Genomic DNA, 57,459 nt, shown 5'->3' with positions numbered 1-57,459 from the left:
GACAACGGCGTGCGCTCACATCAACACCAAAACCACCCACGGTAAGAGCACAAGAGCCTCCTTTCGGAGGGCCCACCCTCCGAAAGGACTCACGAGCGGCGTAGCCGCCTATGCGCCGAATCGGCGATGCCGGGCCGCGTAGTCACGAAGGGCGCGAAGGAAATCCACGCGCCGAAACTCCGGCCAGTAGGCCTCCGTGAACCAGATCTCGGAGTATGCGCTCTGCCACAACAGAAAGCCGGAGAGCCGCTGCTCACCCGAGGTGCGGATGACGAGGTCGGGGTCGGGTTGGCCCGAGGTGTAGAGATGCTCGCCGATGCCGTCGACGGTGATCGACTCGATCAACTCGTCGCCTTCACGGCCTTCGCCTTGCTTCTGCTTCACGAGCGCGCGCACGGCGTCGGCTATTTCCTGCCGTCCGCCGTACCCGATCGCGACGTTGACGTGGGTCCCCGTTCGACCCTTCGTCCGCAGGGCGGCTTCGCGTAGCCGGCGCGCGGAGTCCTCGGGCAGCAGATCGAGTGTGCCGACGATTCGTACGCTGGAGTTGTTGCCCGACCCGGAAATCTCCTCGACGACGTCAGTGATGATTTCGATCAGCGATTCGAGTTCGTCCTGGTCGCGACGCAGATTTTCGGTCGAGAGCAGATAGATCGTCGCCATTTCGATGCCTGCGGCATCACACCAGCTGATCAACTCCGCGATCTTGAGCGCACCCATGCGATACCCGTGGCTGACGTCGGTGAACCCGTTCGCACGGGCCCAGCGCCGATTGCCGTCGCACAGCACAGCGACATGCCTCGGGTGTTGTTTGTCGGCGAGCTGCCGCAGCAGTCGGTTTTCGTAGACGCGATAGACCAGCCCACGAGCCCTCACTGCGGCATCACGCTCAGCTGCGGCGCGAGGCCAGTGGAGATGCACACGGGAGTAAAGCGTACGCCCGGCGAGTCGGGCGGCGACGGCACCCGCGTCGGGAGTTGGAGAGTTGAGATACGGTTCGGATACGGCTATGTGGTTGATCACCGACCGGCTTGCGATGCTGTCGGAGGACGTACAGTCGGTTGTAACTTACGACACCGTAGGTTACCGACCAGTAAAGGGATTCATGACCGCCTTCGGCCTCGACGAACTACCCGTCAAGCCCCGCATGCGTGGCTGGATTCACCTGTGGGCATTCGGCGTTTCCGTGTTCACGGGCATCGTCCTCGTCGCTCTGTCAGCATCGCTGGTTTCCAGCAAGGCCGCATGGGCAACCGCGATCTACAGCATCACCGTCTGCGGGATTTTCGGCGTCAGTGCGACCTACCACCGCATTCACTGGGACACCATCGCCGGACGCATGTGGATGAAGCGTGCCGACCACTCGATGATCTTCATCTTCATCGCGGGCAGTTACACCCCCTTCGCACTACTCGGTCTACCGACCTCGACCGGTCGCGTCGTGCTCATCGTCGTTTGGGCTGGAGCGCTTGCCGGCGTCGCATTGAAGATGCTGTGGCCGACTGCCCCGAAATGGGTTGGCGTACCGCTGTATCTGCTGCTCGGCTGGGCGATCGTCCCGGTCGTCGGCGAATTGACGCGCCACGTCGGCGTCGCTGCGATGGTGCTGCTGCTCATCGGCGGCCTCTTCTACAGTGCGGGCGCAATTCTCTACGCGACCAAGTGGCCCAACCCGTGGCCGACGACGTTCGGCCATCACGAGTTCTTTCACGCAGCCACGGTCATCGCAGCGCTGTGCCACTACATCGCTGTCTGGCTCGTCGTATTCAACTGACCTTCGGTCGACCGACCCCAACCGATAGTTCCGCCTGATCCTGGCTCCGTTTCGCGGTATCGTCGCATCTTCGACCGACTACGACGTGAGATGAGCGCCGCGCGATGACGGCAACCAAGATACAATCGTGGGCATTGCGCTCACGGACCGGTTTCGCCGTCGTTGCGACGTTGAGTGGCGTTGCCGGTTTGATCGTCGTCCTCGTCCAACTGTGGATCACGGGCGTCTTCACCCGCCTCGGCGATGCCGCGACCACCATCGTCGTCGTCACCACCGCGTACGCCCTCTTCGCGTCGGTCGTCGGTGGCTACGTGTCGATGATCGCGCAGCGCAACACCCTCGACTGGATACCCGAAGACCGGGCGCCGACCGACGCCGAGGCGAAGCGTGTACTTCGGATGCCGCTCGACATGGCGCTGCTCGCCGGCTCGCTTTGGCTGCCAGGCATCGTGCTCGAAGCCGGCATGTTCGGCATGGTCGCGCCCGCGCGCGATCTCGTCATCGCCGTCGCACTCGTGACCATGGGTGGACTGACGTCGGCAGGCTTCACCTATCTGCTGACCGATCGCCTGCTGCGGCCTGCGATCCCGCGCGTCGCACAGGTCCGTTCGGTCGGGCATCCGAGTTCGACGGCCCTCGTACGGGTCCTGATCACGTGGGCTCTTGCGAGCGGGCTCCCACTCGCCAACGTGATCCTGGTCCTCGCCGACACCGGCTCACCCCAGCACGACCGCATCCGCGGCTCGCTGTACATCGCGATCGTCGGACTACTGACCGGCTACGCGGCCACCGCGTTTCTCGCCCGCAGTATTGCGCTTCCGCTCTACGACCTACGCCGCGCGCTCGGTCGAATCGAGCAGGGGGACCTCGATGTCGAAGTGCCCGTTCAGGCAACGAGCGAGATCGGTCTGCTGGAAACCTCCGTCAACGACATGACGCACAGCCTTCGCGAACGTGAGCGCCTGCGCGACCTGTTCGGTCGCCACGTCGGCACCAACGTCGCCCAGCGCGCGCTCGAGCGCGGCATGGACCTCACCGGCGATATGCGCGAGGTGTCGGCGTTGTTCGTCGACGTGGTCGGATCGACGCGCCTCGCCCACGTGCTGGAGCCGAGAGAGTTCGTCGACAAATTGAATCGGCTCCTCAGCACGGTCGTGGACGCGACCACGATGTACGGCGGTCTGGTCAACAAGTTCGAAGGTGATGCGGCACTGTGTATCTTCGGTGCGCCGATCGAATTGGACGACGACGCGACAGCCGCCCTGCGCGCCGCTCGCCGGATCCGCGACGAAGTCCTCGCGGCAGGCGAATTCGACATCGGTGTCGGTGTCGCGCGTGGCCTCGTTTTCGCCGGTGACGTCGGTTCGGCAACGCGTCTCGAGTACACCGTGATCGGCGACGCGGTGAACGAGGCAGCACGGCTCACAGAGGCGGCAAAGAATGTGCCCCAACGGATTCTGGTGAGTCAGCCGGTTGTGGAAGCGTGCTCGTCACACGAACGCGAGCTGTGGACCTCGCACGGCGTTCTGAAACTGCGTGGCCGCGAGGACGAGACGAAGAGCTGGACCGACAATCGCGGTGGCGGCGCAAGTCAGCGCATCAACAAATCGCGGAGTTCGGTGACCGTCGACACCGGCCTGTCGCATACGAACCCGCGGCAGACATAGGCTGCGGGCTGCCCGTCGACGAGCGGTCGGTCGGCCAGCAGCGGTAGCGAATCCTGTTGTCCGACAACGATTACTGCGCCACCGGGTGCGAGCGTGCGGGTAACGCCGACAAGGTCGCTGGTGCCGGTGGGGTCGACTATCGCAATCTGCATCGGCCCTCGCAATGACGCCTCCGCGACCGTCAGCCAGTGGCCTGCCGACCGAGGAGCACGAGCGAGCACAACCGTTGCCGCGCGCAAGGTTTCGGCAGCCAGCTCGCCGTAGCGCACCGACCGCTCCGGATCCGACAGCGCCGCAGCGGTCAGCAGTGCCTCGGCCGTACTCGAAGCGCCGGACGGAGTTGCACCGTCGATCGGGTCACGCGGTCGGGTGACGAGGACCTCGGCATCGTCGGCGGTGTCGAACCAACCGCCCGCCGAGTCGGACACAGCGAAATGTGCGATGGCGACGTCGAGGAGCTGTTGTGCGTGCTCGAGCCATTCGAGTTCGCCCGTCGCCTGATGCAACGCGAGCAGACCGGTGACCAACCATGCGTGATCCTCTAGCACGCCTGCCGCTTCGCCGACTGCCCCGCCGAGCGACGCCCTCCTGAGCCTGCCGTCGACAACGTGACGATCGAGAAGGTTACGCGCACAGCGCGCGGCGGCGTCGACCCAATCCGGGCGCTCGAGCCAAGCGCCGACCTCGGCAAGCGCGACGATCGCCATTCCGTTCCACGCGGTGACGACCTTGTCGTCGCGACCGGGTTGGGGACGCTCGGCGCGCACCGACCGCAGCAGACCGCGGACCCGCTCGAAACGAGCGTCGTCGTCCGGATCGTCGTGCAGTTGCAGAACCGAGGCACCCTCCTCGAAGGTGCCTGCGGGCGTGACGCCGAACAGGGCGGTCGCCCACGGACCGTCGTCGGGACCGAGCACGTCGACGAGTTGTTCGGGGGTCCACACGTAGGTCGATCCCTCGACGCCCTCGGTGTCCGCGTCCAGCGCGGAGGCGAAACACCCTTCGGCAGTAAGCAGGTCGGTCAACAGGAACTGTGCCGTCTCGTGCGCGACCTTCGAGGCCAGTGCCGAGCCTGAACGCCTGGCGAGGTGGCCGTAGGCGCGCAGCAGCATGGCGTTGTCGTACAGCATCTTCTCGAAGTGCGGAATCACCCACTGCGGATCCACCGAGTACCGGGCGAAACCGCCGTTCAACTGGTCGTAGATCCCGCCGCGAGCCATTGCCTGAGCGGTTCGGTCGACGGCGTCGAGTATGTCGGTGTCGCCGGTGCGCTCGTAGGCGCGTAGCAGTCCCTCGAGCAATGCGGACGGCGGAAACTTGGGAGCACCGCCGAACCCGCCGTACGTCCGGTCTTCCTCACGCAACACTGCGGAGACCGCATGATCGAGCAAAGGTATGTCGATGTCGATGTCGACGGACGGCAGGCCCGAGCTGCCGCCTCGCAATTCGGCGACGACGGCGGCAGAGGCTTCCATGACTTCGTCACGCCGGTTCTTCCACGTGTCGGAGATCGCCTCGAGGACCTGACCGAACGAGGGCATTCCACCCCGCGCAACTTTGGGGTAGTACGTGCCGCAGTAGAACGGTTCGGCGTCCGGTGTCAGGAAGCAGGTCATGGGCCAGCCACCCTGTCCGGTCATGGCAACCGTTGCGTTCATGTAGACCGCATCGAGGTCGGGGCGCTCTTCGCGATCGACCTTGATGCAGACGAACTTCTCGTTCATCGAAGCAGCGGTCGCGTCGTCCTCGAACGACTCGTGCGCCATGACGTGACACCAGTGGCATGCCGAATATCCGATCGACAGCAGTATCGGCACGTCCCGCTCACGGGCCGCGGCCAACGCCTCCGCATCCCACTGGTGCCAGTGCACAGGGTTGTCCGCATGCTGGCGGAGGTACGGCGACGTCGCGGAACCGAGGCGATTCATCAGGTGCTGGTCATTCGGATCTGGACGCGGTCGCGCCGGGATCCGTTCCGTCGTCGGCAGCTTGATCGGGCTCGGGGTGGGCGGGCTCGAACGTTGCGGGCAGTCGCTTGATCTTGCGGTTCATCGAACGAATCAGCAGCACCGTACCGATCAGCAGCAGGATGAGGATGACAAGCCCGACCGGTGATGCCTTGCCGAACTCGGGTCCGGTCGGAGTGTTCGGCTCTGCCAGTAACAGGTCGTACGCGATCAAATTCACTTCGTCGTTTCCCTCGCGTCGCGAACACCGGCCATGGCGTCGTCGGTGATACCCGCGAACAGGTCTGTCTCCGGGATCGACGTCTTGACCCGCGTCTTTGCGAGTTCGTACTCCTCGGTCGGCCAAATTCGCCGCTGCAGTTCCAGCGGAATCGCGAAGAAGACGCCGTTCGGATCGATCTGCGTCGCGTGCGCCCGAAGCGCCTCGTCTCGGTTCGCGAAGTACTTTCCGCACTGGATCTGTGTGGTCACGCGAGCCATGATGTCGCCGTGCTCGGGCCGCCAGCGATCGATCCAATCCTGCAGCGGGAACGCCTCGCCACGCTGGTCGTATTCCTCCTTGAACAGTTCGAGCCGGCGCCGAATGAAACCGTGGGTGTAGTAGAGCTTCGACACCGTCCACGGCTCGCCTGCGTCGGGGAACCGATCGGCTTTGCCTGCGGCCTCGTATGCCGCCATCGACACCTGGTGGCAGCGAATGTGGTCGGGATGCGGGTAGCCGCCGTTTTCGTCGTAGGTGATCATCACGTGCGGGCGGAACTCGCGAACGACCTTCACCAGGGCTTCGGTCGACTCCTCCAGCGGTACGAGCGCGAAGGACCCTTCCGGCAGCGGTGGCAACGGATCGCCCTCGGGAAGGCCGGAGTCGATGAAGCCGAGCCAGGTCTGTTGTACGCCGAGCGCGCGAGCGGCCTGGGCCATCTCTTCGCGGCGGATCTCGTTCATCCGCTCCACGACGCCGGGAATGTCCATCGCCGGGTTGAGCACGTCGCCGCGCTCGCCGCCGGTCAGTGTCACGACAAGCACCTCGTGACCCTCGTCGGCATAGCGGGCCATCGTCGCGGCACCCTTGCTCGACTCGTCGTCCGGGTGGGCGTGCACTGCCATGAGCCGAAGTCCGCTCACTCCTCGATTCACCTCTCGCCTGATAGCTCGCTCGCGCCGGGCCGTCGCACGCTTGTGCATGCGTCGGGGACCGTCTCGAGCACGGCCGCGACCGCGGCACGCCTGATCTCTAACCTATAGTTCCACCCGATGGTCAAGTCTTCAGCCATACCCCCTCGCCCAGCCGACCGCTACGGCTCGTCTCGTCGTAGTCCGCGGTGGATCGCGCTTGCGCTCGGTGCCCTCGTCGTCCTGCTCGGCATCGGTGTGGCCTACCTCGGATACGAGCGTTTCGGACCGAAAGAGCTGGAGAGCGAGCAGGTTTCCTACAGCACCGTCGACGACCGATCGATGACGATCCGTTTCACCGTGACACGTCAGGACCCATCACGACCGGCGGTGTGCATCATCCGCGCTCGCTCGAAGGACGGCACGGAGACGGGTCGGCGCGAAGTGTTCGTCGGGCCGTCCGCCAGCGGAACCGTCGAGGTCAACTCCACGGTCGAGACGTCCCAGCGACCCGCGGTCGGCGACATCTACGGCTGCAGCTTCGACGTGCCGAGCTATCTGAAAGCAGACTGACCGAGAACGGATAGTGACCAGTCCGCGACCTCGGCTTTAACGGCGCTATCTGTGTCCGTGGTAACATTGGCCGATACACGGTTCCGGGGTTCGGAGCCGTGTTTGCTGCATTGACGGCACGGCGCATTGGTGGCACTGCGAATCGCCCCGGTTCCCGGGACAGGGCCTGTCGGGGGTTGACGAGGATTCCTAGAGTCACCTTCCGTTGTGGGTAAACGACGAACAGCTGCACCGAACACACCGGATCCCGAACGTGGGGACCACCAGAAGAGGAGTAATCGAGATGACCGAGACCCAGGTGACCTGGCTGACCCAGGAATCTCACGACCGGCTCAAGACCGAACTCGATCAGCTCATTGCGAATCGTCCGATCATTGCTGCCGAGATCAACGAGCGGCGCGAAGAGGGCGACCTCAAGGAGAACGGCGGCTACCACGCTGCACGCGAGGAGCAGGGTCAGCAGGAAGCGCGCATCCGTCAGCTGCAGGAGCTGCTCAACAACGCCAAGGTCGGCGAAGCACCCACGCAGTCCGGCGTCGCGTTGCCGGGTTCGGTCGTCAAGGTGTACTACGACGGTGACGAGTCCGACACCGAGACCTTCCTGATCGCGACGCGCGAAGAAGGCGTCCGCGAATCGAAGCTCGAGGTTTACTCCCCCAACTCACCGCTTGGCGGTGCGTTGATCGACGCCAAGGTCGGCGACACCCGGCAGTACAACCTGCCGAACGGTGGCTCGATGAAGGTCACCCTCGTCAGCGCGGAGCCGTACCACAGCTGATTTATCGAGTGCGGATGCGCGGCCAAGTCTTCGTGACTCGGCCGCGTTTTTCGTCACTGCCCGTCGAGGGGCAGACCTGGGGCAAAGGTCGCTTCGATGCCGTCCGTACTTGCCGTCATAGCCAACTCGGCAAGGCACGCACCGAGCCACCGATAGGTCCATTCCTGCGCGAGGGCTCGCGATTCACAGAACACGATCGGCACAGACGGAAAACGGGCTTGCGCTTCAGCCAGCGATTCCGGTGCCTGCGCGCCATTCGCGAACGGTAGCTTGAAAAGATCGCTGTACTTGTTTTCCACGACCACCGCCGCCCGCGGCAGCGCTGCAAGTTCCGCAAGCGCGTAGGTCATTTTGCCTTTGATCAGGCTGGACGCAAGATCATCGACACTCTTTCGTTCGACAGCAGCGACAACGGCGCCGTCAAGTTCGACAGCGTAATCACCTGCTGGCAGCGCCATTTTGACCGTCGTCGCCTGCTGGTGCGTGAATTTGTATGCATACTTCTCGCGGGTGTCGACGAGAATCTCGAGCACCTGCCCGTGCGCGCGGGCGGTCGGTATCGACACGGCAGGTCTGGATTGTTTGGCAGTCCGAGGCGATTGCCAAAAGATCATTTCTCGGCCGCGCGCCTGCGTGATGACGATTTGCGACCGGTTTTCCCTCGCTCGCGTCAACACAAGATCGATGGCAGGCCCACGTCGTGTGCAGGTCCGGACTTCCAGCCTCTCGACGATCTCGGCGTCTGCTGGCCATTCTGCTGCGCGGTGGCAGTAGATCTTCGTGGCGCGTGGCCATGGTTCGCGAGCTTTGAGCACGATTCCCCGTGGCCCGAGCGGCACTCGCACCAAGTACGGCAGTGACGAATCCGGATCGGGATTTCGCGCAATCAGCAGATCGTCAGGCACTTCCGTAGCTTACGAGCCGATTTCGCGCTCGGTCGATTGCAACCGCCGAGAATCGACCTGACGAAGGGCGGATGTAAGGTCGACTTCAATCATCGCGAACGCGGTATTTCCTCTGTGCTCCGCAGATCGCGCAGACGGCACTCGGCCCGTGTCGGGCAACAAAAGCTCAGGTGCAACATTGAGTGCGCGAGCCAGTTCGTAAACGGTGGACAGGTGCGGGTCCGCAGAAGAATCTCGCTCCCGGCTCGTATTGCGTTCCAGATTGGAAATCTGGTTGCGATGCATGCCACTCAACTCGGCCAGCTTCTCCTGAGAAATCTTGCGATGCGCCCGAATCCATTTGAGTCTCTCGGCGAAGGAGTAGCCGTAGGTCGCCCATTCGAGCGAACCTTCCTCCTTTCGCGGCATTGCTCAAACGTGTCCGATGCACAACGTATTGTCTGCCCAACATGTTGTGAGACGGGAGAAATGGCGTGTCACCTGATCGAGAATCATCCAGCGCAGTTCGAATCGCTGACCTGACCGACGGGGTTGTACTGCTTGGTGTACGCCCCGGCCCCGTCACCGTTCTCACCACAATCCCGCACGGTCCGGAGGCAGTGACGCTCGTCTTCCGGGATGCTGCTGGCACAACGGGTGACCAACTGCTCTACGCGACCGACTTGGCGCAGTTGACGATCGAGCCGCTCGGTAGCCGATGGCTTTTCGACGCCGACGGCGACGAGTTTCGTCTCGCCGCGGAGGCTCTGCGGATTCGAATGGCAGGCCTCCACGATCCCATGCTCGCGGTATCTTCCAGCGACGTCGAACCTCTTCCCCACCAGATCCGGGCGGTTTACGCAGAACTGTTGCCGCGCACGCCTTTACGATTCTTGTTGGCTGACGATCCCGGCGCGGGCAAAACGATCATGGCTGGGCTCTATGCAAAGGAGCTGATTCTGCGGGGCGACCTCACGCGGATGCTCATCATCGCGCCCGGTGGTTTGGTCGACCAGTGGCAAGAGGAACTCAGCGCAAAATTCGGAATCACAACGCAACTTCTGTCACGCGAGATGGCGGCATCGAACCGCGATGGCAATCCCTTCTCCGATCATCCGATGCTTGTGGCAAGGATGGATCAGCTCGCTCGCGACGACGAACTCCGTATGCATCTCTCGCACAGCGAGTGGGATTTGATCGTTGTGGACGAAGCACACCGCATGTCGGCGAGTTGGTGGGGCGGAGAGCTTCGAACGACCAAGCGTTACGAGCTCGGCAAGGAACTCGGCGACATCACTCGCCACCTGTTGCTGATGACGGCCACGCCTCATGCCGGTAGCGAGGAAAACTACCAAGCCTTTCTGGCCCTGCTAGATCCGGATCGATTCGAGGGCCGGTTCCGGGAAGGCGCACACACGACTGATACGACCGGCCTCATGCGACGAATGATCAAGGAGGAACTGCTGACTTTCGAGGGAAAACCGCTGTTTCCCGAACGTATCGCGGAGACCGTTCCTTACGAACTCTCAGGTGCCGAACGGGACCTTTATGAGTCGGTCACGCAGTACGTCCGTGTGGAAATGAACCGCGCGGACTCGTTGCCCGACAGTCCACGGACTCGCACGGTCGGGTTCGCGTTGACAGTTCTGCAGCGGCGACTCGCATCGAGCACCCACGCGATCCTTCGCTCGCTCGAACGCAGACGAGCAAGACTCGAATCGAAACGCCTCGAAATGCTGCATCCCGCAACAGCTTTGCAAGTTGCAGATGTGCCTTCGGAGCGGCAGTGGGCCAGACTCGACGATCCGGACGAGATCGACGCCGAAGAGGTGGAACAACTCGAGGAAGACGTTGTCGACGCCGCGACTGCAGCTAGGACCGCGGCCGAACTCGAAGTGGAAATCCGAATACTCTCGGACCTGGTGACGCTCGCCACTCGAGTCCGCGACGCCGGCGAAGATCGTAAATGGGCAGAATTGCGGTCGCTCCTTCTCGACAAACGACTCTTGGTCGACGACAACGGCGATCCACGCAAACTGATCGTGTTCACGGAGCATCGAGACACGCTCAACTACTTACATGAGCAAATCTGTAATGTGCTGGGACGCAACGATGCAGTGCTCACGATCCACGGCGGCACGCGCCGAGAAGACCGACGTAGGGCTCGCGAAGAGTTCACCCATAATCCTGATCGACGCGTCTTGCTCGCAACCGACGCGGCGGGCGAGGGACTGAACCTTCAAGCCGCGCATTTGATGATCAACTACGACTTGCCCTGGAATCCCAACCGACTCGAACAACGCTTCGGCCGAATTCATCGCATCGGCCAGCAGAAAACGTGTCGGCTGTGGAATCTCGTGGCGAACAACACTCGCGAGGGGCAGGTCTTCACACGACTTCTCGAGAAAATGGAGCAGCAGCGCCGCGCCTACGGCGGGCGATTGTTCGATGTACTCGGTGATGCTTTCGGCGACAGACCGCTCCGCGACCTGCTGATCGAGGCGATCCGATACGGCGACGATCCTGCCAAGCGGGCAGAACTGGATCGAGTCGTCGACGCTGAGGTTGCAGCCGGTTTGACGGAACTTCTTGCTGAGCGTGCGCTTTCGCAGGAGGCGCTGTCTCCGCACGAGCTCGAACGATTGCGGAAGCAGATGGACGAGGCGAGAGCAAGGCGCCTGCAACCGCACTACGTCGAGTTGTTCTTCAAGGAGGCATTTTCTCGATTGGGCGGCCGCATGTCGGCTCGCGAACAGGACCGATTTGAGATCAACAACGTCCCAGCGGCTTTACGTACAAGGCAAACTCTCGGCGCTTGGCGACCGCTGGCAACGCGATACGACCGAGTCACGTTCGAACCAACTCGAATCGAAGGTCGACAACGCGCGGATTTGCTGGCACCCGGCCACCCGCTGATGGATGTGGTCCTCGACCTCACTATCGAGCAGCATCGCTCCGCGCTGGAGCGCGGGTCGGTTCTGGTGGACCGCTCTGATTCGAGCGGCGAGCCGAGGCTTGTGGTCGCGCTGGTTACAGAGATCATCGATGGCACCGGCAACGTCGTCAGCAAACGCTTCTCGTTTGTGACTCTGACCCCGGATGGCAAGGCTGCGGCGTCGGGACCCGCGCCGTACCTCGACGCCGAACCGTTGGTCGGCCACACCGCGATTGTCGAGACTGCGCTTGCTGCTCCGTGGCTCGCCGCAGGGGTCGAACAATTGGCCACATCGTGGGCCATCACGCAGGATCAGCCGCAGCACCTGAGCGAGGTCCGGGATCGGATACTCCCCTTGATCGACAAAACACGATCGGCGGTTCGAAGTCGGCTTACCCAGCAGGCGAACTACCTGGAAAGCGAAGCCGCGCGGCTCCGCGACGAGCAAGGTACCGGTCGACGTGGCCGCCCGGCGAGAGCTCGCGTCTCTCCCGAACGCCTAATCGCCCGTGCAGGGAACTCGAAGCGCGACTCGAGATTCGGCTACCTCGCCTCGACGCGGAGGCTCAACTGGCTGCGCGTCCCCCGCGCGTAATAGGGGCGGCGTTGATTCTCCCGGCTGGCCTATTCGAGCCGTCGGTCGGTGTGCCGACGCACGCGAAGGAGACCGAGGTCGTCGAAAGGCGAGCTGTCGACGCGATCCTTGCCGCCGAACGCACACTTGGCCGCGCGCCCGAGGAAATGCCGCACAACAACAAGGGATTCGATATTCGGTCGTCGGATGCCGAGGGCCGAACAATTTTCATCGAGGTCAAGGGACGCATCGCGGGCGCCGATGACTTCTTCGTCACCTACAACGAGGTGCTGTTCGGCAAGAACGCCGCCGGTAACCATCGGCTTGCCCTCGTCTCGGTGCATCCGGACGGTGCCGAATATGACACTTTCCGCTACGTATTGAATGCCTTCCGTGACATCGAACTCGGCAGCTTCGCGGCAACTGGAGTTCGTGCGGACTGGCACAAAACCTGGTCGACCGGCGCGGGGGCGGTATAAGCCCGAACCTTCGACGCTGCGGATCCGTTTGTGGCGCGTGCCGTGGCAAATCCGGACTACCACTCCCCATAGACCGAATTGTGCACTTAACTCGGAATAACGATAGAGTTATTCCGAGTTGGGAGGTACCGATGACAGAAGAAGCCGCACTCGGGGACAACGCCGACTGGCCCGCCCACACCCGAGAGCTGCGGCCATGGCGCTCGCGGGGCGGCGGAGCGCGCGAGGATCGCACTCTTGCACAGGTTGAAGTCTCGATGCCGCCGAAGATCGCCACACTGACTGCGAGACTGTCCGGCCCACTTGCGGCGCGAATGGAAGACGCGCTGCGTGAGGTTGCCATGCTCGACGCCGAGCACGGAACGCAACTCGATGCTCTCGGTGCGCTTTTGATCCGGACAGAGTCGGTGGCGTCCTCGAAGATCGAGCAAATCGATGCGTCGATTGACGATTACGCACGTGCAATGCACGGCGTGAAGGCGAACCCCGCGGCCATCTCGATGGTCGCGGCAACCGAGGCGTTGCGAACCATCGTGACGTCGGTCCAACCCGGCGACACGATCCGCCTGTCGTCGATTATGGACGCGCACGAACGTCTTATGGCGAACGACGACGCGCTCGCTGATCGGCAATACGCCGGCCGCATCCGCGATATGCAGAACTGGATCGGCGGCAGCGACCACTCCCCACGAAACGCGATGTATGTGCCGCCGCCACCAGACACGGTCGACGAATACCTCTCCGACCTCCTCTCGTATATGAACCGCGACGACGTCCCCGTCCTCACTCAGTCCGCAATTGCGCACGCGCAGTTCGAATCCATCCACCCGTTCACCGACGGCAACGGCCGTATCGGACGCGTTCTCATCAACACGATTCTCCGCAGACGAGGTGCCACGACACGCGTCGTCGTGCCGTTGGCGTCAGCCCTCGTCGCCCACCGGGACCGCTACTTCGATCTGCTCGACGACTATCGGGACGGATCGGTGACACCACTACAGGAATCATTCGTCGCCGCGACCCGAATCGCGGCAATGGAATCACGAACGACTGCCCGCAGACTCGTCGAAATACCCAGCGAATGGCGGCGGCAAGTAGGCAAAATTCGATCCGGGAGCGCGACAGCGATGCTGCTCGATATCTTGCCTACCCGTCCAGTGCTGTCCGGAGAGGAGGCTTGCGACGCCGTTTCCGCGTCGGAAAGCAGCGTCTACAGTGCGATCGAACGCCTGCACGTTGCGGGCGTCCTCAAACCGCTGACGGCCCGCAAACGCAACCAAGTGTGGAGCGCTGCTGCGATTCTCGACGAACTCGACGACTTAGGTAAACGCATCGCTGCTGCGGCGCGTTGACGTCACACCACCTGCTCCGGATCGGCGGGCGATAGCCGCTCAAAATCGTCAGCCGTGCCGATCCTGGCGTAATCACTGACGTAGTGTGCACAACACGTTGTGAAATTCAGCACGCGCCTGTCGAACACCGAGAACGGATTTTCAACTCCATGCCAACTCCTGCACAACATGTTGTACCTCGCCGGAAGTTGATCGAGGTCGCACTGCCGCTGGAGAAGATCAACGCGGAGTCCGCCCGGGAGAAGTCCATTCGGCACGGACACCCATCAACGCTGCATCTGTGGTGGGCCCGACGACCCCTTGCCGCCGCTCGCGCGGTGTTGTTCTCACAACTAGTTGACGACCCATCTTCGTTTCCCGACAGGTTTCCGACAGACGAGGCAGTGGTCGCAGAACGAAAGAGGCTGCACAATCTCATCGAACGGCTCGTAGTCTGGGAAAACTCGAACGACCACCAGTTGCTCCGCGAAGCGCACGACGAGATTTTGAAGTCCACAGACGGCAATCCGCCGCCGATCCTCGATCCATTTGCGGGCGGCGGATCGATTCCGCTCGAAGCGCAGCGGCTGGGGCTGGAAGCACACGCATCAGATCTGAATCCTGTTGCGGTACTCATCAATAAGGCACTGATCGAGATCCCGCCGAAGTTCGCGGGTCGTCCACCAGTCTTCCCGGGGGCCGCAGAGTCGCAGATCAACAGTTGGCCACGCGCAACCGGCCTCGCGGAGGATGTGCGCCGTTACGGACAGTGGATGCGTGACGAAGCCGAGAAGCGCATCGGGCATCTGTATCCAAAAGCGAAGCTGCCGGACGGATCCGAAGCGACCGTCATTGCGTGGATATGGGCACGAACCGTGACGTGTCCAAACCCTGCCTGTGGGATCGCGATGCCGCTTGTGCGGTCGTGGTGGCTCGGGAAGAAGCCGGGCAAAGAGGCGTACGTGATTCCAAAGGTCGTTGACGGACGGGTCGAGTTCACGATCGGACATGGGCTGGCGGGAGCGCCAGCAGTGGAGAACGACGGAACGGTCGGACGAAACGGGGCGGTCTGCATCGGCTGCGGGTCGGCGGTGGAGTTGAAGTACATCCGTCTGGAAGGTCAAGCGGGTCGTATCGGCGCACGGTTGATGGCGATCGTGGCGGAAGGCAAACGAGGTCGCCACTATCTAGATCCGGACGCCGCACATGAGCACGCGGCCAAAATCGGGCGACCACACAATGCGCCGGACGGTGAGATCCCGCCGCAGGCACCGAGTTTCCGAGTCCAAGCGTACGGGTTTCAACGTTATACAGACCTCTTCACCCCGCGCCAGCTCACCGCACTCACGACCTTCAGCGATCTCGTGGCCGAGGCCCGGAAGAAGGCGCTGGCGGACGCCCGTGAAGCAGGATTGCCGGAAGGCGAGCGCCTCGAAGCGTGCGGTAACGGCGCCGCGGCCTACGCGGATGCGGTAGCGACATACCTTGGTTTTGCCATCAGCCGAATGACAAACAAAGCATCAACAGTTTGCTCTTGGGATTCCAGCCCGAAGATGGAGGCAGTTCGAAGCGTCTTTGCCCGACAAGCGCTTCCCATGAGCTGGGATTTCGCAGAATCAAGCCCGTGGGGCGGATCTGGCGGGGACTATGTCGAGGACCTCTTGTGGGTTGGCCGGGTTCTTGATCGCACCATAGCCATCGGGGCTGCGAAAAGTGAGCAGCGCGATGCCGTGGCCGCAGTCGGCGTCGGCTACCTCATTTCCACCGACCCTCCGTACTACGACAACATCGGCTACTCGGACCTTTCCGATTTTTTCTACGTCTGGCTGCGGCGCTCACTACAACCGATTCACCCCGATCTGCTGAGCACAATGCTTGTTCCGAAGTCCGAAGAGCTCGTCGCAAACCCCTATCGGCACGGCGGCAAGGACGGCGCCCACAAGTTCTTCGAGGATGGGTTCCGGGAAGTCTTTCGCCGCGCGAGGGAATCAGCTATCCCCGACTCCCCGATCACGGTCTACTACGCGTTCAAACAGCAAGACAGCAGCGCGGATGGTGCCGCCTCGACTGGATGGGAAACGCTGTTAGAAGGCATGATCCGATCTGGCTGGGCAATCACCGCAACCTGGCCGATGCGTAGTGAGCTCAGTAATCGCATGCTTTCGCAGGGCACCAACGCGCTCGCGTCGTCGATCGTCCTTGCCCTCCGTCCCCGGCCTGACGACGCCGCTACGACCGACCGCCGTGGGTTTATCAACGCCTTGAAAGATGAACTCCCCCAAGCACTCCGAGAGCTGCAGCAAGGCGCTATCGCACCTGTCGACCTGCCGCAAGCGGCAATCGGCCCCGGCATGGCTGTGTTCTCCCGCTATTCGGGCGTCCTCGCTGACGACGGAACCAAAATGACCGTGCGTGCCGCTCTAGCACGGATCAACGAGATTCTCGACGAAGTCCTGTCCGAACAAGAAGGCGACTTCGACGTCGACACACGCTTCGCGATCGCGTGGTTCCGCCAGCACGGCTTCGATTCCGGAAAGTTTGGCGACGCAGACAACCTGGCGCGCGCTCGCAATGCTTCGCTCGACCACCTAGAACGATCCGGCATCCTTACCAAACCTGCAGGCAATGTGACGTTGCTGTCACCCGAAGCAATCGGCGCGAAGTACGCCGACAACGACTACGACCCAGCAACCGACAATCTGATCAGCACATGGGAAGTCGTTATACACCTCACCCGGGTACTCACATCTAAAGGCGTTCCTGCTGCAGCACAGCTGCTTTCACGTGTTCCAGCGTCGATCGACCGCGACCTTTGTAAGGAACTCGCGTTCCTGATGTTCGCCATCGCAGAAGACACCAAACGCACCAAAATCGCCGTCGATTTCAACGCTCTGGGAACTGCTTGGAACGACATAGTCGCAGAATCACGCACCGCAACAACGCAACTCACGCTCGATACGTAGGGGGAATCGACATGGCTGTGAGCAACCGCGACCGCATCGGCAAGGCAGTCGAGATGATGGGGCCAGCGCTCGACCAATTCTTGACCCGTGTGTTCGCGAAAGACATTCCAGCAGGCAAGGACTGGACCCTGTTTCTCGCGGCCAAAGACTCCGGTCGGGGGGCGAGCGGCAGGACCTTCAGCCGAACGGACCCGCAGAACGGTCTGAGGATGCTCACCGAGAACATCCCGAACTCGGTCCGCAAGGGCTGGTTCCCCTTCAACGACCACTTGTCGCGCACAGAGCAAAGCTGGGCCACCGAGGTGCGCGACGATCGAAACAAGTGGGCGCACAACGGTTCGTTCAACGCTGATGATGCGTACCGATCACTCGACACCATCGAACGCCTATTGCGCGCGATAGGTGCACCCGCGCAGGCCGACGAAGTGAAACGGTCACGCGTCGACCTGATGCGGTTGAGCTCGGACAAGGAAGATCGGAAAGTTACCCAGGCCTCCGGGACTGCAGAGGTCGGTTCCGCCGGGCTCAAGCCCTGGCGCGAAGTACTGCGTCCGCACGACGATGTAGCCAGTGGCAATTTCCACGCTGCGGAGTTCGCCGCCGATCTGTCGATGGTTGCCCGCGGCGAAGGCGACAGCGAATACACAGATCCTGTCGAATTCTTTCAGCGGACCTTCCTCACCGCCGGACTGAGGGACCTCATCGTCCGCGCGGTCCGTCGACTGTCCGGCGACACCAATGCCGCGCCCGTCATCAACTTGCAGACCAACTTCGGTGGCGGCAAGACGCACTCGATGCTCGCCCTGTGGCATCTGGCCTCCGGACGCCCGCTAGCCGACTACCCCCAAGATGTGCAAGATCTGCTTGTCGAGCATGTCTTGAATTCGAACGCGAAACGTGTTGCGCTGGTTGGCAATCAACTCCAGGCCGGACAGCCGAACGTCATGCCGGACGGCACCGTCATCAACACCATCTGGGGCGTTCTCGCATGGCAGTTGGGCGGCAAAGCCGGGTTCGAACTGATCGCTGAATCCGACCACAATCGGACGAATCCGGGCGACGGACTGCGCAGGCTCTTCGAAAAGTTCGGCCCAGCAGTGATTCTTATCGACGAGTGGGTGGCGTACGCGAGGCAGCTCGTCGGTCGCGATGATCTGCCCGGAGGAACATTCGATACACAGTTCAGCTTCGCTCAGGCACTCACCGAGTGCGCAAAAGCGGTTCCGGGGATGCTGGTCGTGATCTCGATCCCGGCGTCACAGGAATTGAAGGACGGCGAGTACGTCAGCAGCGAAGAAGAAGTTGGCGGCGAGAATGGACGCGAGGCCTTGCGTCAGCTTCAGAAGTATGTCGGTCGCGTAGCCGACCAATGGCGCGCAGCGAACGCCGAAGAGAGCTTCGAAATTGTTCGGCGCCGATTGTTTGCGACACCTGACGGCCAAGCCATCGCCCAGATCAACGCCACCACAAAGGCTCTCATCAAGTTCTACAGCGACCACAGCTCTGAGTTCCCTCGCGAAGTAACCCATCCTGACTACGCGAAACGCTTGCAACGGTCCTACCCGGTGCATCCCGAACTCTTCGATCGGCTCTACCAGGACTGGTCGACGCTGGACAAATTCCAACGAACCCGCGGCGTGCTGCGACTCATGAATACCATTGTCGGGCAACTGTGGCGCGACAGCGATACTGCGCCGCTCATCATGCCCGGGTCAGTGCCCCTACGCGCCGACAGCGTTGTCACCGAGCTCACCCAGTACCTCGGCGACGAATGGAAGGCGCTCATCGACACCGACGTCGATGGACCGAATTCCGCGCCAGCTCAGGTCGATCATGCAAACACGGCGATCTTGGGAAGTCGGTTCGTCACGCAGCGCCTAGCTAGAACAGTGTTCATCGGCGCCACACCAACTTTGAAGTCAGCCCACAAGGGCATCGACAAGCAGCGAATCTTTCTCGGCACCGCGCTTCCCGGTGATATTCCCGGTAACTTCCACTCGGCGCTCAATCACCTGAGCAATACGGCGACCTACTTCTACAATTCGGATTCTCAATACTGGTACGACACTCAGGCGAACACAACCCGCACTGCCAAAGATTTTGCCGAGCAGTTACACCAAGAGAAGGTGTACGCCGAAGTCGCGCAACGCCTAGAGGCGCACCGCCGACCGTCGCAACAGGGCTTCGCGGGTGTGCATGTGGCTCCTGGCAGTTCGGCCGATGTTCCGGACACCCAAGACGTACGCCTCGTCGTAGTGCCGCCCTCACACGTGTACGACCGAAAGGCGAAGTCCGACTCATCGGCCGTCAAATGGGCCCGCGACATGACTGAGCACCGCAGCAATTCGGCCCGTACCCATCGAAATATGATCGCCTTTCTCGCCGCTGACAGCACACGATGGGCGGAGCTGAACGCGGCAGTCCGGGACTTTCTGGCATGGTCGCATGTTCGCGACAACGCGGTGAATCTCGGACTGACCCTCCAGCAACAGCAGCAAGCCACCGACCGGGTAAAGGTCCACGACCGGACCGTTCGTGACCGCTTGTTCGACACATATCAGTGGGTGTTGGCTCCGACTCAGCGGGATGCAACGAAGCCACTCGAGATCGAGGCGTTCAAGTCGGACGGGGCGACCGAACATCTCGAAGACCGTGCCGCCACGAAGTTGCGCAACGAAAGCCTGCTCGTCCTGCAACGTACCGCGGCACTCATCCGCCACGACCTGGATGGCCCGCTGCGCAACGCCTGGGACCGTGACGGACACATCAGCTTTGGGCAGTTGTTGGCTTATTACACGACGTATCCCTTCCTGGCGCGGCTGCGTGACCGCTCCGTACTCGAGGATGGCGTGCTGTCGGTGTACGACGAATTGATTTGGCAACAAACCGGATTCGCGTTCGCCGACAGCTGGGACGGCGAACAGTACATCGGCCTCGTCTTGCCGACGGACACTGTCACGCCGCCGGCCGCCACAGACTCGCTACTCCTCGTCCAGCCGACCCTCGCGGAGGTCCAGCGCGAAGCGGAGATCGCAGAGTTCACCCAGCACACAACGTCGGTAGGCGGTCCCGAAAACGATGGATCGACTACGGACGTTGGTGCAGAGTCAACTCCCGAGCAAGGTCGCGCCCGTGGCACCAGCCAAGAACCTCCCGCTCGTCCTGCCCCCGCTGCCAAAACCAGATTCTTTGGATCCGCGGTATTAAATCCTGACTTCTATGCGCGGGACTTCAGTCGGCTCACCAACGAGGTGATTCAACATCTCGCAGCGGCTGAAGGAGTCGAGTTGGAGGTGCGGGTGGAGATCACCGCGACGACGCCGAAAGGCTTCGATGACGCCAAGGTTCGCACTGTGAGCGAGAACGCGACCGTACTGAAGTTCGAGCAATCAGGCTTCGAGGCCGGCTGACCCCCGTGTGTCACTCCTGCTTCACCACCGCGTAGCCGGCATCACCGAGTGCGGTCAGCACACTCGCCCGATGCTCAGGACCACGCGTTTCCATCGTGAGTGCGACCTCGACCTCGTCGAGTGCCAACTTGCCTGCGGTCCGGGAATGTACGACGTCCAAAACGCTTGCGCCACTTGCACTGACGACGTTGAGCAACGTACTGAGTCCGCCGGGGCGGTCGGCGATGGTGACTCGAACGGCAAGGAAACGTCCTGCCGCGCGCAGACCGTGTGCGACGACGTGGGTGAGCATCAGCGGATCGACGTTGCCGCCGGACAGGACGACGCAGACGCGACCCTCCAACTGCAGTTCTTCGGCCGGGTAGGTCATGAGCGCCGCGACACCTGCTGCTCCGGCGGGTTCGACGATCAGCTTGGCCCGTTCCATACACAGCAGCAGAGCCCGCGAGAGGGCGTCCTCGGACACCGTCAGCATCGACCCGACCAGCTTGGACACGTGTGCGAACGGCACCTCGCCCGGCAGACCGACGGCAATACCGTCGGCCATCGTGGACATCGATTCGGCACGGATCGGTTTACCCGCCGCCAGTGAGGCGGGCCACGCCGCGGCATCGGCAGCTTGAACGCCGATGATCCGGATTTTCTTACCGAGCAGGTCCATCGCCGCCGCGATCCCAGCGACGAGACCGCCACCGCCGGTCGGTACCACGATCGTCCCGACATCGGGCATCTGCTCGAGGATCTCCAATGCCACGGTCGCTTGACCGGCCACGATGTCGATGTGGTCGAACGGGTGGATCAGGATCGCGCCGGTCTGCTCGGCGAATTCCCGCGCACCGACGAGTGCGTCGTCGATGGTCGCACCGCGCTGCAGGACCTCGGCTCCGTAGGCGCGAGTCGCGACCAGTTTCGGCAGCGGCGCGTTGGTCGGCATAAAGACGGTCGACGTGATGCCGAGTTCGGTCGCCGACCACGCGACGCCTTGCGCGTGGTTACCGGCGCTTGCGGCAACGATGCCCCTCGCCCGCTCCTCCGCTGTCAGGTTCGCGATCCGATAGTAGGCACCGCGCGGCTTGAAAGATCCTGTGCGCTGCAGGTTCTCGCACTTGAGCCACACGTCGTGACCCGTCGTTTCGGACAGCACACGTGATGCGACGATCGGCGTTCGGCGGATGACGGGTGCGAGAACGCTTGCGGCGGCGTTGATCTGGTCCAGGGTCAACATTGCATCAGCCGAGTGCTTGCTCGATGTCGCCGAGCAGGTCCGCGGAATCCTCGATGCCGACCGATAGCCGAACGAGGTTCACCGGCACTTCCAAGGCGGAGCCTTCGGTCGATGCGTGCGTCATTGCCGCGGGATGCTCGATCAGGGATTCGACGCCACCGAGCGACTCGGCGAGGATGAACACCTCTGTCTTGGAGCACAATTCGTGTGCTCCCTCCTTACCGCCCTTGACCAGCACCGAGATCATGCCGCCGAATCTCTTCATCTGCTCGGCGGCAACAGCGTGACTCGGGTGGTCCGCAAGACCCGGATAGATCACCTTCTCGATCTTCGGATGCGCGACGAGCAGTTCGACGAGTTTCTCGGCATTGTCGCTGTGGCGATCCATCCGCAGTGCGAGTGTCTTGATGCCGCGCAGCGTGAGGTAGCTGTCGAACGGCCCTGGCACCGCGCCCGCCCCGTTCTGCAGGAAGGCGAATGCGGTGTCGAGTTCTTCGTCGTCGGTGATCAAGGCACCGCCGACGACGTCGGAATGTCCGCCGATGTACTTGGTCGTCGAATGCAGGACGACGTCGGCGCCGAGCAACAGCGGCTGCTGCAGGTACGGCGAGGCAAACGTATTGTCCACCACCAACTTTGCACCACCGGCGTGGGTGACCTCGGCGAGGGCCTCGATATCGCCGATGTTGAGCAGCGGATTGGTCGGCGTCTCGATCCAGACCAGCTTGGTGTTCGGCTGAATGGCGGCGCGCACCGCGTCGACGTCGGACACGGGAGCAACCGTGTACTCGATCCCCCACTGGCTGAAGACCTTGTCGATCAGCCGGAACGTGCCGCCGTACGCGTCGTTCGGAATGACGAGGTGATCACCTGGCCGCAGTGCCGCGCGAAGCAGGCAGTCGGTCGCAGCCATACCCGACGCGAACGCCCGGCCGAACGTTCCCGATTCGATGGCTGCAAGATTCGCCTCGAGCGCAGTTCGGGTCGGGTTGCCGGTGCGGGCGTACTCGAACCCGCCGCGTAATCCGCCGACACCGTCCTGCGCGAAGGTCGAACTGGCGTAGATGGGGACGTTGACAGCACCGGTCAGTGGATCGGGGTCGTAGCCTGCGTGCACTGCCCTCGTGGTGAACCCCTGCCAGGACGTCGTGTCGACCTTGCTGCGCTGCTCGCTCATACCGTCGAGCGTAATGCCGCGGGTACGGACCGCCGCGATTCGGACTCACTTATCGCCGCCGATCCTTCACAATCATCGGATGCGCTGCAGAACCTCTATCGCGACCACCGCGTTGCTTGTCCTGACCATTGCCGGCTGTGCTTCCGATACCTCCGACGACCCGACCGCCGACCGGACCGGATCCGGCTCCGGTGCCGACTGCCGGATCGACGGCGCGGTGCCGATCGGTGCAGCTCTCAGCCTCACCGGCCCCGCAGGAAGCTACGGCGACCCGCAGCGCAAAGGTCTCGAACTCGCACTCGGCGAGCTCAACTCGAAGGGTGGCATCACCTACGACCTTCGCGTCGAGGACGACGCAACCGATCCCAAACAAGGCATCACGGTATTCGAGAAGTTCGCAACGACCGATGCCGTGAGCGTCATCCTCGGGCCGACCCTGTCGACTGGGGCAAAGGTTGCCGACCCGGTCGCGCAGGAGAACAAGGTCCCCGTCCTCGGAATTTCGAACACGGCCGCTGGCATCACCGAAATCGGCGACTACGTCTTCCGCGATTCACTGACCGAAGACGTCGTCATCCCCCAGACCATCGAGAAGGCGAAATCCGCGCTCGGCCTGAAGAAGGTCGTCGTGCTGTACGGCAACGACGACGCGTTCACCCAGTCCGGCTACGAAGCATTCAAGGGTGCCTTGGACGAGCAGGGCGTCGAGATCGCGAAGACGTTGACCTTCTCCAAGGCAGATACCGACTTCCGTGCGCTGCTCACCGACGCGAAAGCAGCCAATGCGGACGCACTTGTGGTGTCGGGCCTGATCGACGCCGCAATTCCACTGGTGACGCAGGCTCGTGAACTCGGCATCGACAAGCCGATCATCGGTGGCAACGGCTTCAACAATCCGAAGCTGATGAAGGATGCAGGCGCTGCAGCGGAGGGCATCATCGTCGGTGCTGCCTGGAACTCCGCATCCAAGGCTTCGAAGAACGCAGCGTTCCTCGAGGCGTACCAGGCGAAGTTCGGCGTCGCACCCGACCAGTTCGCCGCGCAGGCCTACACCGGATTCGTTCTCGTCGACGCCGCGGTCCGCGAGGGCTGCTCCGCATCGCGCGAAGCGATCAAGGACAACCTCGGGAAGCTGAAGGACGTCGACACCGTGCTCGGCACCTTCTCCTTCGACGACAACCGCGACGCTGTGCATCCCGCAGTGGTGCAGATCGTGAAGGACGGCAAGTTCGCGGTCCTCGAATGACCGGTAGCGCAGTGACCGCGAACGACGCGGACTGACGGCTCGCCACCGTGCAGCAGATCCTCAACGGCGTCTTCTCGGGTTCGATCTATGCGCTGTTCGCGATCGGGTTCACACTGGTCTTCGGTGTGCTCGATCGGCTGAACCTGGCACATTCGGCTGTGTTCACAGCGTCGGCGTTCGTCGGCATCGAACTCGTCGTTCGCGGGGACCTGCCCATCTGGCTCGCGATACCCGCAGTCGCAGTGTTCGGCGCGATCCTCGGGATTGTCATCGAGCGCGTTGCATTCCGCCCGCTCGCCGATCGCAACGATGCACATTTCGCTGGACTGATCTCGTCGATTGCAGTGGGTGGCATGTTCATCGCACTGCTGCAGGCTCGCTACGGACCCGACACGCAGCGCTTCCCACCGGACACCTTTCCAGCCACCGCATTCGAATTCGCCGGCGCCCGAATCACATTGCTGCAGATCGTGATACTCGGCGTCGCGTTCGGGCTCATGTTCGCCCTCGCCTACCTCGTGAACAGCACATCGCTGGGTAGGGCGATGCGGGCTGTCGCCGAGAGTCCGCGGGCGGCAAGAGTTCTCGGCATCAACGTCGACCGCGTGACGTCGACGACCTTCGCGTTGTCGTCAGCGCTCGGTGCGGTCGCCGGTGTGCTGCTCGCGTTGAACGTCAACACCGCTCGAATGGACATGGGCTTCGCTATCGAGTTGAAAGGACTTGCCGTCATCATCGTCGGCGGTATGGGATCGCTCCGCGGCGCCATGATCGGCGGACTGCTCCTCGGACTGACGGAAGTCTTTGCGGTGCAGTACATCGGGTCGTCGTGGCGCGACGTCATCGCCTTCGGCCTGCTGTTCGCGATCTTGCTCGTCCGTCCGCAGGGCATGTTCGGCGTGCGTCGATTGCGGGAGGTCTGATGTTCGCGGCGCCGCTGTTCACCAACTACACCGCGACGGTCACGCTGATTGCTCTGACGGCGATCTTCGCCTACTCCTACTACGCCGTACTGATCGTGGGACAGCTGAGTCTCGGGCAAGCCGGACTTGCCTCCCTCGGCGGCTTCAGCGCGACCCTCGTCGTACCGGACGAGCCGATCGCAGGTCTGTCGCCGCTCGTCGTCGGCGTTCCGGTCGGTATGGCTGTCGGTGCGATCGCGGCCTTTATCCTCGGTCTGCCCGTGATGCGGCTGCGTGGGGTGTTCCTCGCGATCGCGACCCTCGGCTTCGGCGAGGTCGTTCGGATCGTGCTGATCAACATGTCGTGGACCGGTGGCGCGCAAGGTATTCGGGTGCCGAAGTTGGTGACACCGAGCATCGCCTGGATCGCCGTGGCGGTCGTCGCATACTGGTTCTGGCGGCTCGGTCCGTCGCGTCTCGGCAGCGCGTTCGCTGCGATCCGCGAGGACGAACTCGCCGCGCGCGCAATGGGTATCGATGTCAGCAGGCACCGGATGATCGCCTTCGTCACCTCCGGCGCCGTTGTCGGGCTGTACGGCGTTCTCGTGTCCTACTTCTCCCGGCTGATCACCCCCGACGACTTCGGATTCGCCACTGCCGTGGACGGTTTGGTCACCGCCGTGGTCGGTGGCTCGCTGCTGTTCGTCGGTCCACTGCTCGGTAGCGCCTTCTTCACGCTGCTGCCGGAGATCCAGCGGGCGGCCGGCATCGAGGCAGGGTGGATTCGCCCGTTCATCTCGAGCATGCTGCTGCTTGTCGTGATCCTGTTCCTGCCCGGTGGCCTGTCGAGTCTTGTTCCACGCCTGTACAAACCGAAGGTTGCACGCGACGCCGCGCCACCCGAACTCGAGCCGCTACCCGAGCCCGGCACGCCGATACTGCAACTCTCCGGACTCGGCAAGGACTACGGCGGCGTCCACGCCGTACGCGACATCGACCTCGAGATCCGCAGCGGCGACGTGCTCGGGTTGATCGGACCGAACGGCGCAGGCAAGACCACGCTGGTCAACATGATCAGTGGACTCGTGGAGCCGACGAGCGGGTCGGGCACGGTCCTCGGCTGCACGTTGGGTAACCCCGCGACGGCGCACAGATTCGCGGTCGCCGGTGTTGCCCGAACCTTCCAGCAGGCCAAGCTGTTCGAGCGTTTGACCGTGCTCGAGAACGTCGTCGTCGGCACCCATGTCGTCAGCAAGCCGACCTTCCTGCGCCGTCTGCTCTGGCTACCGTCCGCGCGTCGTGACGAACGCCGCGCGCTCGCGCAGGCGAGCGCGCAGTTGGGCCGCGTCGGGTTGGTCGACAAAGCCGGCGTCCGAGCCAAACAGTTGTCGTTCGGCGACCGGCGGCGGCTGGAGATCGCGCGGGCACTCGCCGCACATCCGACCCTGCTGATCCTCGACGAACCGGCCGCAGGTATGAACCACGTAGAGGCCGTCGAACTGTCGGACCTGATCGGTTCCCTTGCCGCGGACGGCATCACGATCCTGTTGATCGAACACAACGTCGGCATGGTGTTGCGGACGTGCAGCCGCATCGTCGTACTCGACTTCGGCGCGGTCATCGCGCACGGCACACCTGCCGAAATCTCTGCCGATCCCGCCGTGATCGAGGCCTACCTCGGCTCGGAAGGCAGTACAACATGACCGAACCCGCCCTGTCCGTCGAGGCGATCAGCTTGTCCTACGGCCGAATTCGCGCCGTCGAGAACGTCACGTTCGGAGTACCGGCCGGCGGTCTCGTCACCCTGGTCGGAGCCAACGGGGCAGGCAAGACGTCGGTGCTCAGTGGGGTGTCGGGGCTGGTGAAACTGCGGTCGGGCAGAGTTCGATTCGAAGGCACAGACGTCACCAAATGGTCGGCACACAAACTGGTGAAGGCGGGGCTGGTCAGCGTCCCCGAAGGTCGCGAAATCCTCGCGGCGATGACGGTGCACGAGAACTTGCTTCTCGGCGGCTGGCACAGACGGCGCAGCGCGGCAACGACGATCGACGAGATGTACCAACGCTTTCCGGTGCTCGCTCAGCGGCGCGACCTCTCCGCGGGAGCTTTGTCCGGCGGCGAGCAGCAGATGCTTGCCATCGCTCGCGCACTCGTCGCGAAGCCGACTGTGCTGCTGATGGACGAACCTTCCATGGGGCTCGCGCCTCTCGTCGTCGACGAGATCTTTCGCGTCATCGCCGAAATTCGTTCCAGTGGAACAACAGTCGTGCTGGTCGAACAGAACGCGCGCCGCGCGCTTCGCGTCGCCGACTACGGCTACGTGATGGAAACGGGCTCGATCACCCAGGAGGGTCCGGCGGCGGACCTGCTCGCCGACCAACGCATCGTCGCGGCATATCTCGGGCTCGACTGACCTGGCCCACTCGATGGCGCGGAAAGCCTGTGAATCGAACTCCGGTGGCGCACTATGTCTGCATGCGATCACCGTTACGAATTGCCTCGCAGCTGCTGCGACCACCGCCCTCACGTCGACCGCCGCGTTCAGCCTGTGCCTGACCGCGGGGACCGCCGCCGCGACACCGAGTTCGGGGGTGACGGCGCAGATCCTCGGCCAGGTGACCATCGCAGGCAAGGATTACATCCTGCGGCAGATCACGATCGCACCCGGCGGCACGACCGGCTGGCATTTCCACGACGGCACGTTGTACGCCCTGATCACCGGCGGCACGCTGAGCCACTACAAGTCCGATTGCAGCGTCGACGGTATCTACAACGCGGGCGGGACCCTCGTGGAACCGAGCGGGCCCGGCCACGTGCACATCGGAAACAACTCGGCGACCACTCCACTCGTTCTTCAGGTCGTCTACGTCAACCCCGCCGGAAGTCCACTGTCCGAGGATGCGGCCGCGCCGAGCTGCGAACTTCCCAAGTAACCCGGGCAGTGCGCTCGGGGCGATCTGTCAGTAGGTTGGCGAGATGAGTGAGGCAAAGGCGCTGACCGTCGACGAGCTGTTCGCCATCGATTCGCTGCTCCAACCCGAGGAGCGTGAAATCCAGCAGACAGTACGGAAGTTCGCTGCCGAGCACATCCGTCCGCACATCGCGGATTGGTTCGAGAACGCCACCTTCCCGGTCAAGGAGTTGGCGCCGGAGTTCGGCAAACTCGGGCTGTTCGGCATGCATCTGGAGGGGTACGGCTGCGCGGGCACGTCCGCGACCGCGTACGGCATCGCGTGTATGGAGATCGAGGCCGCTGATTCCGGCGCGCGCAGCATGATCTCCGTGCAGGGCTCGCTCGCGATGACGGCGATCTACAAGTACGGCTCCGAGGAACAGAAGCAGCAGTGGCTGCCGCGTATGGCGGCGGGCGAGGTTCTCGGCTGCTTCGGTCTCACCGAACCCGATTTCGGATCCAATCCCGGCGGCATGCGGACCCGTGCCCGTCGCGACGGCTCCGATTGGGTCCTCAACGGTTCGAAGATGTGGATCACCAACGGCACCGTTGCCGACGTTGCGATCGTCTGGGCGCAGACGGACGACAAGATCCGCGGGTTCATCGTGCCGACCGACTCCCCCGGTTTCCAAGCACACGAAATGCACAAGAAGTTGTCGCTGCGCGCATCGATCACGGCGGAACTGTCGTTCGACGACATCCGGCTTCCCGAGGACGCGATGCTGCCCGACGCTCGTGGCCTTGCCGGTCCACTCGGCTGCCTCAGCGAAGCTCGGTTCGGCATCATCTTCGGATCGATGGGAGCCGCGCGCGACTGCCTGCAGGCGGCCATCGAATATGCCCAGACCCGTGAGGTTTTCGACAAACCACTTGCCGCGTATCAGCTGACCCAGGCGAAGATCGCCGACATGGCTGTCGAACTCGGCAAGGGTCAACTGCTCGCCTTGCATCTCGGTCGACTTAAAGATCAAGACAAGCTGCGCCCCGAGCAGGTCAGCGTGGGCAAGCTGAACAACACGCGAGAAGCGATCGAAATCGCCCGCACCTGCCGAACCATCTTGGGCGCCAACGGCATAACCCTCGAGTACCCGGTACTGCGGCATGCGAACAACCTGGAGTCGGTACTCACCTACGAAGGCACCGCTGAGGTCCACCAGTTGGTGATCGGTCAGGCGCTCACGGGGTCGTCCGCGTTCAGGTAGGGCGCTGCGCGTCTCGTGAGTCCTTTTGGAGGTGTGGCCCTCCGGAAGGACTCACGAGCGCGTAGCGCCTTCGCTGAGGAATCCGAGCAGATCGTGTCGCGTGATGACGCCGACGGGCTTGCCGTCGTCTACCACCATCAGCGCGTCGGTGTCGCCGAGCGCCTTGGTCGCCGCGCTGACGGGCTCGCCGGAACCGATCAGCGGGAACGGCGCACTCATGTGCTTGGCGACCGAATCCGCAAGTGATGCACGGCCTTCGAAGACCGCCGACAGCAGATCGCGCTCGGAGACACTGCCCTGGACCTCACCCGCCATCACCGGCGGTTCGGCGCCGACGACCGGCATCTGCGAGACGCCGTACTCACGCAGAATTTCGATCGCATCGCGCAGTGTCTCGGACGGGTGGGTGTGGACCAGATCGGGCAGCTTCCCCGTCTTGCCGCGGACGACGTCGCCGACGGTCGGCTCGTTCGCCTTGCCGTCGAGGGGGCTCCGCAGGAAGCCGTACGACGACATCCATTTGTCGTTGAAGATCTTCGACAGGTAGCCGCGACCACCGTCCGGTAGCAGTACTACGACCAGCGCGTCCGGGCCTTCACGCTCGGCGACCTCGATCGCTGCGACGACGGCCATGCCACACGAACCACCGACGAGCAGACCCTCCTCGCGCGCGAGGCGGCGAGTCATCTCGAAGGAATCGGCGTCGGACACGGCGATGATCTCGTCGGGAATCGAAGCGTCGTATGCGCTCGGCCAGAAGTCTTCGCCGACGCCCTCGACGAGGTACGGACGACCTGTTCCGCCCGAGTACACCGACCCTTCCGGATCGGCTCCGACGACCTTGACCTTGCCGCCGGAAACCTCTTTGAGGTAGCGGCCGGCGCCCGAGATGGTGCCACCTGTGCCGACACCAGCGACGAAGTGCGTGATCTTGCCGTCGGTGTCGTTCCAGATCTCCGGACCGGTTGTCTCGTAATGACTCTCGGGTCCGGCCGGGTTGGAGTACTGGTCGGGCTTCCAGGCACCCTCTATCTCGGTCACCAGGCGGTCGGACACGTTGTAGTAGCTGTCGGGGTGCTCTGGCGCGACGGCGGTCGGGCAGACGACGACCTCGGCGCCGTACGCCTTGAGGACGTTGCGCTTGTCTTCGCTCACCTTGTCGGGGCAGACGAACACACATTTGTAGCCGCGCTGCTGCGCCACGAGCGCAAGCCCGATACCGGTGTTGCCGGACGTCGGCTCGACGATCGTGCCGCCCGGCTTCAACGCACCCGACGCTTCGGCCGCGTCGACCATCTTGACCGCGATGCGGTCCTTCGAGCTGCCACCCGGATTGAGGTACTCGACCTTCGCCGCGACGAGGCCGGCACCGGAGCCGACGACCGACGAAAGTTTGACCAACGGGGTGTTGCCGATGAGATCGACGACATGATCTGCGATGCGCATACTCACATCGTCCCAGAGCGTCGGATGCCACACGTGCGCAGGCGGTGAGAAAGCGGCTAAATTTGTTATGCACGACCGAATCGAAGGGGTACACCGATGGCTGTGCGCAGCTGGCGAACCGCGGCCAAGACAGGCGCCGCCACCGTCGTCGCCGGTTCGGGCGCCGGGACGGCGTCATGGGCGGCTTACAAACATCTGATGTCACAGGCGTCGGCCGCCAGGAGCGTCATCGGCCGCAATACGGCAAAACCGCCGGAGGCAGACGGTATCTACACAGCGGGCTGCGACGCGCCGGAGCGCTGGCACACCGGATCGCACGCCGATCTGCATCTGATGATCTTCGGTGACTCCACGGCCGCGGGCCTCGGTTGTGTCATTGCTGACGAAGTGCCTGGGGTCCGCGTTGCTCGCGGTCTCGCCGAAGAGACCGGCAAGCGAATCAGGCTCAGCACCAAGGCGATACAGGGCGCCACCTCGAAAGGTCTCAAAGGCCAGGTCGACGCGATGTTCATCGCTGGACCGCCACCGGACGCGTCGGTCATTCTGATCGGAGCAAACGACGTCACCAAGAAACACTCGGTGCGACGTTCCGCGGAGCGGGTCGGCGACGCGGTGCGGCGACTGCGCGCCAGCGGCAGCGTTGTCGTCGTAGGCACGTGTCCCGACCTCGGCGTCGTGAGCGCAATCCCGCAGCCGCTACGGACCGTCGTCCGTGAATGGGGCCTGCTGCTCGCGAGGGCCCAGTCCGCCGAGATCCTGGCTGCTGGTGGGCATCCCGTCGCGATGGCCGACCTTCTTGCCCCCGAATTTCTCGCCGCGCCCGATCGTATGTTCTCTGCCGACGGCTTTCACCCATCGGCAGCGGGCTACGAATTGGCCGCCCATCAGATACTGCCGGTGCTCGCGGCGGCACTCGGAGAATGGCACGGCGGCCCGTTACCGACGCTGCCCGTCGTATCCGACGTTGCCGAAGGACGCAGGCTTGCAACCCGCTTGACGACCACCGCCGACCGTTTCCTCCGGCAGCGCGACGAGCGTCGAAACGAGCACCGTAATCTCGTAACCGAGTAGTTCACAAGCAAGTGACGAACACGCTGTAGTCCGCACGCCAGTCCCCAAGCTCGAGGAGTTGCGATCATGCCCGAAGCCGTCATCGTTTCCGTTGCCCGTTCCCCCATCGGCCGCGCTGGTAAGGGGTCGCTCGTGTCGATGCGCGGCGACGACCTGACCGCTCAGATGATCCGCGCAGCGCTGGACAAGGTTCCCGAGCTCGACCCGACCGAGATCGACGACCTGCTGCTCGGCTGCGGTCTGCCCGGCGGCGAGCAGGGCAACAACCTGGCGCGCATCGTCGCGATCCAGCTCGGCTACGACTTCCTGCCCGGTACGACGATCACCCGCTACTGTTCGTCGTCGCTGCAGACCACACGCATGGCGTTGCACGCCATCAAGGCCGGCGAAGGCGACGTCTTCATCTCGGCGGGTGTCGAGACGGTGTCGAGCTTCGGCCGCGGCACCTCCGACTCCTGGCCGGACACCCACAACCCCCTGTTCGCCGATGCTGCGGCCCGCACCGCGACGGCCGCGCAGGGTGGCGTCACCTGGCACGACCCGCGTGAAGACGGCGTCATCCCCGACGCGTACATCGCCATGGGACAGACGGCCGAGAACGTCGCCCAGCTCACCGGGATCTCTCGCGAAGAGCAGGACCACTGGGGCGTCCGCTCGCAGAACCGCGCCGAAGAGGCGATCAACAGCGGCCACTTCGACCGTGAGATCACACCGGTCACCCTCGCCGACGGCACGGTCGTCAGCAAGGACGACGGCCCCCGCGCGGGCACGACCTACGAGAAGATCTCGCAGCTCAAGCCGGTCTTCCGGCCGGACGGCACCATCACGGCCGGCAACGCGTGCCCGCTCAACGACGGTGCCGCTGCGCTGATCATCATGAGCGACACAAAGGCCAAGGAACTCGGCCTCACGCCGCTCGCCCGCGTCGTGTCGACAGCCGTCACCGGTTTGTCCCCCGAGATCATGGGCCTCGGTCCCATCGAGGCGTCGAAGAAGGCCCTCGCACTCGCGGGCAAGACGATCGACGACATCGACCTGGTCGAGATCAACGAAGCCTTCGCCGTTCAGGTGATCGGGTCCGCTCGCGAACTGAAGATCGACGAAGACAAGCTCAACGTCTCCGGCGGCGCTATCGCGCTCGGCCATCCGTTCGGCATGACGGGCGCTCGCATCACCGCGACGCTGCTGAACAACCTGCAGACCTACGACAAGCAGTTCGGCCTCGAGACCATGTGCGTCGGCGGCGGCCAGGGTATGGCGATGGTGCTGGAGCGCCTTTCCTGAGTAGCGCGCAGTCTCAGGCCGTGACGAGCACATCGGTCGCACGATGATCGGCGTCGACGCCTTCGATCAGGAAGGCGTCGCCGTCCGAGTTGTCGGTCCGCAGGTGCAGGATGTCGCGGTATGCGGCGGAGTCGTACCAGCCCTCGGCATGGTCGGCGTCGGGAAACGCGATGACGATGAGCGTTCCGTGCCACTCACCTTCGGTGATCTTCGGCGTTCCGCCGTGGATGAGGAACTTGCCCTCGAACGGCGCGAGGGTTGCGTCGATCCGCTGCAGGTATTCGACGATTCCATCGCCGAGCTGAACGTTGGTCAGGTTGGCTACGGCGTAAGCAGTCATTGTGTTCGTCCTTGATCCATCGATTCGAAACCACTTTCTGACACTCTCGATCGTGGTCGAACCAGGTAGATCAGGCGATTACCTCGCAGGTAAGCGAACGCAGACACCGAAAAGCCCCGAGGAGCAATTCCCTCGGGGCTTTTCGACCGGCTGAGCTAATCGTTGTTGAAGTAACTCAACAGACGCAGGATCTCGATGTAGAGCCAGACCAGGGTGACGGTCAGGCCGAATGCAACGCCCCAGGCTGCCTTCTCGGGCGCCTGGCCGCGGATCAGCTGGTCGGCTGCGTCGAAGTCCAGCAGGAAGCTGAAGGCTGCGATCGCGATGCAGACGAGGCTGAAGATGATGGCGAGCGGGCCACCGGTGCGAAGCTCGAAGCCGCCGGGGGTGAAGAAGCCGGCAATCAGGTTGCCGATCATCAGCACGACCACGCCGATCATGGCGCCGATCAGCATCCTCGTGAATCGTGGGGTGACGCGAATCGCGCCGGTCTTGTAGACGACCAGCATGCCGAAGAACACGCCGAACGTACCGAGGACCGCCTGGCCGATAACTCCCGCGCCGCCGCTGAAGCCGAAGTCGACGCTTGTCATGACCCGCGACAGCGCGCCGAGGAAAACGCCCTCGAAGGCTGCGTAGCTCAAGACGAGTGCGGCGTTGTCGGTCTTCCGGGCGAAGATGGCGATCAATGCAAGAACGAGCCCGCCGATGGCACCTACCGCGATCAGCATGCCGCCGAGACCGGGGTTGGAGCTGACTGCAAGGTAGGAAACGAGCGCTACGGCAGACAGAACGCCGAGCGTGATGCCGGTCTTGGTGACGACGTCGTCGATCGTCATCGCCCGCGAAGCCGGCTGCCTCAGCCAGGGATCAGGCTGCGCCTGCTGACCGTACTGATTGGCGAACTGGCCGGCGCCGGCCGCAGCAGAACCGAAATTGGCGTATCCGCCGCCCTGCTGACCTTGCGGCAGGTTACGGAACACCGGGTTGCTGGTGGTACGCACCGTACACATCCCTTCTTGTGGCTCGAGAAACAAGCGTTAACTACTTTGTTCAACGTGCATGGCCCGATCCGAGTTCCCACTCGCGTTCGGACAATTCGGACTCTACCGGCTACACAGTCAATGCGTCAGTCGTCTGCCGTTGCTGATCGACCTGGCCACAGTGAATTTTCGGTTGCGGCCGACGACGTCGGTGCGACCGACGAGCCGCTGGAGCATGCCCCGGTAGTTCAGGTGGGCGTTGTAGACCGTCCACAGCTCGCCGCCAGGTCGCAATACTCGACCGGCGGCCTCGAACATCTTGACCGCTGCGCCGGTATGTACAGCGGCACCGAGGTGAAACGGCGGATTGCACACGATCAGGTCGACGGTGCCGTCTGCGATCGACGCCATCGCATCGTCACGGACGACCTGCACACGATCCCCTACCCCGTTGGCATCGGCAGTCGCGATCGCCGATGCGACCGCAGCGGCGGACTGATCGGTTGCAACGACTGCCGCGTCCGGGCGGTGACGCGCCAGTGCGACAGCGAGAATCCCAGTGCCGCAGCCCAAGTCGACGACGAGGTCGGCATCTCGCATACGTGGGACGAAATCGAGCAGGAACCGCGTACCGATATCCAGCTTTGCGCCAGAGAACGCGGCACCGTGCGCGACGACGGTCAGACCAAGGTCAGTGATCACCTCGGTGACGGGAAACGGTTCTATACCAAGCGATTTCGGGTCCTTCGCGACCAGGACCCTGGATTTCTGTCTGCCAAGACTCGGTGTGACGCTGGCAAATACCTGACCGAGGACGCCGTTCATTGCCAGCGTCAGATGTTTGTCTCGACCACCGGCGAAGACCGTCACATCCTTCGACGCGTACCGGGCGACTGCGTCTGCGATCTCGCTGAGTTCGGCCAGTCCGCGTGGTAGTCGCATCAGCACAACCGTTGCGCCGGTGAGTAATTCCTCGCCGAGACGCAGCGATCGATAGCAATCGGAGCGGCCCGCATCGGCAGCGTTGGCAGCGAGCGCGAGCACACCGGTCAACGGATCCTGATGCACCCGGATGTCCGAGATGCCGTGCTGCACCGCCAGACCGAGCGTCAACGCTCCGAAGTTGTCTCCGATAACTGCGACACCGCCGGGAGTGGTCGTGGCGAGAGCTTCCGCCGCAACGTCGAGCAGTAGTCGGTCAGCTGCGTCGACGGCGTGCAGGTTCGCCGCCTCGATATCCGGGCGGCGGCGCATCCCGTTGAACAGCCCCTCGACACTCTGCACGCGCCAAGTGTGCGCGACGAGCGCTGACGTGGGCGAATCCAGGTCAATTCGGTGAGACTCAGATCACAAACCTGCGTCGATATGATCCCGAACCGTGAGCTGCCTCGCCGGCCGCCATGTGTCACACTGACATCCACCCGCGATCAATGAGGATCGCGGATTTGGCATCTGAGGTGATAACGAATGGGCAAGTTGTCGATGGCTCCCAAGGCCCCGAAGCACGAGTCGGGGGATCTGCCAGGCGGAGTGCGCGGCTCGGCGGACCCGAGGTTCGCGACAGCTGTAAAAGCCTTCGGTCAGTTGTTTGCCCGCCATCGTGGCGGTGGCGCGCTCTCTGTATACGTACATGGCGAGCCGGTCGTCGATGTCTGGGCCGGAACGTCGGACAATGCGGGAACGCAACCGTGGGGAGAGAACACCGGCGCAATGCCGTACTCCGCCACCAAAGGCATCGCCTCAACGGTCATTCACCGCCTCGCAGACCGTAGCCTCATCGACTACGACGCACCGGTCGCCGAGTACTGGCCCGAATTCGGCGCCAACGGCAAATCGAAGATCACCGTCCGGACCGTGCTGACCCATCGCGCTGGTTTGTACGACATGTCGCGCATCGCAAAAAACGTCGACGAAGTTCTCGATTTTCGACTGATGGAAGAACGCCTCGCAGCGGCAAAGCCCGGTCGCCTGCTCGGCACCCCGACCTACCACTCCCTGACCTACGGCTGGCTGCTCGCAGGCATAGCGCGATCCATCACCGGCAAAGGTATGGCCGAGCTGTACCGGACGGAAATCGCCGAACCACTCGGTGTCGACGGCATCTACCTCGGCCGCCCGCCCGCTGGTTCGCTGACCACCGCGGCCGGTTTCAGTGGCCGTGTGGACATGCTCGGGCACCCGATCGGCCGCAAGCTTGTTCCGCTCACGCTCGGTGTCCCCGGACCCCTCGGCAGCTTCATGCGGACCGTCTACGTCCCAGGATTCGAGTCGCTGCTCACCGGCGACCGACCCCGAATTCTCGACACCGAGATGCCTGCTGCCAACGGAACCACCACCGCGCGTGGACTCGCGGCGATGTACGGCGCACTCGCATCCAACGGTGAGACCGCCAACGGTCGGTTCCTGTCAGCAGAGACGGTTCGCAAGCTTTCGCACGTGCAGACGCGCCAATACGACCGCACGCTGTACCTTCCGCTCAACTGGCGGCTCGGATACCACTCGTTCCCCGTCGCAGGCGCCACTCGGACCTTCGGCCACGTCGGCTTCGCGGGCTCCGGTGGGTATGCCGATCGCGACAGCGGCGTCAGCATCGGCTTCGTCCACAACCGCCTGCCACACGCCGTCTTCCTGCCGTTCGACCAGTCGATCATCACCTGGCTCGCACCGCTGGTCCTGCGCGGTCTGCGTGGCACGGTCGACGAGCCGCGCAAGGGTCTGCGGACAGCTAGCTGAGCTTCGCCGCCCGCAGCGCCAGGTAGCGCTGTTCGGGCAGGCTCGCCGTCCGTCGCGATGCGCTGCGGTACGCCTCGCGTGCCGCAGCGAATTCACCTGCGAGTTCGAGCAGATGGCCGCGGACCGCGTCGAGACGGTGCGACTGCGTCATCCGGTCGTCGTCGTCGAGTGTTCCGAGCAGGGCAAGTCCCGCGCGCGGTCCGTGCACCATCGCAACGGCGACGGAACGGTTGAGTGTGACAACCGGACCCGGCGAAACGCGCTCGAGCACGTCGTACAGGGCGAGAATCTGGGGCCAGTCCGTATCCTGCGCGTTCGTCGCCTCGTCGTGGACGGCAGCGATCGCGGCCTGCAGTTGATACGGACCGGTCGGCGTCGCGCCGAGTGTGCGGCTGATCAGAGCGATACCTTCGTCGATCTGGTCGGTATCCCATAGGTCGCGCCGCTGGTCGGCGAGCGGAACGAGCGATCCGTCGGGCTCGGTCCGCGCGGCTCGCCGCGCATCCGTCAGCAGCATCAGCGCGAGCAGACCGGCGACCTCACCTTCGGCCGGTACCAGGCCAACGAGCATGCGCGCCAATCGAATTGCCTCGGTCGTCAGATCTCCTCGATGCGCCGACGGACCCGAACTGGTCGCATACCCCTCGTTGAAGACGAGGTAGAGCACATGCAGAACAACCCGCAACCGCTCCGCGCGTTCGGCATCGGGCGGTAGATCGAACTTCGCACCAGCGGTCTTGATCGTCTTCTTCGCGCGGCTGATGCGTTGTGCCATGGTCGATTCCGGGACGAGAAAAGCGTTCGCGATCTCCGCCGTTGTCAGACCGCCGACCGCTCGCAACGTCAGCGCCAACTGCGACGGCACCGACAACGCCGGATGACAGCACAGAAGCAGCAGGGTCAGCGTGTCGTCCTGATCGTGTGTCGGCGCCGGTTCCGTGAGTTCCATTGCGCCGACGGACTCTTCGCGGCGACGGCGCGCGCTTTCGCTACGCCATTCGTCAACGAGCCTTCGATTGGCGACGGCGATCAGCCACGACCTCGGACTGTCGGGAACCCCGTCGGTCGGCCACTGTTGTGATGCCGCGAGCAGTGCCTCCTGCACGGCGTCTTCGCAGGCGTCGAATTGGCCGTGGCGGCGCACAAGTGTGCCGAGGACTTGCGGCGCAAGCTCACGCAGCAAGTCCTCGATCCGGCGGTCGGTAGTCACTCTTGCGGTGGCGCGTCCCCGACGCGGCGAAGTTCGACCGGCTGCTGGATGCAAGCGACCACCTTCGACGTCAATTCGATTGCCCGCGCTTCGTTTTCGACGTCCACGATCCAGAAGCCGATCAGCGATTCCTTGGTTTCCGCGAACGGGCCATCGGTCGCAACAGGCAGTCCGTTCTGGATGCGCACGGTCTTGGCCTGCGTCGAATCGACCAAACCTTCGGCAACGACGAGTTCGCCGGACTGGACGAGTTCGTCGTAGAAACCGTGCATGAAGGTCATCATGTCTTTGATGTAATCGGCTGATTGGGTCTCGTACATCGTCGCCGCGTCGCCGAACATCATGATCATGTATTTCACGTCTACTCCTTCGATCGGCACCCCGTTCGGGCACGTCACCATTGGGTCGGAGCCCTGGGAACGTTCTCGACATCCCGCGTCGACTTTAAGCGAACCGCATCGCCGAGTGGGCTTTCGCTGCGGCAACGGTCGAGTGCGATTCACAGCCATGGCCCACTCGGCGGACTACTTCAGGACGAAACGGCTCGTCGGCACCACGTCGATGTTTCGGTCCGCGCCGAATCTCGCGACCGAGCCCGCCATTCGCTGCACTCGTGCCATCAATTCGTCGGCATCGCCGCCAGACCCGTAGAACGCGTGCGGATCGGTCAGCGCTTCGATCGGGAACTGCTCTTCGACGATGCCGTCTATGGGCGGAGCCGATTCATCGAGGCCACGGACCACGACGTTCTGGATGTAGCCGAAGGTCGCCTGGGTTTCGATGGCAACGGCTGTGTGGTCGATGTGCCAGCGCCGCAACCACTCTGCGTGCTCGAGCTCTGCCGGCCTGCGCAGAATTGCGATGTTCGCCAGCCCTGCGGACCGCTCTCCCACTGTGACCGTCGGAGGTTCGAGCCGAACGGTCTCGGACACCTCGTACCCCGCAGTGCGATCGGCCAGCCTCGCCAACGGACCGATGTCGAGCGGGTTGGGCGCCCACACCGACACAACCGCCGCGACGGGCTGGTCGAAGGTGGTCAGTCGCAACATCGCACTCGCTACCGCACCGTCGGCGATATTGAGCTGCACTCTCGACAACGGTTGCGTCCGTGCCCATTCGGTGAGGTCGGCACGAAGGTCGTCGCACCACGAGGCTGGTCGATCGTTGCGCCACACCAGATGCATCGTTTTCACGACGAGGACCCCGCTTCAACGAGCCACCCGCGCATTGCGTCCAGCGCCGCTGCATACCCCGTCCTGGCGCGGTCGGCAATCGGACCCGCATCGCCGAGGTCGCCCGTCTTGGCGAGCGCTTCGAGTTCGGCGAAATCGTCCGATACGGCAGCTGCGCCGACCATCGCGGTGTTGGTTTTGATGGTGTGCGCGTGCCTGCGCACTATCGGTGCGTCGCCTCGCTCGAGCGCTGCATCCAGATCGGCGATGGCCTGCTCGGAGCCGTCCAGTATCGCCTCGACGATCTCGACTACACCTTCGTCGCCGACCGATCGAGCAAGTTCGGCGAGGTCGATCACTGCGCCGCTGTCGCCGACATCGGTTGCTGCATCGACGATCTCGACAGCAGTCCTAGGTTCGCCACTCGGCGTGACCTGAGCGAGCGCATCGGCGAGGGCGTTGCGGGACACCGGTTTCGAGATGTGCAACTCCATCCCAGCGTCCAAGCATTCTTCTCGTTCGCTGTCGAGCGCGCTGGCCGTCATGGCAAAGATGCGTGGCTGCCGATCGACGGGCATTCTTCGAATCCGACGAGTGGCTTCGAGTCCGTCCATCTCGGGCATATGCACGTCCATCAGCACAACATCGAATCGTTCCGCCTCGACCCGCGCGACCGCATCCACGCCGTTGTCGACGACGACCGCCTCGTATCCGAGCGACCGCAACATGCGAACCGCGACCTTCTGATTCGCAATGTTGTCTTCCGCCACCCAGAAATCGTAGTTCGGACGCTGGCTGCGACGGCTCCGCTGGGACGTGGCCGTCAGCACAGGTCTTCGCACCCCCGACCAGCTCGAGAAACGAGTCGAGCAAGGCGGCCCGCCGGACGGGCTTCGTCATCACCAGGTCGAAAACCTTTGCTTGCGAGGAGGTTCGACGCACGCTGCTCAGCAACAACATCGGTAGAGCGGCTCCGGCAGCGGTCGCACGCAATGTCGTCGCCAATTCGATTCCGTCCATGTCCGGCATCAGATAGTCGAGGGCAGCGAGGTCGAAGTGCCTGCCGGAGGTAATCCAGCCGAGCGCCTCGTAGGGCGAACCGGTGTCGACGACGCGCAGGCCCCACGCTTCGGCGGAGATCCGGACGATGCGGCGATTGGTTTCGTTGTCGTCGACGACGAGCAGGGTTTTTCCCGACAGCGCCGACACGTCGGGCCGCGGCACCGGTTTCCAATCTGCGTTCGCCTCGCAGACGAACGTGAACGAGAAGATCGAACCGAGGCCGGGGTGGCTCTCGACGGCGACGTCACCACCCATCAGTACAGCGAGCCTCTTGCAGATCGCCAGTCCGAGTCCGGTGCCGCAGTAGCGCCTCGTCGTCGACGCATCGACCTGGCTGAAGGAAAGAAGCAGCCGATCGATCCGATCGGGAGGGATGCCGATACCGGTGTCACGGACGGCCATCTTGATCTCGTGCCGATCGCCGTCGAGCGGTGTCGATGTGACGAGGACGAACACGTCGCCGTGCTCAGTGAATTTGATGGCGTTGGAGAGATAGTTGACGAGTACCTGCCTGACCCGACCCCGGTCGCCTGTCACAACCTCGGGCGTTCCCGGTGCGACGTCGCACACGAGGTCGAGCCGCTTCTCCGCAGCCTTCGGCGAGACGACGTCGAGTGCGTCTTCGACGCAACGCCGCAGATCGAACACTTGGGGATCGAGTTCGAGCATTCCGGACTCGATCTTGGAGAAGTCGAGGATGTCGTTGATGACAGTCAGCAGGTGCTCGCCGCTGGTGCTGATGACATCGACGGCATCGCGTTGGTCGGCGTCGAGCGGACCGTCGCGCAATGCTTCGGCCATACCGAGCACTCCGTTGAGTGGGGTCCGGATCTCGTGGCTCATCGTCGCGAGGAACTGACTCTTGGCTTGGTCGGCCGCCTCCGCTGCGTGCTGCGCTTCCTGCGCGGCCCGCTCCGCGGCACGACGCCGTTCGATATCGGATTGGATCGCGTCGGCCATGTCGTTGAACGAGGACCCGAGTTGGTCGACTTCGACGACCCCGACCGACGTGTCGGCTCGGCGGGCATAGTCACCGCTCGCGATTTCGCGGCTCACTCCGCCGAGCCGCCGCAGTGGTCGAACCAAGCGGCGTTCGGCAAACAGGAATGCCGCTGCGCTCACCAGTGCGAGCAGCACGAGTATGGCGATCTGGATGCCGAGCAACTTGTTGCTGCGGTCGTTGAGGCGTGCAGCGTCGTTCGCCGTTCGTTCGTCGACGCGACGGCCGAAGTCCTCGATCGCCGCCATGATGTCGTCTTTGCGGCGGTTGTAGTCGAAGTCGTCGATACGGTTCGACAGTGCGTAGATTCTGGGGAGTTGGTCCGGCGTGACAGGCGACGTGACCGTCGAGGCATACTCGTCGATCACATCCCGTTCGAGTTCGGCGAGATCGTCGGAGGACTGCTTTGCCCGGCCGAGCGCCTCGAACTCGTCATCGGTGATGTTCGCGGCCCGGAGTAGGTCGAGTAGTGATGCGGGCGGTCCGTAACGAACGTCGCCGTCACCCTTCACCAACACTCGGTCCCAGTACGAGTTGTCGTAATCGACGGGGCGCGGAGCTGTTCCGTCCCTGATCGCGATGATGTCGTTGTAATAGTCGCTATATCGTGACTCACCGGTGGACACGTATAGCCGTACCATCCGAGTCAGATCGTTGGAGGTTTGTCGGGTCGCCTCTGCCAGTGTTATCGATTCGGCACGACGATTCTCAGCGGTCGCACGATCACCGGCGGTAGATTTTTGGAGCGTCGTCACCGTAAGCAGACCGACGAGCAACACCGCAATCGCCGCGAGCACTGCAGCTATGCCCGACCTCACCGACATCGACCGGACCTCCTCATTGGCACTACCTCAACTCGAGAGAATCATCCCCCACACTGGTAACTCCCGTACGGCTGTTCTTCGAGCCGATGGACGCAGCGAGCGGTACACATGACGCGACTACTTCTCATCGAAGACAATTTGCCCGATCGAATTCGGTATCGACGGATGCTCAGCCTTGCGCCGGAGTCTTACGAACTCGTCGAAGTGGGGACAACGACCGACGGTTTGGCTGCCCTCGACACCTCGATCGACGGCGTTCTGCTCGACCACGATCTCCCCGACATCGCGGGGCTCGAGGTGCTGAAGATCATCCGCGATCGATCCGATCCTCCCGTCGTAGTGATGCTTACCGGCGAAGAAGACGCCAACGTCTGCATCGAGGCGCTCAAAGCCGGTGCCGCCGACTACCTGATGAAGCGACGGATCGACGAAGACATCCTCCATCGCTCGATCCGGGGGGGCGCTCGAGCGCGGCAGGTTGGAACGCGAGGTACGTGATCAGCAACGCCGACTTGCACTGTTCTACCGCCTGGCAAGTCAGACCGACGACGCGCTGTTCATCATCGACTCCGTAGAAGGGCGCGTCACCGAGTGCAATCACTCTGCCCGCGCCTGGCTCGGCGTATGGCCGTTCGTCGAGGGAACAGATCCCGCGATACCGTCCGTCTTCCAGAGCTTCGATCAGTGGAAGGCATTTCTCGACGAAGCTGCGACAAAGGGGTCCGCGCGATTCGAGTGGGACGTCAAATCCGCGGACGGCAGCAGCGCGGTCTGTGAAATCCTCGCGCGGCTGGTCAACGAACAGGGTGTGTCCTACGTCGTCGCCGTCGGTCGCGACGTCACCTCGCGCGTCGAAACCGAACGCGACCTGATGGACCAAACGCAGCGCGACGGCTTGACGGGCATTCTCAACCGACGGGCCTTCGACGCCGCGCTTGTCGAACTCTGGGAATCATCGGCGCAAACGACGACTCCACTGGCGTTGCTGATGATGGACGTCGATCACTTCAAGGCCTACAACGACACCCTCGGCCACCCTGCCGGTGACGAGTGCCTGCGTGCTGTTTCCGGCGCGATCGGACGCATGATCCGCTACCCGGGACTGCGGGTATTCCGTTACGGCGGCGAAGAATTCGTCGGTCTGCTTCCGGTCACCGACGTCGGCGCGGCCCGCAACGCGGCAGAGGATCTCAGGCGCACAGTCGAGGGCCTCGGCCTCGCTCATCCCGCATCGCCGACCAGCAACCGAGTCACCATCAGCACGGGCGTCGCGTCCCGAATCCCGAACCTGGACGACGATCCCGCAGACCTGTTGGCCGCTGCCGACGAGGCTCTCTACCGCGCCAAATTCGAGGGCAGAAACAGGGTCGCTACAGCGCTGCCGTTCTGAACGGCGGCTCCGCCGCTCGTGCGTCTTTTCGGCGCGCCCGACCACCGAAAGGACTCACGAGCCGCTTGCGGCTTTCCCTACATTCGAATCGCCCAGCTTGTCTTCGACTCCGCGAACGGGCTCGCGCAACCCGGTCAGCGCCTGGTGGTAGAGACCTTCCTTGATCTCGGCCAGGATGTGCCCGCGAGTGTGTGCCAGGGAAGCGGCGTGCCGGATCGCATTGGGCAGTAACTCGGCTTCGCCCGCTACCTCGTTGACCAAGCCGATGGCGAGTGCGTCGACGCCGCCGTACCGACGTCCGGTCGTCAAGGCGTCGTGTGCTGCTCGTTCTGGCAATCGCGCCGAGGTGAGGGCGATGGTGCCCGGCGAGTACGACACTCCCAGCGTGATTCCGGGGAAACACAGAAAGCCGCGGTCGTCGCGCATCGTCACATAGTCGTGGGTGATTGCCAGGAACGCGCCCGCACCGAACGTGTGCCCCTGCAATGCCGCAACGGTCGGCACCGGGAAGGTGAGCAGACGCGCAAGCAGCAACTGGATGTCGGACAGGTACTCGTCGATCCTGCCGGGGTTCTCCGCGCCCCACGCGACGTCCGCCCCCGTCGAGTAGTACTTTCCGGTTGCCGTCGTCACCAACGCGGTCGGCCCGTCGAAGGCTTCGACCTCGTCGAGGAGTGCGTGGACCTGCCTTATCCAGTCGGGATGGAAGCGGTTTTCGGTATCGCCTCCCGACTCGTCACCCAGGTACATTACGAAGACGGAATCAGTTCGCTCCAAATACGGCACGGGGGCGACCGTACCCGTCCTTGGATCGTTGCGGAGTCGATGCATCGGCTTCGATCGAAAGTCCATCCGTAGCACTGGCTGCTACGAACCTCTTACGGGTCGAGATCATCCGCCCACGTCTTTCCTGCCACGCGTGCAGGATCCATCACGCAACAGTTGCGTCCGTTGCGAACTCGCAGAAGGATCCACGATGGCGAATCTGAAGCCGTTCTTCGAAGACGTACAGGCCCACTACGACCTTTCCGATGACTTCTTCGCACTCTTCCTCGATCCTTCCCGGACCTACAGCTGCGCGTATTTCGAACGCGACGACATGACGCTGGAAGAGGCGCAGCTCGCGAAAATCGATCTGGCCCTTGGTAAATGCGACCTGAAACCAGGTATGACGCTGCTCGACATCGGCTGCGGCTGGGGCGCGACGATGAAGCGCGCGGTCGAGAAATACGACGTCAACGTCATCGGACTTACGCTGAGCAACAACCAGCACGACTACGTGACGGACCTGTTGTCGACCGTCGGTGGATCGCGGACGAAGGAAGTTCGACTGCAGGGCTGGGAAGATTTCGACGAACCGGTCGATCGAATCGTCAGCATCGGCGCGTTCGAGCATTTCCGGCGGGTGCGGTACGACGAGTTTTTCTCGCGCTGTCGGCGGCTGTTGCCCGCGGACGGCCGGATGCTGCTCCACACGATCGTCGGCTACGGATTCGAGCTACGGAAGATGGGCATCCCCGTCACCGTCGACGACATTCGGTTCGCCCGATTCATCCTCACCGAAATCTTTCCCGGCGGACAGTTGCCGTTACCGCATTGGGTACCTGAGCATTCCGCGACGGCCGGCTTCTCGGTCGAGCGCATCCAGCCGCTGCAATTGCACTATGCACGGACGCTCGACCTCTGGGCGGAGGCTCTGTCCGCCCAGCGCGACGAGGCAATCAGCATCGCGTCCGAAGAGGTCTACGACCGCTACATGAAGTACCTGACCGGATCGTCGAGCCGCTTCCGCATCGGCCACATCAACGTTGTGCAATTCACCCTCGTCAAGTAACACCTGTAGCTTCGGTATCGGTACCGAAAACGTCCCGAACCGAGGAGCCGACGATGTCAGAGTTCGCAGTGGCGCGATGACTACGGCGGTCATCGTCGGCAGCGGACCGAACGGCCTCGCTGCCGCAATTCACCTCGCCCGCAACGGCATCGAGGTGCAGGTCCTCGAGGCTGCTGACACCATCGGCGGCGGACTCCGATCCAGCGAGCTGACCGCACCTGGACTGATACACGACCACTGCTCGGCGATTCACCCGATGGGCGTCGCGTCGCCGTTCTTCGCCTCGATCGACATCGAAGGTTTCGGTCTGGAATGGCTGTGGCCCGACATCGATTGCGCGCATCCGCTCGACAGCGGTTCCGCGGCACTGCTGCATCGTTCGATCGACGAGACGGCGTCCGGTCTCGGCGACGACGGTCGCCGGTGGCTCGGTCTGTTGCGCGGCATGGTCGACGGCTACGAAGGACTGTCGTCGGACTTGATGCAACCCATCGTCCATGTGCCGAGGCATCCGCTGAAGTTGGCGTCGTTCGGTCCGCGCGCGTTGGCACCCGCCACCGTTGCCGCGAAACTGTTCCGGACGGATAAGGGTCGGGCGCTGTTCGGCGGCCTTGCGGCCCATGTCTATTCACGCCTGGACCGACCCGCGTCGGCTGCTGTCGGGCTGATGATCGCAGCGTCAGGACATCGGCACGGCTGGGCCGTCGCCAAAGGTGGATCCCAATCGATCGCGGATGCGCTCGTCGCCGTCCTGTCCTCGCACGGCGGCAACGTAGAAACCGGCGTTCGTGTGCGGAGCGCCGCCGACATCCCCGACGCCGACATCGTCGTACTCGATGTGTCCCCCGACGCCGTGCTCGACATCTACGGTGAGCGGGTGCCACGGCGAATCGCGCGCTCGTATCGCAAGTTTCGCCGTGGACCAGCCGCGTACAAGGTCGATTTCGCCATCGACGGCACCGTGCCGTGGCTCGATCCCGAATGCGGTCGGGCAGGGACTGTGCACCTCGGCGGTTCGTTCGCCGAGATCGCAGCAGCAGAAAAGGACGTCACCCTCGGCCGAATGCCCGAGCGGCCGTTCGTTCTCGTCGGTCAGCAGTATGCCGCCGATCCGTCTCGATCCGCAGGCGGCCTGAATCCGCTCTACTCCTACGCACATGTGCCGCAAGGCTTTTCCGGCGATGCCACCGAGGCGGTCATCGCGCAGTTCGAACGCTTCGCCCCTGGCTTTCGCGAGCGGATAGTCGAATCGGTCAGCATCGGACCCGCGCAGTTGGCCGCAGCCAATCCGAACAACGTCGGCGGCGACATCATCGGTGGGGCGAACGCGGGACTGCAGGTTGTCCTACGCCCGCGAATCGCGGTCGACCCATACAGCGTCGGCATTCCTGGGGTGTTCATGTGCTCGTCGTCGACTCCCCCTGGGGCAGGCGTGCACGGGATGCCCGGCTACAACGCTGCGGAGTCTGCGCTGCGGCAATTGCGAAAGCGGAAATAGTGTTGGTTTACTCCCGGATTCCGGGAGTAAACCAACACTCTTTTCAGTGGCTAGCCGTTCCCGGGGTCTATGTCCGGCGGAATGATGTCCGGATCGTGCGTCGGCGGATCGATGTCCGGCGGAATGATGTCCGGATCGTGCGTCGGCGGATCGATGTCCGACGGAATGATGTCCGGATCGTGAGTCGGCGGCAGTAGACCCGTCGCATGAGTGGTTGGCTGCAAGGGTGGCGGAACGACAGTTGTGGGGACCAGCGTCAGGGGCGGCGGCACAATGGTCTTCGGCGGTGGCGGCGGCGGGGCAACCGTCCGGCTGGCCGCAGACGTCGTCGACGCACCAGCCGTGGTCGACGCAGGTGCCGTCGAACTCGACGTCGTCTCGTCGCTCGACGAATTGTCCGAGCACGCCGACAACACCAGCGCACCGCCGGTCAAAACTGCGGCAACGATCGCTCTCTTCTTCACAGGCAGCACGTCCCAACGGTTGCAAGCATCGAACCCGACCGCAGCAAGCATAAGCACCTAAAGACCCCTGAGCAGGGGAATCAGCGGAAAAATGGGGTAGCTGGGCAACACCTGAAGTGACTCGAGTCACAGGTACTCCGGATGCTCGACAACCTCACTCGTCTACTACGTTCACCGTTTACGATTCGCGCTGATGTGTCAGGTACGGTTCCCGTTACCAGCCGTCACAAACACGGATTCCTGCCGCGCCACGAAGGTAGGGAGAACAACAGAAAGGTCGACAATGACTGTCGCCCCCGCTGCGCTTCTGCGCTCGCCGTCCCTCGCGTACGACGTAACCGGGTCAGGACCGACACTTGTTCTCCTCCATGGATTGACCCATCGGCGGCACGCGTGGGATCCGATCGTCGACCTCTTGGCCGAGCATCGCCGCGTTGTGACGGTCGACCTGCCCGGTCACGGTGAGTCCCCGATGTCGGAGACGGACGGCAACCTGCTCGATGCCGCCATCGCCGAACTCGATCAGTTCCTCACCGATGTCACGCCTGCGGGCGAACTCCCCCATGTCGCCGGCAACTCGCTCGGCGGCTGGGCCGCACTCGAATTGGCCGCACGTGGTCGAGTCCGGTCGGCGACAGCGTTGTCGCCGGCCGGATTCGCCGTGAACAGCCTCGACCACCGTCGCTCGCTTGCCATCTTCACCAGCCTGCGTGCGAGCGCCAGACTGATCGGTCCAGAAGCGGCTTCAAGAGCGATGCAAACGAAGCCCTCGCGTTCGCTGATGTTGGGCGCGTTCTACGGCCGACCATGGCTAGCCGACGTCGACGCCGCTCAGATCGACGTCCGGTCGCTGCTCGAGAACCAGGTTCTCGACCGTGCGCCTGCCGAGGCACCGACCTTCAGTCCCGTCGTCGACGTGACCACACCCATCACCGTCGCATGGGGCAGCCGGGACATGATTCTGCCGATCTACCAGGCCAAGCGTGTACTGCGCACGTTCCCCAACGCCAAGCTGATCAAGTTGCGCGGACTCGGCCACGTTCCCATGCAGGACGACCCGAAACTCGTTGCCGAGGTGCTGCTGTCGGGTAGCGCAACCGTCGCACCTCGCGCCCGGCGCCGTAAGTAGCTGGTTCGGACCGATGAGCACGATGCTGGAAAACCTGGATTCCGCTGCGCGTAATGCGTGGGCGGTGACGTTCGGCGACGGTGTCGAGCCGTACCAGCCGACCCCGTCGACGGTTGTGCATGCAGCGCCCCACGAGACGCTGCGACGGTACGATCGAACGACTGCGGCGTCCGGAAATCCGGTCCTTCTAGTCCCTCCGCTTGCCGTGGTGATCTCCTGCTACGACCTGCGACCCAGCCAGAGCGTTGTCGAGCTTCTGCTCGAGATCGGCAAGCAGCCCTACGTCGTCGACTACGGCGACATCACGTGGGCCGACAGAAACATGGGCCTCGAAGACTGGACCCACAGGATCGTGCCGGACGCGGTGCGGCGGGTGTCCGAAGCCCACGGCGGCGCTCCCGTCGATCTGATCGGCTGGTCCTTCGGAGGCATGTTCTCGGTTCTCACCGCCGCCGCGCATGCCGATCTGCCGATCGCTTCGGTCACCGCGGTCGGCGTTCCCTTCGATCAGACGAAGAATCCCGGCACTGCACTCCCCCGGCTGGTCGGACCGATCACGGGTGGACGCGAAGTCGCATACTCGACGTGGATGTTCGGCGGAATCCCGAAGCAGTTGGTACGCGCGGGTTTTCGGATCCAGGCGCTCGAACGCGAAATCACCCGACCGCTCTTCATCGGCCGCAACATCCTCGACACCGAGGCGCTTGCGCGGATGGAGTCGGTCGACAGATTTATGGCTCGGATGCCGGGCTATCCAGGTCGGTTCTACCGACAGGTGTATCGCCGCCTGATCCTGCGCAACGAATTGATCACCGGCACAGTGCATATCCGCTCCGACCTCGCCGTCGAGCTGGCCAAGCTGACCTGCCGGGTTTTGCTGATCGGCAGCAAATCCGACCTTCTCGCACCCGCCGCATCCGTCGAGGGGGGCAGGCAGGTGCTGACAGGCGCAAGCGAAGTTCGCTACGAACAGGTCCGCGGCAGCCACCTGGGCATGCTCACCGCCCCTGAGGCGCGCGACTCGGCCTGGAAATCGATTGCGGAGTTCCTCGGATAGCACGACAAGTGCTGCTGATGCTCCACTGGTCGCGCCTGCGCGCGGAAACCCGCTGGTACTCCCCAATAGTGGAGTGTCAGCTGCGTTATGGCTGCTTCACCAGAACTGCTCTGGTGTAGAGCAAATCGAAGCCTTGCCGCTGCACGTTCTGTTGGGACTTCGAGCCCGGCTGCGTCGTGACGACGGCGACGTCGCAGCCGGCTGCTGCTGCGTCGGCAAGCCGAGCAGTGAGCAGTGCCGTCTGAACTCCGTTGCGGCGGTGGGTAAATGCCGTCGCGGCACCTGTCAGCTGCGCAACACCATCGGAGATTCGCACACTCGCACCGCCCGCGAGCTCACCGTCACGCCACGCCGAATAGCGCGCAACCCCTGCTGCGGAGACGAAGTCGCGCATCGCAGCAGCGATCACCTCACGCGGAAACTCCTCGTGCGATGCCGCACCCTGCGTGTCAGGAGCAGCAAACGCTGCCGCGACGAGATCGATCCACGCCTCGAACTCGTCGCCGGCACTCGGCCTTATCTCTACACCCGCGGGGACGATCCGCTCGGTGTCGGCCGAAACCGCAAGGCCTAGAACATTTTCGAAACCTTCGAGTCGATAGCCACGTTCGGTCAACCGCTGCCCGATCACAGGATCGACGAGGTGTGCAAGTTCGACCTGCACGGGTGAACCGAGCGCGAAGAAGGCACGCTCGATCTCGTCGAGCTCGGCCGCAGTAGGTACACCGCCGAAGCCGAGCCCCGCGACCTTGTTGAGCGGTGAATTCTCGTCGGCATAGCTGGCCATCCCGCCGGCCACTGGAACAACGAAACCCTTGTCGTCGCCCCGGCGCAATCGGGCCGCCGCACTGCCCTTGCTGATGAGCTGCGATTCGACGCGTTCGATCCGTTCGGCCATGGCTGTGTCGCAGAAGAGCGGAGTTCGGTGAGCAGTCACCAGATGAAGTCTGGCACCGGCTACCGCTGGTTGTCGACCGAATTTGCTGCAATCGATCGACAAAACACCACGTCGGTCGGGAATCAGGCGAGCATAATTCCTCTATCGTTCCGGGTTCGACTCGTGAGGTGGAAACACATGTCCGATACCGATGTACTCGTCGTTGGAGCTGGGCCGATCGGCCTCACCGCAGCCGTCGAACTGCGGCGACACGGCGTTGCGTGCCGCATCGTCGACCCGCTGCTAGAACCACGCCAGTACGCGAAAGCTGTTGGCGTTCAATCGAGAACACTCGAAATCTTCGAAGGCATGGGTGTGTTGCGGCAGGTTCTCGACGCGTCCATTCAGATGCGCGGACAGATCATGTACGTCAACGGTGAAGAGGTCGGGCGCATCGAACTGCGGTTGCCCGCCGACGTGCCGTTCGAATTCATCGGCATCCCCCAGTACGAGACGGAGCGGATCCTCGCGGAACAGCTTCCGTCGCTTGGCATCGCGGTCGAACGTGGCACGCAGCTCACCGGTTTCGAACAGGACGCCGACGAGGTTCGGGCTGTCCTGTCAAGCCCCGACGGAGAGGAGACCGTGCGTGCGAAATACCTGATCGGATGCGACGGCGCACACAGCATCGTCAGAAAATCACTGGGCCTTTCGTTCGAGGGCGGGGCTTTTGCCGAGCAGTACATGCTCGGCGACGTAGAAGTCGATTGGTCTCTGCCCCGCGGCTACGGCATTCGGGCGACACACCAAACCGACGGCGTCACAGACGAAGCTCTCGTGTGTATCCCCCTACCAGGGCGACGACGCTATCGGATGTCGATGCTCGTTCCCGATGATCTCGCCAAACCTGCTGCGACAGAGGGTGATCAGATCGCCCACGGCTTCGAGGCCGGTGCGGTCCCCGAACTGTCGCATATCCAGGCCGTGCTCGACCGACTCTCGCCGGAGCCGACCCGCGCATCCAACATGCGGTGGTCGTCGGTGTTCAGGATCAGTCACCGCATCGTCGATTCCTACAGTAAGGGAAGGGTTTTCGTCGCAGGGGACGCGGCCCATATCCATCCCCCGACCGGCGCACAGGGCATGAACACCGGAATTCAAGATGCTCACAACCTGGCATGGAAGCTCGCGCTCGCCGTCGACGGGCAAGCCTCCGACGGGCTGTTGGCAAGCTATGACGCCGAAAGGCGCCCTGTCGGCGAAGAAGTCGTCGGCCGGACCGTGAAGAGCGCTCGGGAAGGTATCGGAGCCGATTCGTCGGACCCCGACTACGTCGTCCGACGTGAGGCGCAACTGTTGATCTCCTACGCGGACAGCCCGATCGTCGCACCCTCACCCGATGCGGACCCAGGTCCGCGCGCCGGGGCTCGCGCACCCGACGCGAGGGGTCTGTCCCGAGATGCCGTCGCCGACCCGATCCGTCTCTTCTCGTTGCTCGGCCGACTCGAGCACACCCTGCTGATCTACGCGGGACCGGATACCGTGGCGTCGGAGTTGGGTGTCATCGAAAGGCTTGCCGAGACAGCAACAACCGACGCGCACGGCCACCTCGACACCTACCTGATCGCTGCACCGAGTGCCGATGTCGGTGAAACGATTCTGCCGTTGATCCGCGATGTGGACGGCGACTTCGCCAACGCGTACTCGGCAGTCGGCACGGCGACCTTCATCGTTCGCCCGGACGGCTACCTTGGATACGCGCAGCGCGACACCGCCGTGGACAGCGTCGTGAAGTACTTGAAATCGACCTTCGCCTGAGACCCGATCGCCTGAGCGCTCTCAGCGGATCTTTGCGCCGTACACGTGCTCGATCGTCATGGCCATAAGCACCCTGCGATCGGAAACCATGACAGCGCGGTATTCGTCCCAGTCCGGGTGCTCGCCTGCGGCGCTTCGGTAGTAGTCCACCAAGGCCTCGACCTCGGGTCCGTGTGGGTCTGTTCCCGGTCCGGTCAACGTCGCCGTCCCGTCCGCCGTCGCCCATGCGTAGCCGTCGGAACTCGTCACTTCCAGTGCGGCGCGGGGGTCGCGCCGAAGGTTGGCTGTCTTGGCGCGGCCGTCGGTCATCGACACGTAGATGATTCCTGCCTCTTCGTCGACGTACGGCGTCACCGGCGACAGTTGGGGGCGCCCGTCGGACTTGATCGTTGCGAGCACGCCGAGGCGTGCTTGCGCGAGCAACGTGCGTGGGTTGAATTCGGTCATGTGCAGATTCAAGTCGTATCGGAGCGCCGGTTATTCCGGTCCATCCCCGGCCCGCTGTCCGGCCAACAGAACGCATGCGCAATTGATGGTTGCGCATCCCCGTGGAGTCGGATAACGTCATACGCAACCAATCGTTGCCAATCAGAGGACATGCCATGGAATACGGAAAAATCGAACGCACGTTGTTCATCGACGCGACGCCCGACGTGGTCTTCGACGTCGTCAGCAGCCCGGAGCATTTGAAGGAGTGGTGGCCGCAGGAAGTCGTCGACCTGGAGCCCGTCTCGGGCTCGCGCGGAACCCTGATCTGGCACCTCACCGATCCGGAACCCGACCACATCGCGTCGATCACCGTGGTCGACGCACAACCGCCGCGCCTGTTCTCCTTCCGCTGGCTCCATCCCGCCGATGACGCTGCAGCCGTGGGTAATTCGATGCTCGTCACCTTCGAGCTCACCCCTTCCGGAGAAGGCACGTCGCTACGTATGACAGAAACGGGATTCCGCGAAATGGGTTGGGAAGTAGCCGTTTTGGAAAAGGAATACAACTCTCACATCGAAGGCTGGGGCATCCACCTGCCTCGGTTGGTCGAGTACAGCGAACGGGTGGGCTCGCGATGACAACCATCGGCGACGACGACCTCTGGTCGGCGATCGGTGACCCGACCCGGCGGCGGATGCTCGACCTGCTGCTGGCCGACGGTGAAGGAACCGCAACAACTCTCAGCGATCGACTACCGGTCACCCGACAGGCGGTCGCGAAACACCTTGCGGTGCTTGATCGTGTCGGATTGGTCCATGTGACGCCGTCAGGACGCGAGCGGCTTTACCGAATCGATGATGCCCAACTTGCCCGTGCCGTAGCGCAATTGAACGCGGTCGGGAAGACCTGGGACAGCAGGCTGCAGCGGATCAAGCGCATTGCCGAAGCGATTCAGCAAGCCAAGGACAAAAAGAAGTAGGTCGCGTCGCCCGGGACTACCCGGGCGACTCGGCGGATACGATCTGCTGCGCGATCTCCACCAACGGGGTATTCGTGTCTTGCGACAGCTGGCGCAGCAGTTCGAATGCCCGCACGGCGTCGGACTTGTAGCGCTCCATGATCATGCCCTTCGCCTGGCCGATGATGTCGCGAGTCATCAACGCCGACTTCAACTGTTCCTCGTTCCGGCTCGCGACGATTGCGGCAGCAGCATGCGCAGCGAGTGCGGACCCGATCGCTTCCGCCTGCGCATCGAAAGCGTTCGCGTGCTTCGCGAAGATGTTGAGCGCGCCCGCTTTCCGTCGACTCGTATACAGCTTGAAGGACAGCCCGCTCAAGACTCCGGCCTCCACCGCGGCTGGACCGTAACGCGGCCACCGACGGTCGGTTCGGAAGTCGTCGGTACGGACCACCAGTTCGTCGACTGCCGCTTCGAGGCACGGCCCCTCACCGAACTTTTCTTGATACCGATCGAGCGTATGCGGCAGTTCGGAGGTGCACGCGCGCGACTCGAATGCGCCGCTCGTGGAGATGAGCAGAATGCCCGCCGCATCGGCCGCCGGCAGAATATCGACAACGGATGCAGTGACCGCCGCGAGCACGGAATCGAGACTTGCCGGTGCGGCTGCCGTTCTCGCGAGTTCGGACAGTCGTGCAACTAAGTTGTCAGATTCCATGTCGGACGCGCTCCGGTCGTCTTGGGATACACGGTCTTAAAGGTCCTACCCCCTGCGGACCGCGCGAAAACGCACAGTTGTTTGCTGCACACGGGGTGTTGGGTACCCCACTTTGATATGCCGACAACGACAGCAACGAATGCCATCATCACTCAACTCCGCGCTCTCGCAGCGCTGACCAACACCGAGATCATGATCGCGGAGACACGCACCGCGCAGGCTCGGAGCGCAGCGGTCAGCAAGGAACTGCGGGAAAATGCCAAGAACGGCCGAAAGCGAACCGAGGAGATCGAAGCCACGATCCGTCGCTTCGGTGCCGTACCTGCGTTCATCGGCCCGGTCGCCGGTCGGATCGGCGCGACTATCAAGACCGTGTTCGAGCAGGCCCAACCGTTCGACGAGGCGGTTCTCGGCGATCTTGCGCTCGAACACCAACTGCTCGGACGCTCCACCTACCTGCGGGCACTCGCGGTTCAGGTCGAAGACCAGACGCTCACCGAGTTGGCCGACCGCCTCATCACAGCGCACCAGGCGACCGTCGATTGGTTGACGACCGTTCTTGCCGAGGAAGCACTCGGCGGCCCCGCCGCTCTACGACGCACTCCCCTGCAGTCGGCAGCAGCATTGGCAACCACGGTGTTGAATCTTCCTGGCGGTTGGGTCACCAACATCGGCGATCACCTCGCCGAATCAGCCAAGCAGGTGCCCGCGCGGGTCGGTGAACTCGTCAGCTTCGGCCGCGGACATACAACGCCAACCGCTGACGAACTCGCGATCGAGGGATACGACGACCTCAACGCTTCCGCTGCAATCGACGCCATCAGGTCGCTCCGAAGCCCGAAGGACATCCGCAGAGTCGTGGCCTTCGAGGAAGCAACCAAGAACCGCTCGACCGTCGTTTCAGCCGCACAGACTCACGTCGCAGCGATCGCGAAAGACACCGTCGGCGTGTCGTAGACCATTTCCGGAAAGAGCAGAGCAGGCGAACCATCGGTTCGCCTGCTCTGTGCCGTAATCCGGTGCGCTACTTGCGCTTCGCGCAAGTTGGCGGTCGCGAACTCTGCGGGACAGACGTGCAGTCAGCAGGACCGTACGGTCGGCTGATTCTGAAACTTCTTGTCGAGCCAGTCCAGAGCCTGGAACATGCCGAGCGGTGCGGCAGACAGATGATCCGGGGTCGGCGTGAGCATGGTGAAAAGGTCGACTCCGGCGGCGCAGTAGCGACCGAGGGTGTTGTCGATAGCCGGGACCGGAATCAAGCCGTCGATTGGGCTGTGCCATTCGAAAACAGGCGCATTCGGAATGCCCGGGTAGAACTCCAGACTATTTTCGTCCAGCAATTGCCAGACGGCTGGAGTGTCCATGTAGTTCGGGTTGTCCGTCAGCTGACCGGCGCTCTTGTAGAACCCGACGAACATGGCCTCGTTGGTGCATCCGTTGATGACGAAATCGGCGAGCCATCGACCGTACCCATTGAGCTGACTGGCGACATCGATGCGGTCCGGATACTCGCGCTCGAGACCGAGCAGGGCAATCGCGGCGAGACCGAACGCGATGTGTGGCTGGCTGCCGAGTGCGCGCGCCATCTCCGTGAGATTCATCGGGACTCCGCCGTACGCAGACCCGATGATCGGAAGCTCGGGTGCGTAGGTACTCGCCAGCGCTGCCGCCCAGGCTGTTGCCATCCCACCACCGGAATAGCCGCCGAGTCCAACCTTGCTGTTGGTCACCATGAACTCGGGCACGTTTTTGACGGCCCGAATGGCATCCAATGTGAGCTGACCGCCCAATTTCGCGGCGCCGTACGACATCCTCGGACCCAGGTGATCAGGCAGCACGACCGCCCAACCGCGGGCGAGCGCCAAGTTGAGGCCGGGCATCTCCAGGATCAGGTTCATCGGGTCGGACGTATACAGCTTCGAGGCAACTTTGCACTTGGTGCCGAGCGCATTGATGATGTGCTGATACGACAGCAGTGGGGCGTCCGGCGCATGGTTCGACGGGAGTATGTACGTCGTGTTCGCCGCGATCGGCTTGTCCTCGGAGTCGGTGCTTCGGTAGAGCACCTCGAATATTCGACTCGTCGGGAAATAGACGTGCCACGGCCTTTCCCGCATCTTCAGCACGTCGCCGTTCGCGTGCTCGGCGAGGTCGGGTGGCGCGGCATAAAACGGATCCGGATCCGGTGTCGGCATCAGCGGCGCCGCGGCAACATGGCTCGGCCCCACCAGTGTCGCTGCAAGTGCGAGCAGCAAGCCCATTACGCTGGCGCGAACCAATGCACGGAAGAAACGGCCCATGGGTATCCTTTTTCATCAAAAACGAGGCGGCCGCCGGATCCCCACCCGAGAAACCGCACGTTGGCATGATCATGCCAGATCGATACGTCTCGAATCCATAACTTGACGGCCATTTCCGGCACAAACGCATACTGCGCGCGACAATCCGGGCAAATCGCGTCGAGTGCCAGAAAACTACGGCCAACTAGCTCGCCCCTTCGGTGCCCCCAGTCGGACTCGAACCGACACTGTGCGGATTTTAAGTCCGCTGCCTCTGCCAATTGGGCTATGGGGGCTTCTCGGTGTCACAGAATGTCACATCGCGGCGATAGGCACTGAAAGGCCGCTGGTTGTCGTTTCATTCATTCGAACGAACGATTGCCCAAACGCCAACCGATAGGCAGATTCGAGGTCGGGGAGGATCCGCACTGCCGAAGCAGGTCGAACTAGGGGTTGACGAAGTGAATACGAGGACTCGCGCCGACGAGCCGATCGCTGCACGCCCCCTTCACGGGCCACAAGGCCGAGTTCGACCAGGTAGCGGTAGACAGCGGCGCGCACGCGGCCTCACGTTGCCGCAGATTCTGGCGGCGGCTGTCGAGGCCAACCCGACATCGGTTGGTGTCACCTGCGCAGGGCGTTCGTTGACCTACGCCGAACTCGACGAGCGGTCGGTTGAGTCCAGCAGGATGGTGTACGACCGGACGCCAGCAAAGTCTGAGCGTGTCGT

General features: G+C 63.2%; 50 protein-coding genes, 1 tRNA gene and 3 pseudogenes. 29 read left to right on the top strand and 25 right to left on the bottom strand.

The window, feature by feature from the left end; all coding sequences use genetic code 11:
* Positions 1-108: 108 nt before the first annotated feature.
* Positions 109-876 carry an isoprenyl transferase gene (locus tag ACHIRB_RS19155; protein ID WP_199708453.1) on the bottom strand — a complete coding sequence of 256 codons (768 nt, stop codon included), beginning with the start codon at positions 874-876 and terminating at the stop codon, positions 109-111.
* A 229-nt stretch (positions 877-1,105) separates the two neighbouring features.
* Here ACHIRB_RS19155 and trhA point away from each other — a divergent pair, with 229 nt between their 5' ends.
* Both trhA and ACHIRB_RS19145 read left to right on the top strand, forming a co-directional pair.
* Positions 1,106-1,774, top strand: a complete 669-nt coding sequence (trhA, locus tag ACHIRB_RS19150) for a PAQR family membrane homeostasis protein TrhA (RefSeq protein WP_395114740.1) — start codon at positions 1,106-1,108, stop codon at positions 1,772-1,774.
* Between the two features lie 104 nt (positions 1,775-1,878).
* On the top strand, positions 1,879-3,441 hold the full coding sequence (locus tag ACHIRB_RS19145; protein ID WP_395125528.1) for an adenylate/guanylate cyclase domain-containing protein: 1,563 nt from the start codon (positions 1,879-1,881) through the stop codon (positions 3,439-3,441).
* Here ACHIRB_RS19145 and ACHIRB_RS19140 read toward each other — a convergent pair.
* The 3 genes from ACHIRB_RS19140 to mca are packed head-to-tail and all read right to left on the bottom strand — an operon-like array spanning position 3,366 to position 6,533.
* Complete coding sequence (locus ACHIRB_RS19140; RefSeq protein ID WP_395125529.1) at positions 3,366-5,369, bottom strand: thioredoxin domain-containing protein; 2,004 nt, start codon at positions 5,367-5,369, stop codon at positions 3,366-3,368. The genes ACHIRB_RS19145 and ACHIRB_RS19140 overlap by 76 nt on opposite strands.
* A 10-nt stretch (positions 5,370-5,379) precedes the next feature.
* Positions 5,380-5,628: a hypothetical protein gene (locus ACHIRB_RS19135; RefSeq protein WP_395125530.1), complete on the bottom strand. Its 249-nt coding sequence runs from the start codon at positions 5,626-5,628 to the stop codon at positions 5,380-5,382.
* The gene (mca, locus tag ACHIRB_RS19130; protein ID WP_395114736.1) at positions 5,625-6,533 is read right to left on the bottom strand and encodes a mycothiol conjugate amidase Mca; all 909 of its coding nucleotides are present in this window, start codon (positions 6,531-6,533) and stop codon (positions 5,625-5,627) included. The genes ACHIRB_RS19135 and mca overlap by 4 nt, the downstream gene beginning before the upstream one ends.
* A 129-nt stretch (positions 6,534-6,662) precedes the next feature.
* Between mca and ACHIRB_RS19125 the strand changes: the two genes are divergently transcribed.
* On the top strand, positions 6,663-7,094 hold the full coding sequence (locus ACHIRB_RS19125; RefSeq protein WP_395114735.1) for a DUF4307 domain-containing protein: 432 nt from the start codon (positions 6,663-6,665) through the stop codon (positions 7,092-7,094).
* Between the two features lie 283 nt (positions 7,095-7,377).
* Positions 7,378-7,872: a transcription elongation factor GreA gene (greA, locus tag ACHIRB_RS19120; protein ID WP_199708414.1), complete on the top strand. Its 495-nt coding sequence runs from the start codon at positions 7,378-7,380 to the stop codon at positions 7,870-7,872.
* Between the two features lie 53 nt (positions 7,873-7,925).
* On the opposite strand, the gene ACHIRB_RS19115 is transcribed toward greA, so the two are convergent.
* Together ACHIRB_RS19115 and ACHIRB_RS19110 are read right to left on the bottom strand one after the other, a co-directional pair.
* Positions 7,926-8,777 (bottom strand): ERCC4 domain-containing protein, encoded by an 852-nt coding sequence (locus ACHIRB_RS19115; protein ID WP_395114732.1) that lies wholly within the window; start codon positions 8,775-8,777, stop codon positions 7,926-7,928.
* Positions 8,778-8,786: 9 nt separating this feature from the next.
* Positions 8,787-9,185, bottom strand: coding sequence for a helix-turn-helix transcriptional regulator (locus ACHIRB_RS19110; protein ID WP_395125531.1), 399 nt, complete (start codon positions 9,183-9,185; stop codon positions 8,787-8,789).
* Between the two features lie 65 nt (positions 9,186-9,250).
* Between ACHIRB_RS19110 and ACHIRB_RS19105 the strand changes: the two are divergent.
* From ACHIRB_RS19105 to ACHIRB_RS19090, 4 genes and pseudogenes are all read left to right on the top strand, one after another.
* Positions 9,251-12,744, top strand: a pseudogene (locus ACHIRB_RS19105) (helicase-related protein).
* Positions 12,745-12,875: 131 nt separating this feature from the next.
* Positions 12,876-14,096, top strand: a complete 1,221-nt coding sequence (locus ACHIRB_RS19100; RefSeq protein WP_395125532.1) for a Fic family protein — start codon at positions 12,876-12,878, stop codon at positions 14,094-14,096.
* Positions 14,097-14,245: 149 nt separating this feature from the next.
* Positions 14,246-17,038 (top strand): DUF1156 domain-containing protein, encoded by a 2,793-nt coding sequence (locus ACHIRB_RS19095; protein ID WP_395125533.1) that lies wholly within the window; start codon positions 14,246-14,248, stop codon positions 17,036-17,038.
* An 11-nt stretch (positions 17,039-17,049) separates the two neighbouring features.
* The gene (locus ACHIRB_RS19090; RefSeq protein WP_395125534.1) at positions 17,050-20,448 is read left to right on the top strand and encodes a Swt1 family HEPN domain-containing protein; all 3,399 of its coding nucleotides are present in this window, start codon (positions 17,050-17,052) and stop codon (positions 20,446-20,448) included.
* Positions 20,449-20,458: 10 nt separating this feature from the next.
* Here ACHIRB_RS19090 and ilvA read toward each other — a convergent pair whose 3' ends face one another.
* Both ilvA and ACHIRB_RS19080 read right to left on the bottom strand, forming a co-directional pair.
* A complete protein-coding gene (ilvA, locus tag ACHIRB_RS19085) occupies positions 20,459-21,673 on the bottom strand; it encodes a threonine ammonia-lyase (RefSeq protein WP_395125535.1) in 1,215 nt (404 codons plus the stop codon).
* Positions 21,674-21,677: 4 nt separating this feature from the next.
* Entirely contained in the window at positions 21,678-22,850 is a 1,173-nt protein-coding gene (locus ACHIRB_RS19080; RefSeq protein WP_395114720.1) for a cystathionine gamma-synthase, read from the bottom strand.
* A gap of 79 nt (positions 22,851-22,929) precedes the next feature.
* On the opposite strand from ACHIRB_RS19080, the gene ACHIRB_RS19075 reads away from it, so the two are divergent.
* Genes ACHIRB_RS19075 through ACHIRB_RS19050 form a run of 6 tightly spaced genes read left to right on the top strand, consistent with a single transcriptional unit; the run spans position 22,930 to position 29,153 of the window.
* Positions 22,930-24,096: an ABC transporter substrate-binding protein gene (locus ACHIRB_RS19075; protein ID WP_395114718.1), complete on the top strand. Its 1,167-nt coding sequence runs from the start codon at positions 22,930-22,932 to the stop codon at positions 24,094-24,096.
* 47 nt (positions 24,097-24,143) lie between these two features.
* Positions 24,144-25,019 carry a branched-chain amino acid ABC transporter permease gene (locus ACHIRB_RS19070; protein ID WP_395125536.1) on the top strand — a complete coding sequence of 292 codons (876 nt, stop codon included), beginning with the start codon at positions 24,144-24,146 and terminating at the stop codon, positions 25,017-25,019.
* Complete coding sequence (locus tag ACHIRB_RS19065; protein ID WP_395125537.1) at positions 25,019-26,701, top strand: branched-chain amino acid ABC transporter ATP-binding protein/permease; 1,683 nt, start codon at positions 25,019-25,021, stop codon at positions 26,699-26,701. The genes ACHIRB_RS19070 and ACHIRB_RS19065 overlap by 1 nt, the downstream gene beginning before the upstream one ends.
* Positions 26,698-27,411: an ABC transporter ATP-binding protein gene (locus tag ACHIRB_RS19060; protein WP_395114710.1), complete on the top strand. Its 714-nt coding sequence runs from the start codon at positions 26,698-26,700 to the stop codon at positions 27,409-27,411. The genes ACHIRB_RS19065 and ACHIRB_RS19060 overlap by 4 nt, the downstream gene beginning before the upstream one ends.
* A 13-nt stretch (positions 27,412-27,424) precedes the next feature.
* Positions 27,425-27,931, top strand: a complete 507-nt coding sequence (locus ACHIRB_RS19055) for a cupin domain-containing protein (RefSeq protein ID WP_395125538.1) — start codon at positions 27,425-27,427, stop codon at positions 27,929-27,931.
* Positions 27,932-27,974: 43 nt separating this feature from the next.
* A complete protein-coding gene (locus tag ACHIRB_RS19050; RefSeq protein ID WP_395125539.1) occupies positions 27,975-29,153 on the top strand; it encodes an acyl-CoA dehydrogenase family protein in 1,179 nt (392 codons plus the stop codon).
* 51 nt (positions 29,154-29,204) lie between these two features.
* Here ACHIRB_RS19050 and ACHIRB_RS19045 read toward each other — a convergent pair whose 3' ends face one another.
* Positions 29,205-30,599, bottom strand: coding sequence for a cystathionine beta-synthase (locus ACHIRB_RS19045; protein WP_395125540.1), 1,395 nt, complete (start codon positions 30,597-30,599; stop codon positions 29,205-29,207).
* A 96-nt stretch (positions 30,600-30,695) separates the two neighbouring features.
* On the opposite strand from ACHIRB_RS19045, the gene ACHIRB_RS19040 reads away from it, so the two are divergent.
* Both ACHIRB_RS19040 and ACHIRB_RS19035 read left to right on the top strand, forming a co-directional pair.
* Positions 30,696-31,670 (top strand): SGNH/GDSL hydrolase family protein, encoded by a 975-nt coding sequence (locus ACHIRB_RS19040; RefSeq protein WP_395125541.1) that lies wholly within the window; start codon positions 30,696-30,698, stop codon positions 31,668-31,670.
* Positions 31,671-31,736: 66 nt separating this feature from the next.
* Positions 31,737-32,954, top strand: a complete 1,218-nt coding sequence (locus tag ACHIRB_RS19035) for an acetyl-CoA C-acetyltransferase (RefSeq protein ID WP_199708426.1) — start codon at positions 31,737-31,739, stop codon at positions 32,952-32,954.
* Between the two features lie 13 nt (positions 32,955-32,967).
* On the opposite strand, the gene ACHIRB_RS19030 is transcribed toward ACHIRB_RS19035, so the two are convergent.
* The 3 genes from ACHIRB_RS19030 to ACHIRB_RS19020 all read right to left on the bottom strand — a co-directional run bounded on the left by ACHIRB_RS19030 (position 32,968) and on the right by ACHIRB_RS19020 (position 35,531).
* The gene (locus tag ACHIRB_RS19030) at positions 32,968-33,294 is read right to left on the bottom strand and encodes a DUF1330 domain-containing protein (protein ID WP_395125542.1); all 327 of its coding nucleotides are present in this window, start codon (positions 33,292-33,294) and stop codon (positions 32,968-32,970) included.
* A gap of 155 nt (positions 33,295-33,449) precedes the next feature.
* On the bottom strand, positions 33,450-34,298 hold the full coding sequence (locus tag ACHIRB_RS19025; protein WP_395114700.1) for a Bax inhibitor-1/YccA family protein: 849 nt from the start codon (positions 34,296-34,298) through the stop codon (positions 33,450-33,452).
* 117 nt (positions 34,299-34,415) lie between these two features.
* Complete coding sequence (locus ACHIRB_RS19020) at positions 34,416-35,531, bottom strand: class I SAM-dependent methyltransferase (RefSeq protein WP_395125552.1); 1,116 nt, start codon at positions 35,529-35,531, stop codon at positions 34,416-34,418.
* Between the two features lie 213 nt (positions 35,532-35,744).
* Between ACHIRB_RS19020 and ACHIRB_RS19015 the strand changes: the two genes are divergently transcribed.
* Positions 35,745-37,010: a serine hydrolase domain-containing protein gene (locus ACHIRB_RS19015; protein WP_395114699.1), complete on the top strand. Its 1,266-nt coding sequence runs from the start codon at positions 35,745-35,747 to the stop codon at positions 37,008-37,010.
* Here ACHIRB_RS19015 and ACHIRB_RS19010 read toward each other — a convergent pair.
* The 6 genes and pseudogenes from ACHIRB_RS19010 to ACHIRB_RS18985 form a co-directional block, all read right to left on the bottom strand.
* A complete protein-coding gene (locus ACHIRB_RS19010) occupies positions 37,003-38,220 on the bottom strand; it encodes an RNA polymerase sigma factor (protein WP_395114697.1) in 1,218 nt (405 codons plus the stop codon). The genes ACHIRB_RS19015 and ACHIRB_RS19010 overlap by 8 nt on opposite strands.
* Positions 38,217-38,570, bottom strand: coding sequence for a YciI family protein (locus tag ACHIRB_RS19005; RefSeq protein ID WP_395114795.1), 354 nt, complete (start codon positions 38,568-38,570; stop codon positions 38,217-38,219). The genes ACHIRB_RS19010 and ACHIRB_RS19005 overlap by 4 nt, the downstream gene beginning before the upstream one ends.
* Positions 38,571-38,744: 174 nt before the next feature.
* Positions 38,745-39,404, bottom strand: coding sequence for a hypothetical protein (locus ACHIRB_RS19000; protein WP_395114793.1), 660 nt, complete (start codon positions 39,402-39,404; stop codon positions 38,745-38,747).
* A gap of 5 nt (positions 39,405-39,409) precedes the next feature.
* Positions 39,410-39,862, bottom strand: coding sequence for an Hpt domain-containing protein (locus ACHIRB_RS18995; RefSeq protein WP_395125553.1), 453 nt, complete (start codon positions 39,860-39,862; stop codon positions 39,410-39,412).
* Positions 39,863-39,892: 30 nt separating this feature from the next.
* Positions 39,893-40,120: pseudogene (locus tag ACHIRB_RS18990) on the bottom strand (response regulator); the annotation flags it as partial.
* Between the two features lie 154 nt (positions 40,121-40,274).
* Positions 40,275-41,702 (bottom strand): annotated as a pseudogene (locus tag ACHIRB_RS18985) (ATP-binding protein); the annotation flags it as partial.
* A gap of 684 nt (positions 41,703-42,386) precedes the next feature.
* Here ACHIRB_RS18985 and ACHIRB_RS18980 point away from each other — a divergent pair.
* Both ACHIRB_RS18980 and ACHIRB_RS18975 read left to right on the top strand, forming a co-directional pair.
* Positions 42,387-42,776 carry a response regulator gene (locus ACHIRB_RS18980; protein ID WP_395125543.1) on the top strand — a complete coding sequence of 130 codons (390 nt, stop codon included), beginning with the start codon at positions 42,387-42,389 and terminating at the stop codon, positions 42,774-42,776.
* The gene (locus ACHIRB_RS18975) at positions 42,757-43,668 is read left to right on the top strand and encodes a GGDEF domain-containing protein (protein WP_395125544.1); all 912 of its coding nucleotides are present in this window, start codon (positions 42,757-42,759) and stop codon (positions 43,666-43,668) included. The genes ACHIRB_RS18980 and ACHIRB_RS18975 overlap by 20 nt, the downstream gene beginning before the upstream one ends.
* Positions 43,669-43,722: 54 nt before the next feature.
* Here the strand turns inward: ACHIRB_RS18975 and ACHIRB_RS18970 are convergent, their stop codons facing one another.
* Positions 43,723-44,454 carry an enoyl-CoA hydratase/isomerase family protein gene (locus tag ACHIRB_RS18970; RefSeq protein ID WP_395114691.1) on the bottom strand — a complete coding sequence of 244 codons (732 nt, stop codon included), beginning with the start codon at positions 44,452-44,454 and terminating at the stop codon, positions 43,723-43,725.
* A 190-nt stretch (positions 44,455-44,644) separates the two neighbouring features.
* Here ACHIRB_RS18970 and ACHIRB_RS18965 point away from each other — a divergent pair, with 190 nt between their 5' ends.
* Complete coding sequence (locus ACHIRB_RS18965; protein WP_395125545.1) at positions 44,645-45,502, top strand: cyclopropane mycolic acid synthase family methyltransferase; 858 nt, start codon at positions 44,645-44,647, stop codon at positions 45,500-45,502.
* 76 nt (positions 45,503-45,578) lie between these two features.
* Positions 45,579-47,000, top strand: a complete 1,422-nt coding sequence (locus tag ACHIRB_RS18960) for a phytoene desaturase family protein (protein ID WP_395114688.1) — start codon at positions 45,579-45,581, stop codon at positions 46,998-47,000.
* Positions 47,001-47,050: 50 nt separating this feature from the next.
* Here ACHIRB_RS18960 and ACHIRB_RS18955 read toward each other — a convergent pair whose 3' ends face one another.
* Complete coding sequence (locus tag ACHIRB_RS18955) at positions 47,051-47,224, bottom strand: hypothetical protein (protein WP_395125546.1); 174 nt, start codon at positions 47,222-47,224, stop codon at positions 47,051-47,053.
* 19 nt (positions 47,225-47,243) lie between these two features.
* On the opposite strand from ACHIRB_RS18955, the gene ACHIRB_RS18950 reads away from it, so the two are divergent.
* The 3 genes from ACHIRB_RS18950 to ACHIRB_RS18940 all read left to right on the top strand — a co-directional run bounded on the left by ACHIRB_RS18950 (position 47,244) and on the right by ACHIRB_RS18940 (position 49,650).
* Positions 47,244-47,525, top strand: a complete 282-nt coding sequence (locus ACHIRB_RS18950; RefSeq protein WP_395125547.1) for a hypothetical protein — start codon at positions 47,244-47,246, stop codon at positions 47,523-47,525.
* A gap of 222 nt (positions 47,526-47,747) precedes the next feature.
* Positions 47,748-48,593 (top strand): alpha/beta fold hydrolase, encoded by an 846-nt coding sequence (locus ACHIRB_RS18945; protein WP_395114686.1) that lies wholly within the window; start codon positions 47,748-47,750, stop codon positions 48,591-48,593.
* Between the two features lie 13 nt (positions 48,594-48,606).
* Positions 48,607-49,650, top strand: coding sequence for an alpha/beta fold hydrolase (locus tag ACHIRB_RS18940; RefSeq protein ID WP_395125548.1), 1,044 nt, complete (start codon positions 48,607-48,609; stop codon positions 49,648-49,650).
* A gap of 85 nt (positions 49,651-49,735) precedes the next feature.
* Here the strand turns inward: ACHIRB_RS18940 and ACHIRB_RS18935 are convergent, their stop codons facing one another.
* Entirely contained in the window at positions 49,736-50,548 is an 813-nt protein-coding gene (locus ACHIRB_RS18935; RefSeq protein WP_395125554.1) for a GNAT family N-acetyltransferase, read from the bottom strand.
* 177 nt (positions 50,549-50,725) lie between these two features.
* Between ACHIRB_RS18935 and ACHIRB_RS18930 the strand changes: the two genes are divergently transcribed.
* Positions 50,726-52,345, top strand: a complete 1,620-nt coding sequence (locus ACHIRB_RS18930; protein WP_395125549.1) for an FAD-dependent monooxygenase — start codon at positions 50,726-50,728, stop codon at positions 52,343-52,345.
* 21 nt (positions 52,346-52,366) lie between these two features.
* Here the strand turns inward: ACHIRB_RS18930 and ACHIRB_RS18925 are convergent, their stop codons facing one another.
* Positions 52,367-52,792: a PPOX class F420-dependent oxidoreductase gene (locus ACHIRB_RS18925; protein WP_395125550.1), complete on the bottom strand. Its 426-nt coding sequence runs from the start codon at positions 52,790-52,792 to the stop codon at positions 52,367-52,369.
* Between the two features lie 155 nt (positions 52,793-52,947).
* Between ACHIRB_RS18925 and ACHIRB_RS18920 the strand changes: the two genes are divergently transcribed.
* Positions 52,948-53,412 carry an SRPBCC domain-containing protein gene (locus ACHIRB_RS18920; RefSeq protein ID WP_395114679.1) on the top strand — a complete coding sequence of 155 codons (465 nt, stop codon included), beginning with the start codon at positions 52,948-52,950 and terminating at the stop codon, positions 53,410-53,412.
* Complete coding sequence (locus tag ACHIRB_RS18915; RefSeq protein WP_395114678.1) at positions 53,409-53,753, top strand: ArsR/SmtB family transcription factor; 345 nt, start codon at positions 53,409-53,411, stop codon at positions 53,751-53,753. The genes ACHIRB_RS18920 and ACHIRB_RS18915 overlap by 4 nt, the downstream gene beginning before the upstream one ends.
* 16 nt (positions 53,754-53,769) lie before the next feature.
* Here ACHIRB_RS18915 and ACHIRB_RS18910 read toward each other — a convergent pair whose 3' ends face one another.
* A complete protein-coding gene (locus tag ACHIRB_RS18910) occupies positions 53,770-54,450 on the bottom strand; it encodes an ANTAR domain-containing protein (RefSeq protein ID WP_395114677.1) in 681 nt (226 codons plus the stop codon).
* Between the two features lie 117 nt (positions 54,451-54,567).
* Here ACHIRB_RS18910 and ACHIRB_RS18905 point away from each other — a divergent pair, with 117 nt between their 5' ends.
* Complete coding sequence (locus ACHIRB_RS18905; protein ID WP_395125551.1) at positions 54,568-55,407, top strand: ferritin-like domain-containing protein; 840 nt, start codon at positions 54,568-54,570, stop codon at positions 55,405-55,407.
* A 122-nt stretch (positions 55,408-55,529) separates the two neighbouring features.
* Here ACHIRB_RS18905 and ACHIRB_RS18900 read toward each other — a convergent pair whose 3' ends face one another.
* Both ACHIRB_RS18900 and ACHIRB_RS18895 read right to left on the bottom strand, forming a co-directional pair.
* Positions 55,530-56,750 carry a lipase family protein gene (locus ACHIRB_RS18900; protein WP_395114675.1) on the bottom strand — a complete coding sequence of 407 codons (1,221 nt, stop codon included), beginning with the start codon at positions 56,748-56,750 and terminating at the stop codon, positions 55,530-55,532.
* A gap of 201 nt (positions 56,751-56,951) precedes the next feature.
* Positions 56,952-57,025 (bottom strand) — tRNA-Leu (locus ACHIRB_RS18895).
* 165 nt (positions 57,026-57,190) lie between these two features.
* Here ACHIRB_RS18895 and ACHIRB_RS18890 point away from each other — a divergent pair.
* The coding region (locus ACHIRB_RS18890; protein ID WP_395127746.1) for a hypothetical protein at positions 57,191-57,459 on the top strand (269 nt) is incomplete at its 3' end.

It is taken from the genome of Antrihabitans spumae (assembly GCF_043944905.1).
GTDB classification, from domain to species: Bacteria; Actinomycetota; Actinomycetes; order Mycobacteriales; family Mycobacteriaceae; genus Antrihabitans; species Antrihabitans spumae.
The sequence above is the reverse complement of the archived record's forward strand: the minus strand, read 5'-3'. Positions and strand labels throughout refer to the sequence as shown.

Coding starts and splice junctions, on each gene's coding strand:
- trhA (WP_395114740.1), top strand. CDS start 1,106: ATGACCGCCTTCGGCCTCGACGAACTACCCGTCAAGCCCCGCATGCGT.
- ACHIRB_RS19145 (WP_395125528.1), top strand. CDS start 1,879: ATGACGGCAACCAAGATACAATCGTGGGCATTGCGCTCACGGACCGGT.
- ACHIRB_RS19140 (WP_395125529.1), bottom strand. CDS start 5,369: ATGAATCGCCTCGGTTCCGCGACGTCGCCGTACCTCCGCCAGCATGCG.
- ACHIRB_RS19125 (WP_395114735.1), top strand. CDS start 6,663: ATGGTCAAGTCTTCAGCCATACCCCCTCGCCCAGCCGACCGCTACGGC.
- greA (WP_199708414.1), top strand. CDS start 7,378: ATGACCGAGACCCAGGTGACCTGGCTGACCCAGGAATCTCACGACCGG.
- ACHIRB_RS19110 (WP_395125531.1), bottom strand. CDS start 9,185: ATGCCGCGAAAGGAGGAAGGTTCGCTCGAATGGGCGACCTACGGCTAC.
- ACHIRB_RS19100 (WP_395125532.1), top strand. CDS start 12,876: ATGACAGAAGAAGCCGCACTCGGGGACAACGCCGACTGGCCCGCCCAC.
- ACHIRB_RS19095 (WP_395125533.1), top strand. CDS start 14,246: ATGCCAACTCCTGCACAACATGTTGTACCTCGCCGGAAGTTGATCGAG.
- ACHIRB_RS19090 (WP_395125534.1), top strand. CDS start 17,050: ATGGCTGTGAGCAACCGCGACCGCATCGGCAAGGCAGTCGAGATGATG.
- ilvA (WP_395125535.1), bottom strand. CDS start 21,673: ATGTTGACCCTGGACCAGATCAACGCCGCCGCAAGCGTTCTCGCACCC.
- ACHIRB_RS19080 (WP_395114720.1), bottom strand. CDS start 22,850: ATGAGCGAGCAGCGCAGCAAGGTCGACACGACGTCCTGGCAGGGGTTC.
- ACHIRB_RS19075 (WP_395114718.1), top strand. CDS start 22,930: ATGCGCTGCAGAACCTCTATCGCGACCACCGCGTTGCTTGTCCTGACC.
- ACHIRB_RS19065 (WP_395125537.1), top strand. CDS start 25,019: ATGTTCGCGGCGCCGCTGTTCACCAACTACACCGCGACGGTCACGCTG.
- ACHIRB_RS19060 (WP_395114710.1), top strand. CDS start 26,698: ATGACCGAACCCGCCCTGTCCGTCGAGGCGATCAGCTTGTCCTACGGC.
- ACHIRB_RS19055 (WP_395125538.1), top strand. CDS start 27,425: ATGGCGCGGAAAGCCTGTGAATCGAACTCCGGTGGCGCACTATGTCTG.
- ACHIRB_RS19050 (WP_395125539.1), top strand. CDS start 27,975: ATGAGTGAGGCAAAGGCGCTGACCGTCGACGAGCTGTTCGCCATCGAT.
- ACHIRB_RS19045 (WP_395125540.1), bottom strand. CDS start 30,599: ATGCGCATCGCAGATCATGTCGTCGATCTCATCGGCAACACCCCGTTG.
- ACHIRB_RS19040 (WP_395125541.1), top strand. CDS start 30,696: ATGGCTGTGCGCAGCTGGCGAACCGCGGCCAAGACAGGCGCCGCCACC.
- ACHIRB_RS19035 (WP_199708426.1), top strand. CDS start 31,737: ATGCCCGAAGCCGTCATCGTTTCCGTTGCCCGTTCCCCCATCGGCCGC.
- ACHIRB_RS19030 (WP_395125542.1), bottom strand. CDS start 33,294: ATGACTGCTTACGCCGTAGCCAACCTGACCAACGTTCAGCTCGGCGAT.
- ACHIRB_RS19020 (WP_395125552.1), bottom strand. CDS start 35,531: ATGCGCCGCCGCCCGGATATCGAGGCGGCGAACCTGCACGCCGTCGAC.
- ACHIRB_RS19015 (WP_395114699.1), top strand. CDS start 35,745: ATGGGCAAGTTGTCGATGGCTCCCAAGGCCCCGAAGCACGAGTCGGGG.
- ACHIRB_RS19005 (WP_395114795.1), bottom strand. CDS start 38,570: ATGATCATGATGTTCGGCGACGCGGCGACGATGTACGAGACCCAATCA.
- ACHIRB_RS19000 (WP_395114793.1), bottom strand. CDS start 39,404: ATGCATCTGGTGTGGCGCAACGATCGACCAGCCTCGTGGTGCGACGAC.
- ACHIRB_RS18980 (WP_395125543.1), top strand. CDS start 42,387: ATGACGCGACTACTTCTCATCGAAGACAATTTGCCCGATCGAATTCGG.
- ACHIRB_RS18965 (WP_395125545.1), top strand. CDS start 44,645: ATGGCGAATCTGAAGCCGTTCTTCGAAGACGTACAGGCCCACTACGAC.
- ACHIRB_RS18960 (WP_395114688.1), top strand. CDS start 45,579: ATGACTACGGCGGTCATCGTCGGCAGCGGACCGAACGGCCTCGCTGCC.
- ACHIRB_RS18945 (WP_395114686.1), top strand. CDS start 47,748: ATGACTGTCGCCCCCGCTGCGCTTCTGCGCTCGCCGTCCCTCGCGTAC.
- ACHIRB_RS18940 (WP_395125548.1), top strand. CDS start 48,607: ATGAGCACGATGCTGGAAAACCTGGATTCCGCTGCGCGTAATGCGTGG.
- ACHIRB_RS18935 (WP_395125554.1), bottom strand. CDS start 50,548: ATGGCCGAACGGATCGAACGCGTCGAATCGCAGCTCATCAGCAAGGGC.
- ACHIRB_RS18930 (WP_395125549.1), top strand. CDS start 50,726: ATGTCCGATACCGATGTACTCGTCGTTGGAGCTGGGCCGATCGGCCTC.
- ACHIRB_RS18925 (WP_395125550.1), bottom strand. CDS start 52,792: ATGACCGAATTCAACCCACGCACGTTGCTCGCGCAAGCACGCCTCGGC.
- ACHIRB_RS18920 (WP_395114679.1), top strand. CDS start 52,948: ATGGAATACGGAAAAATCGAACGCACGTTGTTCATCGACGCGACGCCC.
- ACHIRB_RS18915 (WP_395114678.1), top strand. CDS start 53,409: ATGACAACCATCGGCGACGACGACCTCTGGTCGGCGATCGGTGACCCG.
- ACHIRB_RS18910 (WP_395114677.1), bottom strand. CDS start 54,450: ATGGAATCTGACAACTTAGTTGCACGACTGTCCGAACTCGCGAGAACG.
- ACHIRB_RS18905 (WP_395125551.1), top strand. CDS start 54,568: ATGCCGACAACGACAGCAACGAATGCCATCATCACTCAACTCCGCGCT.
- ACHIRB_RS18900 (WP_395114675.1), bottom strand. CDS start 56,750: ATGGGCCGTTTCTTCCGTGCATTGGTTCGCGCCAGCGTAATGGGCTTG.